Source organism: Chlorogloeopsis fritschii PCC 6912 (assembly GCF_000317285.1).
Lineage (GTDB): Bacteria > Cyanobacteriota > Cyanobacteriia > Cyanobacteriales > Nostocaceae > Chlorogloeopsis > Chlorogloeopsis fritschii.
The window spans coordinates 57,672-115,342 of the sequence record NZ_AJLN01000061.1 but is presented as its reverse complement, the minus strand read 5'-3'; the positions used below and the strand labels follow the sequence as shown (position 1 = coordinate 115,342).

45 protein-coding genes and 1 pseudogene (2 of these 46 cut by a window edge) are annotated in these 57,671 nt (G+C 42.2%); 18 read left to right on the top strand and 28 right to left on the bottom strand.

What is annotated here, in order from left to right; translation table 11 throughout:
- The 9 genes from UYC_RS0109870 to UYC_RS0109830 all read right to left on the bottom strand — a co-directional run.
- Positions 1-1,266, bottom strand: the 5' portion of a protein-coding gene (locus UYC_RS0109870; protein ID WP_016877103.1) for an ATP-binding protein. The gene continues 315 nt to the left of window position 1, outside the view; only the first 1,266 of its 1,581 coding nucleotides appear in the window; the start codon lies at positions 1,264-1,266; the stop codon falls past the left edge of the window.
- Positions 1,263-2,681, bottom strand: coding sequence for an ATP-binding protein (locus UYC_RS0109865; protein WP_016877104.1), 1,419 nt, complete (start codon positions 2,679-2,681; stop codon positions 1,263-1,265). Before UYC_RS0109865 ends, UYC_RS0109870 begins: the two co-directional genes overlap by 4 nt.
- A 255-nt stretch (positions 2,682-2,936) precedes the next feature.
- Complete coding sequence (locus tag UYC_RS0109860) at positions 2,937-4,601, bottom strand: response regulator (protein ID WP_016877105.1); 1,665 nt, start codon at positions 4,599-4,601, stop codon at positions 2,937-2,939.
- 6 nt (positions 4,602-4,607) lie between these two features.
- Positions 4,608-5,003, bottom strand: a complete 396-nt coding sequence (locus tag UYC_RS0109855; protein ID WP_016877106.1) for a VOC family protein — start codon at positions 5,001-5,003, stop codon at positions 4,608-4,610.
- Between the two features lie 446 nt (positions 5,004-5,449).
- Positions 5,450-6,835, bottom strand: a complete 1,386-nt coding sequence (locus tag UYC_RS0109850; RefSeq protein WP_016877107.1) for a cation:proton antiporter — start codon at positions 6,833-6,835, stop codon at positions 5,450-5,452.
- A 74-nt stretch (positions 6,836-6,909) separates the two neighbouring features.
- Entirely contained in the window at positions 6,910-10,083 is a 3,174-nt protein-coding gene (locus UYC_RS0109845) for an efflux RND transporter permease subunit (RefSeq protein ID WP_016877108.1), read from the bottom strand.
- A gap of 135 nt (positions 10,084-10,218) precedes the next feature.
- A complete protein-coding gene (locus tag UYC_RS0109840) occupies positions 10,219-11,538 on the bottom strand; it encodes an efflux RND transporter periplasmic adaptor subunit (protein ID WP_016877109.1) in 1,320 nt (439 codons plus the stop codon).
- Positions 11,539-11,919: 381 nt separating this feature from the next.
- Entirely contained in the window at positions 11,920-12,471 is a 552-nt protein-coding gene (locus UYC_RS0109835; RefSeq protein ID WP_016877110.1) for a hypothetical protein, read from the bottom strand.
- A gap of 273 nt (positions 12,472-12,744) precedes the next feature.
- Positions 12,745-13,833, bottom strand: coding sequence for a hypothetical protein (locus UYC_RS0109830; protein WP_016877111.1), 1,089 nt, complete (start codon positions 13,831-13,833; stop codon positions 12,745-12,747).
- A gap of 189 nt (positions 13,834-14,022) precedes the next feature.
- On the opposite strand from UYC_RS0109830, the gene UYC_RS0109825 reads away from it, so the two are divergent.
- Positions 14,023-15,585: a cation:proton antiporter gene (locus tag UYC_RS0109825; protein ID WP_016877112.1), complete on the top strand. Its 1,563-nt coding sequence runs from the start codon at positions 14,023-14,025 to the stop codon at positions 15,583-15,585.
- 241 nt (positions 15,586-15,826) lie between these two features.
- A complete protein-coding gene (locus UYC_RS0109820; RefSeq protein WP_016877113.1) occupies positions 15,827-18,184 on the top strand; it encodes a glycoside hydrolase family 31 protein in 2,358 nt (785 codons plus the stop codon).
- Here the strand turns inward: UYC_RS0109820 and UYC_RS0109815 are convergent.
- Both UYC_RS0109815 and UYC_RS0109810 read right to left on the bottom strand, forming a co-directional pair.
- Positions 18,181-18,780, bottom strand: a complete 600-nt coding sequence (locus tag UYC_RS0109815; protein WP_016877114.1) for a hypothetical protein — start codon at positions 18,778-18,780, stop codon at positions 18,181-18,183. The two genes, UYC_RS0109820 and UYC_RS0109815, sit on opposite strands and share 4 nt — an antisense overlap.
- Positions 18,781-19,175: 395 nt before the next feature.
- Complete coding sequence (locus tag UYC_RS0109810; protein WP_016877115.1) at positions 19,176-19,940, bottom strand: SDR family NAD(P)-dependent oxidoreductase; 765 nt, start codon at positions 19,938-19,940, stop codon at positions 19,176-19,178.
- Between the two features lie 297 nt (positions 19,941-20,237).
- Between UYC_RS0109810 and UYC_RS0109805 the strand changes: the two genes are divergently transcribed.
- The 8 genes from UYC_RS0109805 to UYC_RS0109760 all read left to right on the top strand — a co-directional run bounded on the left by UYC_RS0109805 (position 20,238) and on the right by UYC_RS0109760 (position 25,456).
- Positions 20,238-20,678, top strand: a complete 441-nt coding sequence (locus tag UYC_RS0109805) for an Hsp20/alpha crystallin family protein (protein WP_016877116.1) — start codon at positions 20,238-20,240, stop codon at positions 20,676-20,678.
- Positions 20,679-21,189: 511 nt separating this feature from the next.
- Positions 21,190-21,951, top strand: a complete 762-nt coding sequence (locus tag UYC_RS0109795) for a hypothetical protein (RefSeq protein ID WP_016877118.1) — start codon at positions 21,190-21,192, stop codon at positions 21,949-21,951.
- Positions 21,952-21,987: 36 nt separating this feature from the next.
- Positions 21,988-22,458 (top strand): phosphate-starvation-inducible PsiE family protein, encoded by a 471-nt coding sequence (locus tag UYC_RS0109790; protein ID WP_016877119.1) that lies wholly within the window; start codon positions 21,988-21,990, stop codon positions 22,456-22,458.
- 63 nt (positions 22,459-22,521) lie between these two features.
- A complete protein-coding gene (gene atpH, locus UYC_RS0109785) occupies positions 22,522-23,073 on the top strand; it encodes an ATP synthase F1 subunit delta (RefSeq protein ID WP_016877120.1) in 552 nt (183 codons plus the stop codon).
- Positions 23,074-23,468: 395 nt separating this feature from the next.
- Complete coding sequence (locus UYC_RS0109775) at positions 23,469-24,407, top strand: S1 RNA-binding domain-containing protein (RefSeq protein ID WP_016877122.1); 939 nt, start codon at positions 23,469-23,471, stop codon at positions 24,405-24,407.
- Complete coding sequence (locus tag UYC_RS0109770) at positions 24,391-24,681, top strand: UPF0175 family protein (protein WP_016877123.1); 291 nt, start codon at positions 24,391-24,393, stop codon at positions 24,679-24,681. The genes UYC_RS0109775 and UYC_RS0109770 overlap by 17 nt, the downstream gene beginning before the upstream one ends.
- Positions 24,682-24,821: 140 nt before the next feature.
- Positions 24,822-25,052: a hypothetical protein gene (locus UYC_RS0109765; protein WP_016877124.1), complete on the top strand. Its 231-nt coding sequence runs from the start codon at positions 24,822-24,824 to the stop codon at positions 25,050-25,052.
- Positions 25,049-25,456, top strand: a complete 408-nt coding sequence (locus UYC_RS0109760) for a PIN domain-containing protein (protein ID WP_016877125.1) — start codon at positions 25,049-25,051, stop codon at positions 25,454-25,456. Before UYC_RS0109765 ends, UYC_RS0109760 begins: the two co-directional genes overlap by 4 nt.
- Before the next feature lie 77 nt (positions 25,457-25,533).
- On the opposite strand, the gene treY is transcribed toward UYC_RS0109760, so the two are convergent.
- The 5 genes from treY to treS all read right to left on the bottom strand — a co-directional run bounded on the left by treY (position 25,534) and on the right by treS (position 38,775).
- The gene (gene treY / locus UYC_RS0109755; protein ID WP_016877126.1) at positions 25,534-28,335 is read right to left on the bottom strand and encodes a malto-oligosyltrehalose synthase; all 2,802 of its coding nucleotides are present in this window, start codon (positions 28,333-28,335) and stop codon (positions 25,534-25,536) included.
- A gap of 552 nt (positions 28,336-28,887) precedes the next feature.
- Positions 28,888-30,723: a malto-oligosyltrehalose trehalohydrolase gene (gene treZ, locus UYC_RS0109745; protein WP_016877127.1), complete on the bottom strand. Its 1,836-nt coding sequence runs from the start codon at positions 30,721-30,723 to the stop codon at positions 28,888-28,890.
- 352 nt (positions 30,724-31,075) lie between these two features.
- Positions 31,076-33,226 (bottom strand): glycogen debranching protein GlgX, encoded by a 2,151-nt coding sequence (gene glgX / locus UYC_RS0109740; protein WP_016877128.1) that lies wholly within the window; start codon positions 33,224-33,226, stop codon positions 31,076-31,078.
- Positions 33,227-33,775: 549 nt separating this feature from the next.
- The gene (locus UYC_RS0109735; protein WP_016877129.1) at positions 33,776-34,660 is read right to left on the bottom strand and encodes a 2OG-Fe(II) oxygenase family protein; all 885 of its coding nucleotides are present in this window, start codon (positions 34,658-34,660) and stop codon (positions 33,776-33,778) included.
- Positions 34,661-35,397: 737 nt separating this feature from the next.
- Positions 35,398-38,775 carry a maltose alpha-D-glucosyltransferase gene (gene treS, locus UYC_RS0109730; RefSeq protein WP_016877130.1) on the bottom strand — a complete coding sequence of 1,126 codons (3,378 nt, stop codon included), beginning with the start codon at positions 38,773-38,775 and terminating at the stop codon, positions 35,398-35,400.
- A 213-nt stretch (positions 38,776-38,988) separates the two neighbouring features.
- On the opposite strand from treS, the gene malQ reads away from it, so the two are divergent.
- The 4 genes from malQ to UYC_RS39880 all read left to right on the top strand — a co-directional run bounded on the left by malQ (position 38,989) and on the right by UYC_RS39880 (position 41,789).
- Positions 38,989-40,506: a 4-alpha-glucanotransferase gene (gene malQ / locus UYC_RS0109725; RefSeq protein ID WP_016877131.1), complete on the top strand. Its 1,518-nt coding sequence runs from the start codon at positions 38,989-38,991 to the stop codon at positions 40,504-40,506.
- 447 nt (positions 40,507-40,953) lie between these two features.
- Positions 40,954-41,241 carry a DUF1830 domain-containing protein gene (locus UYC_RS0109720; RefSeq protein ID WP_235083026.1) on the top strand — a complete coding sequence of 96 codons (288 nt, stop codon included), beginning with the start codon at positions 40,954-40,956 and terminating at the stop codon, positions 41,239-41,241.
- Positions 41,242-41,490, top strand: coding sequence for a hypothetical protein (locus UYC_RS0109715; RefSeq protein ID WP_016877133.1), 249 nt, complete (start codon positions 41,242-41,244; stop codon positions 41,488-41,490).
- A 170-nt stretch (positions 41,491-41,660) separates the two neighbouring features.
- Positions 41,661-41,789, top strand: a complete 129-nt coding sequence (locus UYC_RS39880; RefSeq protein ID WP_268743981.1) for a hypothetical protein — start codon at positions 41,661-41,663, stop codon at positions 41,787-41,789.
- A 57-nt stretch (positions 41,790-41,846) separates the two neighbouring features.
- On the opposite strand, the pseudogene UYC_RS0109710 reads toward UYC_RS39880, so the two are convergent.
- From UYC_RS0109710 to UYC_RS0109695, 5 genes and pseudogenes are all read right to left on the bottom strand, one after another.
- Positions 41,847-42,218: pseudogene (locus tag UYC_RS0109710) on the bottom strand (GlgC family sugar phosphate nucleotidyltransferase); the annotation flags it as partial.
- 35 nt (positions 42,219-42,253) lie between these two features.
- Positions 42,254-42,418: a hypothetical protein gene (locus tag UYC_RS38855; RefSeq protein ID WP_170221180.1), complete on the bottom strand. Its 165-nt coding sequence runs from the start codon at positions 42,416-42,418 to the stop codon at positions 42,254-42,256.
- Positions 42,419-42,690: 272 nt separating this feature from the next.
- A complete protein-coding gene (locus UYC_RS0109705; RefSeq protein WP_235181617.1) occupies positions 42,691-44,388 on the bottom strand; it encodes a hybrid sensor histidine kinase/response regulator in 1,698 nt (565 codons plus the stop codon).
- A gap of 188 nt (positions 44,389-44,576) precedes the next feature.
- Positions 44,577-45,035 carry a response regulator gene (locus UYC_RS0109700; RefSeq protein ID WP_016877136.1) on the bottom strand — a complete coding sequence of 153 codons (459 nt, stop codon included), beginning with the start codon at positions 45,033-45,035 and terminating at the stop codon, positions 44,577-44,579.
- 71 nt (positions 45,036-45,106) lie between these two features.
- Positions 45,107-47,371, bottom strand: coding sequence for an ATP-binding protein (locus UYC_RS0109695; RefSeq protein ID WP_016877137.1), 2,265 nt, complete (start codon positions 47,369-47,371; stop codon positions 45,107-45,109).
- Between the two features lie 306 nt (positions 47,372-47,677).
- On the opposite strand from UYC_RS0109695, the gene UYC_RS0109690 reads away from it, so the two are divergent.
- Positions 47,678-47,914 (top strand): hypothetical protein, encoded by a 237-nt coding sequence (locus UYC_RS0109690; RefSeq protein WP_235083027.1) that lies wholly within the window; start codon positions 47,678-47,680, stop codon positions 47,912-47,914.
- Positions 47,915-48,005: 91 nt separating this feature from the next.
- On the top strand, positions 48,006-48,644 hold the full coding sequence (locus UYC_RS0109685; protein WP_016877139.1) for a sensor histidine kinase: 639 nt from the start codon (positions 48,006-48,008) through the stop codon (positions 48,642-48,644).
- Between the two features lie 111 nt (positions 48,645-48,755).
- Here UYC_RS0109685 and UYC_RS0109680 read toward each other — a convergent pair whose 3' ends face one another.
- The 4 genes from UYC_RS0109680 to UYC_RS0109665 form a co-directional block, all read right to left on the bottom strand.
- Positions 48,756-50,078: a CO2 hydration protein gene (locus UYC_RS0109680; RefSeq protein ID WP_016877140.1), complete on the bottom strand. Its 1,323-nt coding sequence runs from the start codon at positions 50,076-50,078 to the stop codon at positions 48,756-48,758.
- A 176-nt stretch (positions 50,079-50,254) separates the two neighbouring features.
- A complete protein-coding gene (locus tag UYC_RS0109675) occupies positions 50,255-51,754 on the bottom strand; it encodes an NADH-quinone oxidoreductase subunit M (RefSeq protein WP_016877141.1) in 1,500 nt (499 codons plus the stop codon).
- Positions 51,755-51,803: 49 nt separating this feature from the next.
- Positions 51,804-52,502: a carbonic anhydrase gene (locus UYC_RS0109670; RefSeq protein WP_016877142.1), complete on the bottom strand. Its 699-nt coding sequence runs from the start codon at positions 52,500-52,502 to the stop codon at positions 51,804-51,806.
- Positions 52,503-52,588: 86 nt separating this feature from the next.
- Complete coding sequence (locus UYC_RS0109665; RefSeq protein ID WP_016877143.1) at positions 52,589-54,451, bottom strand: NAD(P)H-quinone oxidoreductase subunit F; 1,863 nt, start codon at positions 54,449-54,451, stop codon at positions 52,589-52,591.
- An 831-nt stretch (positions 54,452-55,282) separates the two neighbouring features.
- On the opposite strand from UYC_RS0109665, the gene UYC_RS0109655 reads away from it, so the two are divergent.
- The gene (locus UYC_RS0109655) at positions 55,283-55,903 is read left to right on the top strand and encodes a hypothetical protein (RefSeq protein ID WP_016877145.1); all 621 of its coding nucleotides are present in this window, start codon (positions 55,283-55,285) and stop codon (positions 55,901-55,903) included.
- 7 nt (positions 55,904-55,910) lie between these two features.
- Here the strand turns inward: UYC_RS0109655 and UYC_RS38850 are convergent, their stop codons facing one another.
- The 3 genes from UYC_RS38850 to UYC_RS0109640 all read right to left on the bottom strand — a co-directional run bounded on the left by UYC_RS38850 (position 55,911) and on the right by UYC_RS0109640 (position 57,213).
- A complete protein-coding gene (locus UYC_RS38850) occupies positions 55,911-56,084 on the bottom strand; it encodes a hypothetical protein (protein ID WP_016877146.1) in 174 nt (57 codons plus the stop codon).
- A gap of 79 nt (positions 56,085-56,163) precedes the next feature.
- A complete protein-coding gene (locus UYC_RS0109645) occupies positions 56,164-56,805 on the bottom strand; it encodes a Uma2 family endonuclease (protein WP_016877147.1) in 642 nt (213 codons plus the stop codon).
- A gap of 72 nt (positions 56,806-56,877) precedes the next feature.
- Positions 56,878-57,213 carry a hypothetical protein gene (locus tag UYC_RS0109640; RefSeq protein WP_016877148.1) on the bottom strand — a complete coding sequence of 112 codons (336 nt, stop codon included), beginning with the start codon at positions 57,211-57,213 and terminating at the stop codon, positions 56,878-56,880.
- 130 nt (positions 57,214-57,343) lie between these two features.
- Between UYC_RS0109640 and UYC_RS0109635 the strand changes: the two genes are divergently transcribed.
- Positions 57,344-57,671, top strand: partial view of an FAD-dependent oxidoreductase gene (locus UYC_RS0109635; protein ID WP_026087639.1) — the 5' portion only. 1,226 nt of this gene lie beyond the right edge of the window; 328 of the gene's 1,554 nt are visible here — the first part of the coding sequence; its start codon is at positions 57,344-57,346; its stop codon lies off the right edge, out of view.

Genomic DNA, 57,671 nt, shown 5'->3' with positions numbered 1-57,671 from the left:
GTCTCTGCCATAGACATTAATACGCGGCAGTTCACAGTCATACTCCCGCGTTACTACCACACCTTGGTTCAACTTGTGACTCAAGATGGTTAAAGTACTTTCTATACCCTCATGTAAATCTATTTCCTGTAAAGGTGCTCGATCCATGTAGGAATAATCTTTAACAGCTTCAACAAGAGTGGAGATTCGCGCAGTACAATGATCTATTTCTTCTAACAAACCCATTTCTTGCAGCGTTACCTCTATCCAAGTGAGGACATTACTAAGTAACAAACTGCCGACATTTTGCTTAATATTCTCCAACCATTGAGTGTCTATTCCAGCGGAAACAAAGGTAGGAGCGAGTTTCCAAGCGTTTGCAATGTTGTGTATTTCTAACCATTGCATGAGTTCATCTTCGCGATCGCTTTGCGTTAAGGGATCGAGTTGCACTGCTGTTTTAGCGCAGGCGATCGCATCTTGCAGCAAGTCGGCAAGAAACGCTTTTTGAGCGCAAGTCATTTCCTGCTGATTCAGCTTAATGGTTAATGGTTGTAATACTTGCACTGTCTGGCGTAATTGTCCTACCGCTCTGCGACTGGCTGAGGCTGGGTTGTTCAACTCGTGAGCCAAACCTGCTGCCAAAGTGCCTAATGCTACCATTCTTTCTCGATGCTGTGATATTGTTTGTACTTCTTGCAACCGTTCTGCCATCGTGCGCAGAATTGCGGTCATGACACAAGTGCAACTCGAAAGCATTTCCCAAAATACCTGGTTTGGCAATTCAAAAATCTGGCAGCGAGTCACGGCAGAACCACTTGCCCAGAAAAATTCTTGACCCATTAAAACAGGCAATTCGCCATACAGGGTTTTTGGTTCGTAAGTTGCTAACAAAATCTCTTCATTACCGACTTTTTTTGTGATTCGCACTTGACCTTCAAGCAACACAAAAACATGGTTGGCGCGATCGCCTTGATGGCGATGAATTTCACCTGGTTGCAACCATACCTCTTGTCCTTGTTCCAGTAGCCATTGCAACCTTGGTTCTGGTAGTTTTGCAAAGATTGGGACTTGGCGTAAAGTGTGGATGTCAAGCATAATCAAACCAATTTTGGAAGTAATATCATGTCTGTTTAAGGGGATGAATTTTATCTCACGCAGAGGAGCCAGTGCGTTGCGCGGGTTCCCCGCGTTGTAGCAACTGGCGTCACGCAAAGGCGCGGAGAAAGAACGATTCCTCGTGTCCCCGCGTCTCTTTTTTATGCCTGGCGGTGAAACTTGTTTCATTGTGATTGCCCTTTGCTTTCTTTACACGAGTTGTCAACAGGTTTGATGATGGGCAAACGCACGCGAAAGCGCGTATCTCCAGGTTTAGATTCAACATGAATATCACCTTTGTGTCTGTTGACGACTATTCGGTAAGTAATTTCTAAACCTAAACCAGTGCCTTTACCTACACCTTTAGTAGTAAAAAATGGCTCAAAAATACGAGATTGTATCGCTTCTGGAATGCCGATTCCTGTGTCAGCTATTTCTACTACAAGACAGTTATTGTCTTTACAAGTGCTAATAGTTAAATCGCCTTTGCCATCCATTGCATCAATGGCATTGTCAATCAAATTTGTCCACACTTGATTGAGTTCGCTAGCATAGGCGCAGATGCGTGGCAGAGTGCGATCGTAGTTGCGGTGAATAATGATTCCCTTCTTGATCCGACAACTAAAAATCAGCAAAGTGTTTTCGATTCCCTCATGCACATCTATTTCTTGCAGGGGAGCTTGATCCATGTAGGTGTAGCCTTTAATTGCTTTCACCAACTCAGAAATGCGTGTTGTACTCTGTTCGATATCGTTGATGAGTCCTGTTGCTGACAGTGCAGTTTCTAACCAATTCAACACGTTGCCCAGTGAGTCGGAGGGGATGCGATCGCTAATAATATCGAGCTTGGCAGAATCTAATCCGGCAGAAACAAATGTGGGGGCAAGTTTCCAAGCATTAGCTACATCACGTTCTTCTAGCCAATCCGTTACTTCGTCTTCTTTATCACTTTGGGTAAGAGGATCTAGTTTGGGTGCATTAGCAATGTATTCTGTTGCTTGATTTTGAATTTCCACCAGTAAATTAAGTTGTTCTTTGGTAAGGCAACTTAGCCCTAGAGTTAGAGATTGCAAGTTTTGGAAATTCTCGCGTAATAATGATGCTGCCCGTCGCGCTGCTGCTCCTGGATTGTTTAATTCGTGTGCCAAACCTGCTGAGAGTTTACCCAAGGCTGCCATCTTCTCTTGTTGTCGCAGTTGTGCTTCTAAATCTTTGCTTCTACCTGCCATCGCAGTCAGAATGACATCTGCTAAGGGTGAACAATCGGTGAGAATTTGCTTAAAGGTATCGATATCAATTCGCAATACTTGAGTGGATGCGATCGCGCGGGCATTGACAATATAAGCCGAACCAGTCAGCATGGATAATTCACCCACAAATTCACCACGACGATGAATAGCAAGCAGTCTCGTCTCGCCGCCGACTTGTTTGGTAATCTCGATTTCGCCGTCTAAAACTGCGTGAAAACTGTAGTTAGAGTCACCTTCATTAAACAGTACATCCCCTGCATTGAGTTGGATCTGACTGCCATAATGCTTCATCTCTTCTAAAGCGTCATCTGGCAATTTAGGAAACAGCGTCATCTGGTTGGGATCGTGCAGCATGACAACTCCTGATTGATTTTGTTTAATTTTGGGTTGGCTGGAATAATTAGAAGGCAGAAGGCAGGGGGCAGTAGACACGTAGACGCGGTAGATGCGGAGCAGCTTCCGTAGGTACGGCTTCCGTTCAGCGTTGGGCGTAGACGCAAAGCGGCTTCTCGCAGAGTAGCCCTTCCCGCAGTCTTTGCTGTTCCTGTTCCCCGAAAGGGGTTCCCGCAGGGTAGGGTAGGTAGTGGCGTATCCGTTGGTAGGCAGAAGTTACAAGACTTTGCTTAGATATTGATGCACGAACTGAACGCAGATTGAACCTTCACCTACTCCCGAAGCAACGCGCTTTACTGAACCATGACGCACATCACCCACTGCAAAAATACCGGGAATATTTGTTTCTAGCAAATAGGGATCGCGTTCCAAATTCCATCCTTTAATGTGCTGTTTGTCGCGCAGCAAATCTGGCCCGGTTAAAATAAAACCGCGATCGCTTCGTTCTATCACGCCATCTAACCATTCAGTACGGGGTGCTGCCCCAATAAAGATAAATAGTGAAGTGGCAGGAACTGTTTGTGTTTCACCAGTGAGGTTATTCTTGAGAGTAATTGCTTCTAGAGATGTTTCACCTTTGGCTTCAATGACGCTAGTTTGCGTTTTTACAGTAATATTTGGTGTATCGGCGATTTGGTCAATCAAGTACTGAGACATACTTATACCCAAGGAGTTGCCTCGTACCAACATTGTTACATGGCGAGCATATTTAGAAAAATACATCGCTGCTTGTCCGGCGGAATTTGCCCCACCGACTATATAAACTTCTTCGTCTTTACAACTCATCGCTTCCGACTGCGCTGCACCATAGTAAACACCCGCACCAGTCAAGCGGTTCACTCCAGGTACATCCAATCGCCGCCACGCCACACCTAGCGCCAAAATCATCGCATGACAGCTAATTTCACTGCCATCTGACAACTGCAAAAATCGGTACGGTTCTGCGACGCGAATGCCTTTCGCTTCCTGCGGTGTAAGAATTTCCACACCAAAACGTCTTGCTTGGGTAACGGCACGACGCGCCAAATCGCCTCCGCTTAAGCCTACGGGAAAACCAAGGTAATTTTCAATACGTGAACTTGTTCCGGCTTGTCCGCCTGGGGCTTCTCGTTCAATCATCACCGTGCGCAACCCTTCGGATGCACCATACACTGCGGCTGCAAGTCCGGCAGGGCCGCCGCCGACAATAATTAAGTCATAAAATGGCTGTTGCGCCTGAGTTCGCAATCCTATTTTCTCGGCAATCTCTGTATTGGTTGGCTGTGTTAATTTAGAACCATCAGGGAAAATAACTAAAGGAAAGTGTATTTTATTGCAATCAGCGTATTCGACTAGCTGTTCGGCTTCCTTCGATAATTCAATATCCATCCACTCATAAGGCACTTGATTTCGTGCAAGGAAGTCTTTAACTTGATGGGAATGAGGCGACCAACGGTTACCAATTACACGAATACCTTCAAAGGGTGGGCGGAATGTTGCTTGCCAGTCATCAAGCAAATCGTTCAAAACTGGATATAACCGTTCTTCTGGCGGGTTCCACGGTTTCATTAAATAGTAATCGATTTTTGTGGTATTGATGGCGCGAATCGCGGCATCGGTGTCTGCATAGGCAGTGAGTAAGGCACGCTTTGCGTCTGGAAATATTGACATGGCTTGTTCGAGAAACTCAACACCAGACATTTGCGGCATTCGTTGATCTACCAAAAATAGTGCTACTGACTGGTTTCGGAGTTTGAGTTGTTCTAGTGCTTCCAAAGCGCTAGCACCAGAATCAGCACGCAATATACGATAGTTTTCTCCATATTCCTGCCGCAGATCTCGTACTACTGCTTGTAAAACTTCTGGATCATCGTCAACCGTTACGATCGCTGGTTTATTCATATTCCCTCATACTAAAAGCTGGTATAGACCGATCAAAGTTCCGTCTGGATCTCGAAGATAAGCCGTTTTGATTCCGAAGTAGGGATTATTCATGGGTGGTGCGATAAATTTCACACCTTTATGTCTTAATTGCTGATACTCTTCTTCCACATCATGGACTGTAAAAATTAATGCTACAGTATCTTGACATTCGGCATGGGGTGGTTTGTCAGCATTGTGAATTAGTTGCGCCATTTCTTGCCGCCGAAATATACTTAGCCTCATATCTCCGGCTTTAAACTCGGCATATCCGTCTTCTTCATCTTCTACAGCAACGTCAAATTCCATTACATCTTTGTAGAATAAAAAGCTAGCTTTCCAGTCTTTTACCAGTAATCTTGTGTATGCTAAACCGATTTTCATTGCTAGTGTACCTCTACTGCAATCTTTGATTGACTTAGGCGATCGCCCCTTTTGGTAAGTTTCTGTGCAGATTTAGTTGTAATAATCTTCGTTGTTCAAAACAGAGTAAATCAACTTTAAGGAGTATTTTTGCAAAAAATTCCAAGTTTTAGGTAATAACGACCACTGTCTTGGAAAGCTTTGAGCCTCGCTCCGCGAGGAGCTACGCTAACGCCGGAAACCGGCGCACCCTACGGGAAGCCGCAAAGCGTCTACAAACTTTCCGCAGATAAACACAGATGCACACGGATGATTTATCTGTGTTTATCTGTGTCCATCGGTGGTCGATTTCTAAAACATGATTTTTACTTGCCATTTTTATTCACATCACAGGTAATTTTATCGATTTCAAAAAGACTAGTTAAAAAGCTTTTTTCTCTTCTACCTTTTATCCTACGCTTTCTTAATTATCCTTTTTTAGTTTCCACAGAAACCTGTGCAGGCTTTTGAAACACAAATGATAGTAAGGGTGGTGCTAAAAAAGTTGTCAAAATTACCATCACAATAATTGCAGCATCTAAAGAACCCGACAAAACTCCAGTTGTTGAGCCGATACCTGCAAATACCAGTCCTACTTCTCCCCGTGGAATCATGCCAACACCAATTGCTAACCGATTAGTTTCCTCTCGGTCAAATACCGTAAAACCGCTGATCACTTTGCCTACAATTGCTACCAAAATTAAGAATGCAGCGATAATTAGACCTTCACGATTTTCGGGTACAAATGGATTTAAGACGCCTATATTAGTTTTGGCACTTACAACCACGAAGAAAATTGGTACTAATATATCTGCAATAGGAACAACTTGGTTTTTGAGCGCCCGACATTTTTGAGTTTCTGCTAAAACCAAGCCAGCAGTAAATGCTCCTAGAATTGCTTCTAAATGAATGGCTGTAGCAATATAGGACAAAACAAAAGCAAAAATTAAAGCCGGAATTAATAGCTGCCCGCGAGTTCTCAATTCATCGACAATTTTGACAAAGTAAGGATTGAAAAGACGACCGAGTAAAACTGCTCCGACTAAAAATGCTACTGCACTGACAATTAAATATAGTACATTCGTCAGTTCTACTTCTCCAGTTTTTGCGAGACTTGCAACTACAGCAAGAATAATAATACCAAGAACATCATCTAAAACAGCGGCACCAATAATAATTTGGCCTTCTTTACGATTGAGATATTGCAGTTCTGCTAAAACTTTAGCGGTAATCCCAATACTGGTTGCGGTAAGAGCAGCGCCAGCGAAAATTGCCGGAATAGTAGGCACACCAAACAAGTAAATTAATCCAAAAGTACCGCCAAAAAAGGGGGCGGCTACTCCTACTAATGCAACTATTGCTGAGTAAGGCCCTACTTTCAGCAGTTCTTTTAAATCTGATTCTAAACCAATTTCAAATAGCAGAATGACTACACCTATTTCTGCCAATACCGAAATAACTTCGCTATTGATTTGAAATGTAGTTACTGCTCCATCCAAACTTAAACCTGTAGTGGCTATTAAGAAATTAATAATGAGGGAATTACTACTATCGCCTCCACCTTCAGGAAATACTAATAAATGAAAAGCAGAAATTCCCACCACAAGCCCACCTAGTAGCTGTCCTAAAACTGGTGGCATATTTAAGCGGGCACAAATCTCAGCACCAATAATACTGGCAAGATAAATTACTATCAAACTGATTAGCACTCCTGCCATGATGGCAGTACTGTCTGATTCTGTGGCAGTTGCCAACAGAGGAATAATTTGGCTAGAGGTAAAAGAAGTCACCCAGGTTATAGAATTTGCTAACATTGTGTGTTGCTTTTTTCAACTCTTTTGGATATAAAAAAACCCGATTTCAGTGAAAAACCGGGTTGTTAGGAAATTTATCGATATATTTCAGTAGAAACTCGACCATCATCTTCTAGATGTTGTGGTGGTTGAGGTGGACGACGACGCGAAAACAAGCGATCGCGTATTGTTCCAATTACAATATATAAAATTGGCACCACAAACAAACTTAAGAAGGTAGCAACAAGCATTCCACCAAACACTGCTGTACCCAGAGATTGACGGCTACCAGCCCCTGCACCTGTGGCAATGACTAAGGGGAAAATCCCCAACAAGGTAGAAATGGCAGTCATCAGAATCGGACGCAAGCGCTCTTGAGATGCTTGTACTGCAGCTTTGGTAATCGAAAGCCCTTGCTCGTGTAGTTGGTTGGCAAATTCCACAATCAAAATGGCATTTTTACTTGCCAAACCAATCAACATCACCAATCCAACCTGGCAAAAGATATCGTTATTAAGTCCCCGCAACGACTGTGCTGACAGTGCCCCCAAGATAGCTAAAGGAACCGAAAGCATAATAATCAACGGATCAACATAATTCTCATACTGGGCAGCTAATACTAAGAAAACAAAAACAAGTCCCAAGCCAAAAATTAAAGGTGCGAGTCCCCCTGATTCTTTTTCTTCTGCTGCTATCCCCGTCCATTCATAACCAAAAGTTGTTGGTAAAACCTTTTGCGATACTTGTTCCATGGCTTGAATTGCTTGCCCCGAACTGTAACCGGGAGCTGGTGAGCCGTTAATTTCAATTGAGCGGAACAAGTTGTAGTGATTAATTGTTTGCGCTCCGGTAGTAGGAGTGAGTTTGACAAGATTGCCCAGAGGAATCATTTGATCGTCAGCAGAGCGAACATACAATTTATTGATATCCTCTGGGTTGGAGCGAAACTGAGCATCTGCTTGAACGTATACCCGGTAAGTGCGCCGTTCATAATTAAAGTCATTTACATACCGCGAACCTAAGTAACTCTGTAGAGTATTAAATATTTCATCTACATCAACATTGAGAGCCTTAGCGCGATTGCGATCGACTTCAATCAACATTTGGGGAGTATTGGCAGCAAAGGTGCTAAATACAGCTTGCAATCCTGGTGTTTGATTGCCTTGCTGAAGTAACTGCCCCATGACTTGCAGCATGGTTTCTAAGTCGCTATTACCAGCTCGATCTTGTAGCTGATATTGAAAACCACTAAAACTACCTAAACCTCGAATTGTGGGTGGATTGACTGGCAAAACTCTTGCTTCAGTAATTCCTGATAATTTACCTCGCAAATTGCCGATAATTGCCTGTACTGGCTGATTGCGGCGTTGATCCCAAGGCTTTAGGGTTGTAAAAATTACACCATTATTAGCTGTGCTACCACTAAAACTAAATCCACCCACAGCAAAAGTGCCTGTGACTTCTGGCAATTTGAGAATTTCTGCTTCTACCTGCTGCATCACTTTGCTGGTGTAGTTCAGCGAAACGCCCTCTGGCCCTTGAATAATGGTAATAAAATAACCTTGGTCTTCATCTGGAAGGAATGATGTAGGCACGCGGGTATAAAGCCAACCAGTCAATATTAAGGAGAAGACAAACAGTGCAATGACAATTGCTTTCACCCTTACCAAACGGTTGAGGAACCACTCATATTTGTGGCGCATCGAGTCTTGGAACGAGTTAAACTTGCCAAATATCCAACCCAAGATGCCGCGCTGTGGGGGACTGCGCCGTAGTAGCAAGGCAGACAGAGAAGGTGTGAGGGTAATAGCAAGAAAGGTAGAAATGGTGATCGAAAAAGCAATTGTTAAAGCAAATTGTTTGTATATTTGTCCGGTAGCTCCTGGAAAGAAGGCAACGGGGACAAATACAGCCATCAACACCAAAGAAGTAGCAATTACTGCTCCGAATAATTCCTGCATTGCCACTGATGCTGCCTGACGCGGCGACATTCCCTCTTGTTGAATCAAGCGCGAAATATCTTCAACTACGACAATGGCATCATCAACTACCATCCCTGTTGCCAAGGTGAGACCAAATAATGTCAAGGTGTTGATGGAAAAATTAAAGGCTTTGACAAAGGCAAATGTACCAATTAGTGCCAGGGGAATAGTAACAACAGGAATTAGGGTTGTGCGCCAATCCTGCAAGAAGAGAAAAATTACCAGGATTACCAAAGCGATCGCCAGTAACAAAGTAGAGACTACTTCCGAGAGCGAGGCTTCTACAAAGCTAGTGGTATCAAAGGCAACTTGATACTCCATTCCCGGTGGAAACTTTTGAGAAAGTCGTTCCATTTCGGCTTTGACTGCTCTGGCTACGTCTAGCACATTACTTCCTGGGATGGTAAATATACCAAGACCTACACCCTCATTACCTCTAAATCGCAGGAACGAACTATAATTTTCGGCTCCTAATTCGGCTCTTCCTACATCCTTGAGCTTAACCAGTGTCCCGTTGTCGCCTGTTTTGAGCACTATATCTTCAAATTCTGAGACATCGGTAAGTCTGCTAATAGCACGTAAGTCGATTTGATACATTTGGTCAGATGGCGCTGGCTGCTGACCGATTTGTCCCGCACCTACCTGTATATTTTGTTCTTCCAAAGCATCTATGACATCTTGAGCGGTGAGATTGCGACTGGCAAGTCGATTTGGATCGAGCCACAAACGCATCGCATAGCGACGTTCTCCAAAAATCCGCGCCTCACTTACACCATTGATTCTTTTGAGGGCATCTGCGATGTAGAGGTCAGCATAATTACTTAAAAATACGTTGTCATACTCTCCCTGACTGCTATACAATCCGATCGCCAACAAAATATTAGTGGACTGCTTTCTGACAGTGACTCCAGTTTGCCTGACTGGATCTGGCAATTGCGGTTCAGCCAGCGAGACGCGATTTTGCACATCAACGGCGGCAATATCTGGATCTCGTGCAGCATCAAAAGTAACTGTAATTGTACTAGTACCATTATTACTGCTGCTAGAAGTTATGTACTTCATGCCTTCAACACCGTTAATCTGTCGTTCTAAGACAGTGGTAACGGTGTTTTCTACGATTTCAGAGCTTGCACCAACGTAGTTAGCAGTAACCTCTACTTGAGTTGGACTAATTTCTGGATACTGTTCTGTCGGTAGGGTAGGGATGCTAATTGCCCCCACTAGCAAAATAATGATGGCGCAGACACTGGTAAAAACAGGTCGCTTAATAAAGAAGTCAACAAACATAGGGGATTGGGGATTGGGGACACGAAGAAAGAGGACAAAGGGACAAGGAGACGCACAGACACGGGGACACGGAGAATCGTGCTTGACGTTCTTGCCCCTGGAGCTTCTTCCTAGTCCCTAGTCCCTAGTCTCTACTTAAGATTCAGGATTGATGGGCGCTCCATCTGTAAGGTTAAGTAGCCCTGAGACGATTATTCTTTCTCCTGGCTCTAATCCTTCCAGTACTTGATAATTATTGCCCTTGATATTGCCTAACTTCACACGCTTTTGTTTTGCTACCTGTTGAAACTCTCCTTGAGGAGATTTTTGCATTTGCGCTACATAAACAAAATTTTGTCCAGCCACACGAGTCACTGCCGTAGTAGGAATTAATACTCCAGGACGCTGATTCCAGATCACTCTCACCCTAGTATATTCATCAGCCCTTAATTGACCTTTGGCGTTATCAAACAAGGCTTTGACCAATATGGCTTGAGTGTTATTAATAACTTTAGGTGAAATAAAAAATACACGACTAATACCAACACTGCGACCTTGAGCATCCATGATTTCCACTGGCGTTCCCTTACGCAATTGAGATCCGCGCTCAAGCGGTACAGAGATATTGACCTCTAGTGGACGATTTTGAGTAATAGTCACTAGTTGGGTAGAATTGTTAACAAAATCGCCTACTTTTACAGGAATATCGCCCACTGTGCCCGCAAAAGGAGCTTCTATTCTGTAGTATTGGAGTTGAACAGCTTGTTCTTTAGTATTTGCTAATGCTTGTTGCAAAGATTTTTCTGCTTGGGAGACAGAAGCTTGCTGTGCTTGTATTCTAGATTCGATCGCCCGCAGATTAGCCCTTGCAGTCGCCAGTCTATTAGCATACTGATCTCTGGTTTGCCGGGAAACAGCTCCTTGAGCAGCAAGATTTGAATAGCGATCATATTCTTGTTGATTTAATCTCACATCGGCAAGGTTAGACACACGTTCTGCTTCTAGAGAACGAAGAGTTGCTCTGGCATTTTCTAGTTGCGATCGCGCTGCATCAGCTGCGGCATTGACACTGTTGAGTGCTGCCTGTTGCTGTCTTGCATCAATCTGGATAATTGGATCTCCTTGCTTGAGTGTATCTCCCGATCTCACCAATATTTGGGCTACCTGTCCCTGAATTCTTGGTTGTAGAATTACCGAGCGACGTGACTCTAAGCTGGCTATGTACTCTGAACTATCTTCAATTAAGCCTGATTGTACAGTGGATACCTTGACTGGTATTGCTTGTGGTGAAGCATTAGCACCTGCTGGCGCTTGAGTGTTCGTTGGAGTTAGCAAACGCCATAACAAAAAGCCTCCACCCATTAATCCTAGCAAGGCTAACAACAACCAAAGCCACCGACGTTTCTGGCGAGGTGGCTGTATTTCTGTCTCTGGAACACTATCTTCAAATTCAGTTCGAGGCTGAGGAGGTATCATGGATTGCAGAGAAGTTAATAAAACAGACGATGGCTAAATCAGGATTGAAGTTATTGATATACAAATTACTGGTAATTACTGATTTAGTTACGATGCTCCCTTGTATAATTATATGTTTAATTCACCCTAACATACTGTTTTATAAAGTGAATCTAATCTACCTAAAGGCAAATAATCATATATAGTTTACAAAAAACTTCTGCTGCTGTCTTGTCTATTCTTGCGACAATTATTCAAATCTTGCTATCATTTGCAAAGTTTGTACTCAGTAACCAAAAGTCTACTACTTTTTAGCATGAACAGCTAATAGTCATATATCAATTCAGGATTAGTGTTTAGTTACTGTAGGTACTTTAAATCAAAATAATCTTTAAAAGGTAACTATTTACAATTCTCCATATGTATATATTTACTTGTGGTGTGGTTGTGTAAAATACATTTTTTCTTTGAGCTAAATAATCTACTTTCTCCTGCAATAAAGATGCTTATTGCTAATAATAATAATATTTTCAGTAAAGTTTTTTTATCAGTTAGAAGAGAAAACTCTAAAAATTTATTTTTTAAGATATTTTGATAGTCCTTTTGGATTTTGCAGTTAGTATTGAGCAAACATTTTTTAGATGAAGAGAGATTTAATGGAACTTCTATATTTAATTCTTGGCTCCATAAGGGTGCAAGTTTTCCTTCTTGAAAACCATAAACTTTGACATTTTTAATACATACAGTCTTCAAACCCATGATTTCTTGACGGACGTATTTGACTAGATTTTCTTGTTCCGGCACTTGGGTAGACTGAAATTTAATCTCTAATTGAGTATTCTTGAAGTTAACTTTAACTGTTACATTTTTAAGTTGTAGTTGGCTGTTCATTAGAGATGCGATCGCCTTAGCATCACCCTGCCTGGCAAGTTCCAAAATATTTGCTTGCGTCATAACTGTAGAAGTGAAGAGTTATCAACAGAAAATTTACATCAAATATAACTTGCTCTCTACAATTTTTCTTCGGTGATTACACCACAATTACAAACAGCTAACTTTAAACAATTGTGGATTTTAATTCATATAAAATTTACATGAGAATAGGGATTAGGGACTAGGGGCTAGTAAGAGGACAAGGAGCAAGGGAGCACCAGGGGCAGAGGGGCAAGAACGTGAATCACGATCCTCCTTATCCCCGTGTCACGGTGTCCTCTTCCCAATACCCTTTTAATTCCCATCTATGGTGTATTGTTGAGCAAACTCAAGATGAAACTGATATTGTATAATTAGTTGCTGGGCCATACTGTAATTCTGGCTAGTGTAGGGTACAGTTTTCATCAGAGCGATCGCTTCTTCCCAATTACTAACAACCTTTTGCCATTCGTCTTTAGATTGTGCCAGTTGCCCTAGTTTTGCCGCGCGTTTAGCTTTGATTATGGCTCGCTCGTAATTATCTGTAGGTTTAGTAGGTTTAGCTTTAGGTGTTTCTTTTTCAGATGCGACTGATGTGAGTTTTTCTATGGAAAAATTTGCGCTTAGGCTTTGTCTAACTTCTGGTAACTTTGCATATGAGTATATCCATAAAGCTAAAAAGGGAATAAAAATAAACGTAACTAATTGTTTTGAGACTTGAGGTTTTGGTTGTGTCTCTACAAGTTTCTGTGCTGTTTTAGGAGTGTCATCAGTTGTTTGGAGCTTGGTAGCACCAAAATCAGATGAAATTACTTGATTTTGAAATACCTGAGATGCAGGAGTGGTTGTATTTTTAGATTCAATACTGGCAGAATTACCCAAAATAACATGGCGTTTAAATAAATACTCAACTTCATAAAACATAGCGGCACAAAATAGCCAAAAAATAGCAAAAATTGGTACTATCTTGCTACTATTTTGACTGTAGTTATGAATTATCTGATGATAATTGAGTTGCAATAAAGGGAGGAGAAGAGTACAAATCAAAGTAGCCGTTAGTGTAGATAAGATAAAAACTAACCAACTATACAAGCTTTCTCTCCAACTTTTCAGCCCTGGCAAAATTCCTCGATTTTTATTTATCTTTACTCCGGGGATGACTGGGATAAATCGACTGAACAGAAAATGATGCAAAAAAGCGATCGCTGGTATGGGTAAGATTAGTAAGAGTATCGTCGAAACAGTAATTTGCTCTTGTTGATCTGCTAAATTAGCAAAGTTAGGTAACAAGAATTGATTATGTGCAATTGCGTTGGTAAATCCTGCTATCAATACAAATAGTATTAAAGCATTGAGCCAAGAATGAGAATGAGGAAACCATCTTAGCAATTTGAACTTTCTCATATCTCACATATCCTCTGTTTTCTTGAGATGATTGTATAGAGTAAGCTTCAGTGACATTCTAAGAGTATATCCAGTGATTTACGCTATTTGATGGTTAAATAGTTTACTCGATATAGGATAAGCTAACTTTCTGTATCCCTTAAAATTGCAAGTATTGCAAAAATTTATAGTTTGAGCAAAATTACTGACATGGCGATCGAATCTGCTGTAGGCGAAGTTGGAATCGAACAAAATTTAAAGCAATTCCTGCTTGTACTCTCAGTTTCCTTGAGTGTGGCGACTTTACCGCAAGTTTTTAGCTGGTTTCGCCAAATTCCCTACACTTTACTCTTGGTAATTGCTGGTTTGGGGTTGGCACTAGTAGATGTGCGGTTAGTTAATCTTTCCCCGGAGCTAATTCTGGCAATTTTCCTGCCACCTTTGTTATTTGAAGCCGCTTGGAATTTAAAATGGTCTAATTTAAAGCGAGATTTAGTGCCTATTTGCCTGTATGCGGTGATAGGAGTAGTAATTTCCATTGCAGGTGTAGCACTAGGTTTGAATGTATTAGCACAACTGCCACTAACAACAGCGCTGCTGGTGGGAGCAAGTTTGTCTGCTACCGATCCAGTTTCAGTTACGGCTTTGTTTCGAGAACTGGGAGTGGATAAGCGCCTCACAACATTGATGGAGGGTGAGAGTTTATTTAATGATGGTATGGCAGTTGTGGCTTTTAGCTTCCTAGTTGCCTTGCCTTTAGGAACAGCACAACTAGGGGTACGACCTGTATTATTACAACTTTTAAGTGTTGTTGGTATCGGTTTAGCTGTTGGTGGTTTGATTGGGTTTGGTATCTCTTACCTAACACAAAGGTTCGATTTACCGCTGGTGGAACAATCTTTAACTCTCGTCTCCGCTTACGGAACTTACATTATTGCCGAAGAATTTGGTGGATCTGGGGTAATAGCAGTTGTCATCATAGGCTTGATTTTAGGAAATTTTGGTTCCCGAATTGGTATGAACCCACGTACACGGGTAATTGTCAGTGAATTTTGGGAATTTTTGGCTTTTTTTGTTAATTCTATTGTTTTTCTTTTGATTGGTGACCAAGTTAGATTTACCCATTTGGGAGAAAATCTGGCAATTATTGCCGTCACTGTTGCCGGGATGGTTTTAGCACGGGCGATCGCTGTTTATGGTTTGGGATTGATCGCCAATCGCCTCGTCAACTCCGATATTTCCTTAGCACAACAAACTGTACTCTGGTGGGGAGGTTTGCGAGGATCTGTCTCTATCGCTCTTGCATTGAGCGTACCGACTATTCTTAGCGAACGAGAAGATGTAATTGCTACGGTATTTGGAGTAGTTTTATTTACACTTTTGGTACAGGGATTAACGACAAAGCCTTTATTAGAAAAACTCAATCTTTTAGGCGATCAACCCCTGCGACAACAGTATTTAGAGTTAGTTGCTCGCCAAACTGCTCTCAAACGTGTTTTAAGATACTTGGGACAAATAGAAGAGCGCCCAGGATTAGATCCAGAGTTTTACCGCTATCAAGAGACTTTAATTAAAGGCGAATTGCAACGCTTAGAGGAGCAAATTGATAAATTACAAGATGAGTACCCGAACTTACGAACCTTCACGGCTGAACAACTGCGAATGGAATTGCTGGCTGTAGAGGCAGATACCTACGCAGAATTTGTGCGATCGGGTAGATTGAATCAAGAACTTGCTCCTTTGCTTGAGGATGTTTTAGAGGATGAGCTTTAAAAGTTAACAGTTACCGATTACCTGTGGCTGTTCGCTGATAACTATATAAACAAGAGCCAGAGGCTCAAATTCTCGTTACCAGGTTGAACCTGGTAACGAGGGTAAAGTCATGGAGGCGAAGGTACATACTTATACTTCCCTTGGCTGATGCAAAGTGTACGTACTTACATTTAGGTTAATTAGGTTGTGGTTAGCACTAATAACCGTAATTGTCCGCATTTACAGCCAGATTTAATTACATATGCCAGAATTTGCCGGAGAAGTACCTGTTCGCGAACCAGTATGGAATGTCATCTCATCCGTTCAAAATATCCAACGTCATCAGCGGGGAATAGATTTTGAATGCGGTTTTTCTCGCCTGCTGTTGAGGGTTCTTGCTCCCAACCTAATCCGCGTGCGCTTTTTACCTACAGGAGAGTTTCGAGCCAGACGTTCTTGGGCTGTAACGCCACGGGATGAGGAATGGGCTGCTACTTCCTTCGACGTGCAAGAGACGGATGAAGAGGTAATAATTGAAACTGAAAAAATGCGCGTCTGCGTGCAGCGCCATCCTTGTCGAGTCAAGTTTTTTGACAAAGAAAACCGCGCCTTTGCTCAAGATGCGGATTTAGGGATGGGTTGGCGGCAAATGGGAGCAGGCAAGTTTCAAGTTGCTAATTGGAAGCGCATAGAAGCTGAGGAAAAGTACTACGGTTTTGGGGAGCGGGCTGGCTTGCTAAATCAACGGGGCAAGCGTCTCACCAATTGGACAACGGATAGCTTGGATTACACTATGTTGACGGATGCAATGTACCAAGCGATTCCGTTTTTTATGGCGCTGCGATCGCAAATTGGCTATGGTTTATTTTTTAACACGACTTTTTGGAGTCGATTTGATGTAGGTGCCGACGAACCAGGTATTTTGCGGATGGAAAGTCTGGGTGGCGAATTAGATTACTATATTATTTACAGCCCTGAACCAGCAGAAATTATTCGTACATACACGCAATTAACGGGGCGAATGGCACTGCCGCCTCGATGGGCACTAGGTTATCACCAATGTCGGTGGAGTTATGACTCGGAAACAGAAGTGCGCCAATTGGTATACCAACTGCGGCACCGCCGGATACCTTGCGATGTTATCCACCTAGACATTGATTATATGTTCGGCTTCCGGGTGTTTACCTGGAACCCCAGACGATTCCCAGATCCAAAAAAATTGCTCAACGACTTGGCACAGGAAGGTATTAAAGTTGTCACCATCATCGATCCGGGGGTGAAATTTGAGCCGCAAGCCGATTACCCTGTTTATGACGAAGGAGTGGAAAAGGACTACTTAATTCGTAGGGCTGATGGTAAAGTTTTTCACGGTTATGTTTGGCCGGGGCGGGCTGTATTTCCCGATTTTCTCCGCCCTGATGTGCGTCAGTGGTGGGGAGATTTGCACCGCAATTTAACTGAGATGGGTGTTGCTGGGATCTGGAATGACATGAATGAGCCAGCAATGAACGATCGCCCGTTTGGAGATGAGGGAGGGCAGAAAATTTTCTTCCCGACGGATGCACCCGCAGGCTCTGGTGATGAGCGCACAACCTACGCCGAAGCTCACAATTTGTATGGAATGATGATGGCTCGTGCCTGTCGGGAGGGATTAGAAAAACTCAGAGGGCGATCGCGTTCTTTTGTTTTGACGCGATCGGGTTATGCTGGTGTACAAAAATGGTCGGCTGTATGGACGGGGGACAATCATTCGCTGTGGGAATATCTGGAAATGTCTCTGCCCATGCTTTGTAACTTGGGTTTATCTGGTGTAGCATTTGTTGGTGCAGATATCGGTGGATTTGCAGGAGATGCCACCCCAGAAATGTTTGCTCGTTGGATGCAGGTAGGAATGTTGTATCCGTTTATGCGTGCTCATTCCATGATTAATACCAAGCGCCACGAACCTTGGGAATTTGGAACAAGAGTAGAAGAAATCTGCCGACAATACATCGAACTGCGCTACAGATTATTGCCTTACATTTACAGCTTATTTTGGGAAGCAGCAAGCACGGGTAACCCCATTTTACGTCCCTTATTTTATCACTATGCCAACGATCCGAAAACTCATGAAATTTACGATCAAGTACTTTTAGGCTCATCTATGATGGCAGCACCAGTCTACCGACCGGGAGTAGAGAAACGCATGGTTTATTTACCGACAGGAAACTGGTACGACTGGTGGACGGGAGAGTGTTACACAGGTTCAACTTATATTCTTGCCGATGCACCTTTAGAAAAAATGCCCATGTACATTCGTGCCGGATCGATTATTCCTCTCGCACCAGTTATGCAGTATGTGGATGAATCACCCATCAACGAACTGAGATTAAGAGTTACTCCTGGTGCAGGCGAATGGACACTATATGAAGATGATGGACATAGCTTTGAATATCGCCACGGTGCTTGGTCAACTACAACTTATCGCGTGTATTTAGAAGGTACGCAGACAGTCGTGGATATCCAAGCACGGCAAGGACAGTGGACTCCACACCCTCGCAAAGTCATTGTTGAGGTGGTAGGCTCTGGGGAGCAAGAATTTACAGATGACGGTTCTGCTCGTCGCCTAGTTTTTGACTAGCGTCTGTTGATCATTGCCTCTTGTAAATTGACTGGAGGTAGTTGTTCTACAGTTTGCAGAGGCGATCGCCCTGTTATTAGACTTTGACTTAGCCAAATCAAACTAGCACCAAACACAGTAATGACTCCTATCAAAATACCACTGAGCAATTTCACCTGGGAGCGAAGAAATGTTACTTCTCTGCTTTTATATTCCAATTCAGAAATTGCATTGGCGGGGGTAAGTTGTTTTTCAATCACTACTTGTGCTGATTTTATGACTGGTTTCTTGAAACTAACTTGTTGGTAAAGCCAGTTAGTAATTAATATAGGACAATTTTTTCTAAACCAGCGCCAGGCAAAAATCCTGAAAGCTGGTTTAGACATCCTCGCAATCCATTTCAGTACTCTTTTGAGAGCACGAGAGCGAAATTTTTGATTGATTAAATTAATGGAACCTATGTCATAAAGACGGTCAAAGATAAGCTTAACCGTAGCCTCTTCTCGATATGCTAAATTTTCAATCATGAGAAGAACTTCGTACATGAGTTCTTCTTCTTTTTTATTTTCTGCTAAAAAATTTGTTAAATTATTTGATATCTTAACTGGATTAGCCATATATTTATTCTCTGGCAGCACCTTGTTTTTTAAGTAAAAAATATTTTAATTCTTTAAGTAATCATACACATCAAAATTTTTGTAAACAAAAAAAAAATCATTTCTATCACAATTTTCAATGTGTAATAGTTTTCATTGTCCGTTTTGACAAACTACTAAATTCAGTAGTAGTAGAAAAAATAACATCTAATTGTTAACTCAACAACAGATAAGCTGTTACTTTGCTGCTAATCATAAAATTTATGTTAAATGGTAATGCTTGTGAAATTTATTTACCTCTAGGAGGATTTAATTTTCTCTTTAAGATATACTTTTTAAGCTTGTGCCCGTTAGTGAACAAGAATCTGTATCCTACCGTACAAGTCAGTAGGATTGTGCAAATAAAGTTAATTGATTTACCACGGTAAACGACTGCCATCCCAGGAGAAAAACTGTCCGCTATCATCTGGTTGTAGCTTTTCTAGAACTGCGAGTAATTGGGTAACAGTACGCTCTACCGAAAATAGCTTTTCGGCAGGTACATTTTTTTGAAAAGGTTGAGAGAGACGTGTATCAGTTGTACCAGGATGCAATGTAACAACTATTGTCTTTGGACTCGTTCTGTCATATTCTATTGCCACATTTCGCATAAACATATTCAGTGCAGCCTTGGAGGCGCGGTAACCGTACCACCCACCAAGTTGGTTATCGCCAATGCTACCGATTTTGGCAGAAATACTAGCAAAAATACTTGCATCGTGATGTCGAAATAAGGGTAACAGGTGTTTGGCAAGAAGCACAGCACCGATACTATTAACTTGGAAATAACGTACCAACTGTTCGGAGTTAATTTGTCTGAGGCTTTTTTCTGGTTGTAACGTCCCCTCGTGTAGAATTCCAACACAGTTAATGGCTAAGTGTAATTTGTCTATCTCTGCACGTAGCTTTTCTGTACACTTTGCAATTTGCACCTCATCCGTAATATCCATAGATAGGCAAACTAATCTCTCTGGATGCTCGCCCATAAGTGCAATTAACTCAGAAGCCGACTCCTGATGACGATAGGTTGCATAAATGCGAGCGATATTGTCAAGTTGTAGTAATTTTTTCACAAATCCCAAACCAATACCTTGGCTTGCGCCCACAATTAGGGCATTATTAGTTTCTTTAAGAATAGACATTGTGATAATAGGGAACAGGGAACAGGAAATAGGGAACAGAAGAGGACAAAGGGACATAATTTCCTTCTGCTCCCCTACTTCTTTATTGAGAATAGTACGGATATTGCGATCGCACTAGGCTATAAAACCGAACCTACTCAGCTTTAACCTTGGTGCTAATGTTTAGCTAGGAAGCTTGAGATCGAGCTTCTTGAAATTAAAGCTCTATTTACAAAATTATACTTATCTTAATAAGAGCCAGGAAGCTTGAGATTGAGCCTCTACTAGAAACAATCTTGATTCTTAGAGGTGATAGCTATGGCACTTATTCGTTGGGAACCCTTACGGGAAATTGAAACATTACATCGGGATATGAATCGCCTGTTTGATCGGCTACTGTCGTCTGATGGCGGAGAAGGTGTGGGGTTATCCTTTGTTCCAGCCGCTGAAATGGAAGAAACTAATGATGCGATTCACCTGAAACTGGAAGTACCCGGTTTAGAACCAAAAGACATTAATGTAGAAGTCACTGCCGAATCAGTTTCTATTAGCGGTGAGCGTAAGTCTGAAACTAGAATCGAAGACAATGGTATAACTCGCTCTGAGTTCCGCTACGGCAGATTTGAACGGGTGATTCCGTTGCCTTCCCATATTCAAAACGATAAAGTGCACGCTGAATACAAAAATGGAATTCTCAGTCTAACCTTGCCAAAAGCTGAAGAGGAAAAGCACAAAGTTGTCAAGGTTAATATAGGTTAATTTATTTGTCTGGGGATAAGGTTAGATCCCCCCAACCCCCCTTTCTAAGGGGGGCAAAAAGCAGTTAATTTTCCCCTTTTTAAGGGACTTCCAAATAAAAAACATCCCAAATTTTCTTGTGGGATGGGTGTCCCCACCCGTCCCATCCGAGGGGCGGGCAGGATGCCCACCCCACAATCCGGGATAATTTGTTTCTTGGAAATCCCTAAGGGGAGGTAAAAAGCGAGGACACTGCGTTGCGGGGGTTCTCCCCCAATCCCCACTCCGTGGGGGCCCCGAGTCCCCCGTTGTAGCAAGTGTCCGGGTGTAGATTTTCTTCCCGCTTTATTGCCGTGGGCTAAGGGGGATCTCCGAGAAATCAACATCACTAACTGAACCGTATTGCACTGTCACCGAGCGTGGTGAATCCAATTTTTCCTCAAAATAATCATTTACTCAAGCAGCGATCGCCCCCGCCGCATCCGCTCACACCATCGTGCAGACATACATATATTATGAGGAGGAGAAAGCCATGATTAATGTTGTACGCCGCAGCCAAATCCTGGGTTTAATGGCAATGGATAGTGTTACTGCATCCCGTTTTGACACAGTGGAAGAGGTTTGGATTGATGACAAAGGAAGGGTGAGCTTTATTGGAGGAAGCCAAGGATATACACCCCTAGAGCAAGTGTTTGTCATTGGCCCCGATGCTGTATTAACTTACAGTAGTAGCGTTGTTTCTCAACCTACAAATCTCCGCCGTTTGTACCAATTGCCAGTCCGCTCTCCCATGGCTGAAACTTTGGGATGGGTGGAAGATTTTCTCTTTGATTGGGAAACTGGCAACATTACAGCCTATATTTTGGCAGGAGATATCGCCGCTCCCTTTGGCGGTAGGGCAGTATTATATCCAGAAGATGTGGAAGTCATTGAGGCTGAAGCGGTAGTAGTGCGAGAAGGTGCTAAAGAACGCCTCCAAAGTGAGCCAGAAGGACTTAAGGGCTTTCTTAGCGAGAAGTCGCAGCAAGTTAAGAACTTAGTGCGGACAATGGGCGATCGCCTTAAATCTCTCGTTTCGCCAAATGACAAGCCAGAAGTGGTACGGGTGAAGATTAAAGAAGTGCATGACGAATTAGAAGCCTCTGGCAAGCACGACAAAAACGCCTTACAACAAGCTGCACAGTTTTTGCAAGACGAGTGGGAAAGCTTTCAAGAAGCCGCAAACCGTGCTGGCGATCGCGTAAAAAATGCCCTAAATTCTGCTTGGAAACACCTAACGAAAAAGCAAGCCTGAAACAGGAACAATTGCCACCTGAAGGAAAAATGGTTGATGTTTAAAATCTGGAATAATTCACCTAATCAGTGGAAAATTCTAGTCAGTCGAGAACAGATTGTTCATTATCTTGAAACTGTTCAAGACTTGATCGTGATACTACTGTGCATTGGTTTGTTTAGTATCATGCTCATTCGGATGGGGGAATTATTTTTCTCTCTCATGCACCCCCTTCAGTTTCAAGCAATCACCTCCGATATTCTATTTCTATTGATTTTGGTTGAACTATTTCGACTATTAATTATCTACCTCCAAGAACGACGCATCTCCGTTGGAGTTGCAGTCGAAGTGTCTATTGTTTCTACTTTACGAGAAGTTATCTTACGTGGCGTTGTAGAAATTCCTAACACTCAGCTTTGGGCTATTTGTGGATTTTTGGTAGTTTTGGGAGGATTGCTGCTCGTTCGCACTATCCAGGGGCGTATCTTCAAAACGATTGGCTTTTCCGAAAAAAACCTTCATATCTAACAAACTTGCCATGCCCATCAAGGGGCTGGCTGATATCTTCGATATTCAATATAGTTGTCTTCTATGAGACATGGCATAGTAAGTACTAAAATTGTCAAGCCTTATGCCCAGGCATTGATGTCTATAGCTGTGAATCACGGTTTAACAGAGCGGATTAATCAAGATGTTGCTTTTTTACTGGATTTGCTTGACAAATCTCAGGATTTAAATCAATTTTTAGCTAATCCGCTAGTCAAGGCTGAGGCAAAGAAGGCTGTACTCCGGAAAATTGCAGCAACCCAGGTTCATCCGTATGTTCTTAATTTTTTAATGCTTTTAGTAGATCGTCGCCGGATCTTGTGGTTACAAGGTATTTGTCAAGAATACCAACTTTTGTTACGTGAATTAAACCAGATCGTACTAGCTGAAGCGATCGCCACCATTGAACTCACGGAAAAACAACGGCAGGCGATCGCCGAAAAAATCAAAGAAATGACAGGGGCTAAACAAGTTGAACTCAAAACCCGTATTGATCCAAATATACTTGGTGGTCTCGTCGTTAAAGTTGGCTCTCAAGTAATAGATCTTAGTCTGAAAGAGCAACTTCGCCGGCTTGCGAATTCCTTGATGAAATAATGCCCTGACGCCAGCGTTCAACTCGTAGATGTCTGATTTACTCGTGAAGAATCTGGGAAATATAGGTTTGTTGTGAGTAACCAGTCATGCGTGTTCCAGGATTAGGAATAATAGAGCTATTGCGGCCTTCTCAAGATGATCCCACACACATGGTATCAGTTGCCCGATCAAGTTCCGAAGAGGAAATTAGACAAGCGATTGAACAGGAACTGTAGCTTCTCGGCATTATCTAACAACTACGTTACAGCAGACTGACTCAAGCTCATATATTGTGAAAGATACTTGCAGCCGTTGAAGGCGATCGTTATATAGTTGACTTGTGCTGTATGCTAAAATACCCGCAGACGCTATGATAAAACGCTAACAAAGCAGGGTGATGTTAAACCCAGTAGCTTATGAGCTTTAAGTTAGGTAGATTTCAACCTGGTGATATCGTTACTGGAAAAATCATTAGGCTGGAAAATGCAGGTGTCCTTGTTGACTTTGATACGGAGCAACCAGTTTACGTTCCACTGCCAGAGCTATCACTTAACGAAATTCAAACTCCAGAAGAAGCTCTGCAATTGAATGAAATCCGAGAATTTTTGGTTGTAGGAAATTACGATGGTGAGCATGATATTTTCTTCTCCCATTGTTCACCGGAAACCCTCAAAGATAGCGATCGCTTGTATGAACATACATTGTATGAGGCTTCTCGCCAATGTGGTCGTTCCGTAAATAAAGAAGAACTCATCGTACACACTAAAATTCTTGCAGCCCATGCAGGTGGGGTATCAGCGAGAATTCAGTGGTTCTTGTGTTCTCAAGAGCATCCTCCAACGGTTTCTTTTTCAATCCGCCAATTAGAGAGGCAAAAAGCATGGGAACGGTTACGGCAATTGCAGTCTGAGGATGTAACAGTTTATGGAAAAATCCTTAGAAAAACTATGCGCGGAGCAATAACCAAAATTGAAGGCTTGCACGGTTTTATTTGTACTTATGTTGACAAGCACCGGGAGGAATTGGTGATTGGGAAAGAACTTCCACTCAAGATTTTGGAAGTAAGAGAAGAGTTTAATCGCTTGGTGCTAATCCCTGGCTCTGTTAGAAACAAACTCAGGCAGTTACAAGTTGGTCAAGTTGTTAGTGGTACTGTACTATGTGTCAGAGACTACGGTGTAATTGTTGATATTGGAGAACTGTATGCCTTAGTGCCTAGCTCAAGGATTCTCAATCCATCTATTAACCACCCAAGCCAAGTTTTCAAAGTCAACGATCGCTTGAAGGCAATAGTTATTGAAGCAAATATAGAAAAGGGTAGAGTTATTCTAGAACCACTTGAAAATTCCGTATAACAATATACAAATTATAATCGAACTTCCCGACGATATCGCTAATCAACTGCAACTCCAACCCGCTAACTTTTCCCGCAGAATTTTAGAACTCATTGTGGCTGACAACTATCGCCAAGGTCGTATTGGAGCCGCTGAAGTCCGCCGAATGCTCAATTTCTCCTCCCGTTGGGAAACCTATGAATTCCTTAAGCGCGAAAAAGCCTACTTACCCTACACTGAAGACGATTTAGAACAAGATGTTCAATCGATTCGTAACTTTTTAGCCAAGGAATGATTGTTGTCTCCAACATCTCTCCAATCAACTACCTGATCTTGATTGGGTATATCGACTTGTTGCCCGAACTGTGTTGCAGGTGATCGCTCATCATCGCTCATATTAGAATCTAGATACCAGCGATTGTTGGAGTAGATCTAATGTTATTGCAAAAGTTGAAAGAGCAAGCCCGTCACTTATCGGTGAGCGATCGTCTCGCATTAGTCAGTGACATCATTGAATCCCTTAAAGGCAATCTTAACCTACAACCAAATCGCAAAACTCTGATTAATCAGATGCGTGGTTTGCTAAAAACAGATCAGCCGCCACCCACTGACGCTCAAGTAGAGGCAATGCTGGAAGAGCATCGAGTGGAGAAGTATCTCAAGTGAGAGTTCTCATCGATACCAACATAGTTCTTGATTTCTTGCTAGAGCGGGAGCCATTTTTTTCGGATGCAGAAGCCTTGTTTCAAGCGCTTGGTGCTGGACAAGTTGTAGGTTATTTCACTGCAACAACGCTAACCGATATTTTCTACATAGCCAAAAGGCAAACTCAAAGTATCGAACGAGCAAGGCAAATAATCTCTATCATACTGGCAGTTATGGAGATTTGCCCTGTTGATCGAATTGTTTTGGAAGTTGCTTTAATGTCAGGTTTGGCAGATTTTGAAGACGCTGTACAAATTGCTTGTGCAATTGCTCAAGGTTTAGATGCAATTGTTACCCGCGATCGGAATTTTTCAAATGCAACCATGCCCGTGTTATCTGTTAATCAACTACTGAAACAGTTGTAGTAAATGAATGTTTCTAAGCGATCGCTCGATTGAAAACCTTAAATGCTAGCGAGAAGAATGCGATCGCTTGCGCGATTCTACTGTTGTGATTGATTAACCAACAACGCCACGGGGAACTGTTGCAAAATCTCCCGCACCCAGAGGGTATCTTCACCTTGCACTTGTTGCCCTGTAATCGCATCTTGCCAGACAGGGGAAGAATCGGCAGGCGGAACAATCCGGGTTTCTTGCCAAATTTGTTCGCCGAGAGGATATTCTCCTTCTTTGACGAGCGAGGTGAAGAAACGGGGAGCGATCGCTATGATTTTTTTATCTCCCAATTCCCTGGCAAATCCGACAACATGACTTTTTAAGCTACCAGCAACAGTTAATTTGGAGTACGATCCTCGCTGGAATACCTCCAAGTGTTGCCGACGAGCTTGCAAAACTTGATAAGTTAGGAAAAGTTTAATTCTTCCGTCTTCTGGGTTTTGCAGCAGTTCTGTAATTAAACCCGATAAGTCAGTCTCGGCTTTGCTTTTAATCTCCTGCAAATATTCTTGCCGCGCTTGATAGTCTACCGGGCGGCGGTTATCTGGATCTACTAAACTCAAATCCCAAAGTTCTGTTCCTTGATATGTGTCTGGAACACCGGGAGCAGTAAGTTTCAGCAACGTCTGAGAGAGGGAATTAAATACACCGTAGTATTGAATTTTGCGCTGGAAGGGACGAAAAGCTTCAAAAAAGGGGTTATTTTCAGGCTCTTTCAATACCTGTTCTGCAAACTCAGTAAAGGCATTTTCATAGTCAGTATCTGGCTTGAGCCAAGCAGTGTGAACTTTTGCTTCGCGAATTGCTTTGATAATGTACTGTTGCATCCGCTCTACAAACTGCGGGTACTCTTCGTCCTTAAAGGGAAAAGCACCTATAAGGTTTTGGTAGAACAAGTACTCATCATTGGGTGTTGGTACATCTCTTCCGCCAACAGAAATCTTTTGTGGTGCATTAATGTCGCGCCATTGTTTCAAATTATTCTCCCACTCCTGGGGAATTTCCGATAGGACGTTGATCCTGGCTCTCACATCTTCTCCCCGTTTGGTATCGTGGGTAGAAGTTGTATTCATAGCGTGAGGCCAAGCAGCCAAACGGTTTTGATTGAAGGTATGAAAGTCTTCTAAAGAAATACCAAAATGAGCGGGATGGGAACCTACTTCATTTAATGACAGAAGCCTATTATACACATACATAACAGTATCTTCGACACCTTTTGCCATTAATGGCCCTGTCATTTGCTGCAACCGCATGACAAAATGCAACCATTGTTGCTTGTCTTCTTCTTTCAAGGAATCATCGAAATCTAAATGCAGGAATTTCTCGATAAAATTTAACTCATTGAGAAAGTTGGGGATATTTTGTTTTGCACGCTCCAGAACTTGCTGAATGTATTCTTGATCGGTTTTGCTTGCACCAGTACTGCTGATATAGGTGCGATAAACTGGGAACACTGCCAAAATTTCTACCAAAGCAGCTTTTAAGCCATACATAGTGAAGTCACTAGCATAGCGATAGCGTCCGGAAATTTGTTTGAGTAGGTGGGCTAAATTATCAATATCTCCTGCTAAATCTTTGCTAATAATTAATCTCTTTTTCTGGTCAATCAAATCCTCACAGGAAACTTCTTTTTTAATAAACCTATGATAAATGTCATCAAATTCCTGTTCGGCTGATTGTAAACAGAAAATTCCATTTACTTGGTTGAGAAAGTCATATCCTGTTGTTCCCTGAATCGGCCAAGTTATAGGCAATTCTTCTTTAGGTTCTAGGATTTTTTCTACTATTAAATAAACTTCGGGAGCATATTCTCGAAGTAGATTAAGGTATGTTGCAGGGTCGTAAAGTCCGTCAATATGGTCAATTCTTAATCCATTAAATTTTTCTTCTTTAACTAATTCTAAAATCAAAGCATGGGTGTTCTCAAAAACTTTTTCTTCTTCAATGCGAAGACAAATTAGTTCATTAACAGTAAAAAAGCGTCTGTAATTAAGTTCTTCGTTACCCACTTTCCAGTAGGAAAGCCGGAAAAATTGGTCAGAAAGTAAGTTTTCTAGGAGATTGAAGCTTTCAGGTTTACCTGGTTCTCCATTAAAAATGCGGATATTTTCTTCAATAAATTCTTTCACCTCTGGGCTATCATTCCAGAGTTCCCACAACATCCGTTTCACAATAGCAATTTGGTCGTATCGTTCTCTGCCCTCCTCTCCAGATGGAGTATATTTCAACATATAGAGAACACTCAAAAGCTTCATGAAACATGGGTGATCTCTACCTATTTTTTCCCGCAAACGTCCAAGGTCGTAGGTTAAAACTTGGTAGTAAGATTCTACTCGGATAGGAAATTTGAGTGAGTAATAGTTAATGGTGATGCCATTTTCATCATATTGTAGTTGTAGCTCACCACTTTCTAAACAATCACCACAAAATTTTCCTAAAAAAGGTGCTAGTACTTTGCCCCGATTTTCTTCGTAGTGATGGTTCCAAGTAATATCGAAGTAGTCTCGATACTGCGAATCAGAACCGTTTTCCAGAACATCCACAAGCATCTGGTTTTGACTGTCAAATGCCATGTGGTTGGGTACAATATCTTGCACCCAGCCAATATTGAGTTGCTTGAGTGCCTCAATTAGTTCTTCAAATTGTTCTTTTCCACCCAATTCGGGGCTAATTTCGTTATAGTTCACGGTATCGTAGCCGTGGGTGCTGCCTTTTCTAGCGGTGAGAATGGGAGAAGCGTAGATATGAGAAATTCCCAACTCTGCTAGGAAAGAAGCGATCGCTTGAGCGTTGGCAAAACCAAATTCGGGAGTGAATTGGATTCGATAGGTTGTAATGGGTATCTGCATAATGGGGATAGGGGATAGGGTACAGGGGATAGGGGACAGGGGACAGGGGATAGGGTACAGGGGACAGGGGACAGGGGACAGGGTACAGGGGATAGGGAACAGGGGACAGGGGATAGGGGACAGGGTACAGGGGATAGGGGATAGGGTACAGGGAATAGGGTACAGGGGACAGGGTACAGGGGATAGGGTACAGGGGACAGGGTACAGGGGATAGGGTACAGGGGATAGGGGACAGGGGATAGGGGACAGGGTACAGGGGATAGGGGACAGGTTTCAAGCTAGAAAGTTCTCGTTTTGAACCTGAAGTTTCTCGTTTCAAACTAGAAGTTTTTAGTTTCAAGCTTGAAGTTTCTCGTTTCAAACTAAAATTTTTTAGTTTCAAGCCTAAAAGTTCTCGTTTTGAGCTAGAAGTATCTCCCTCCAAACTAGAATTTTTTAGTTTCAAGCCTAAAAGTTCTCGTTTTGAACTAGAAGTTTCTCCCTCCAAACTCAAATTTTCCAATTTCACTAAAATTCCTTATCTTCTCTTCCTTCTGCCTTCTGTTTTGCCTTCTAGTCATTACTGTAAACAACAACGCTTTCGGGATTTAGTACAAGTGTTTGTTGTTCTTCAGTAGAAAGTTTCTCCGGTAATTGGGAACCTCTGCCTCCCCAGGTGGGTTCGGCAGAGTCGAGTAGTTTTTGCCAACTTCCGGAAGGTAGGTTTGTTGTAATCTCTACTGCTTGTTGACTAAAGTTAAGCCAACACAGAACTTGACTATTTTCACACCAACGCCGCAAAGATAAAACTTTCTCTGGTTCTATTACCAAAGCTTCTAAATCGTTGAGATCTAAGTTAGTCAAGGCGGGAATTTCTCTTCTCAGTTGGAGTAATTTTTGGTAAAACAACCACAGCGCTCGATTTTTACCTTCGTGGCGCATCTCCCAATTGAGGCGCGATCGCTCTAATGTCTCTACGGCTTGCGGATCTGGTGGTTCTTGTCCGCTAGCATCAAAAAAAGCAGAAAATTCCGCTTTTCTGCCTTCTCGTACTCCTTTAATAATGTTAGGGTCACTGTGGCTGACAAAATAGAGGAAAGGTGCTGTCTCGCCGTATTCCTCTCCCATAAACAACATGGGAACGTAGGGAGAAAGGAGAACTGCTGCTGCTGTTAATTTGAGCGCTGCAAAGGAAATGAGTGAGGAGAGGCGATCGCCTAGCATCCGGTTTCCTACTTGATCGTGATTTTGCGAACAAACTACAAACTGACTGGCAAGGCAACCGCTCGTATCGTTACCGTGATAGCGTCGGCGATGGGGGGAGTAGTCCCAAGTATAAACAAAGGCGTGGCGATAAGCTTTTGCTAATTGTTCTAAGCTACCAAAGTCTTGGTAATATCCAATATTTTCTCCAGTTACTACTGTATGCAAAGCATGGTGAAAATCATCGCTCCACTGAGCATCTATCCCATAACCACCCACTGTTTGAGGACGGATAATGCGGGTATCATTGAGATCGCTTTCTGCAATTAGATAGCGTTTAAGTCCTTGCTGCTGTGAAAGTTGGGCAACTGCATCAGCCATTTCTGCCAAAATATGTTTAGCGCCAAAGTCATATATGGCGTGGATGGCATCCAAACGCAAAGCATCAAGATGAAAGTTTTCTAGCCAGTAGAGAACATTCTGGACAAAGTAGTGTCTGACACCATCGCTGTAAGCTGTGTCAAAATTAACCGCACTACCCCAAGGCGTTTTGTAATGATCGGTAAAGTAAGTACCAAATCCCCAAAGATAATTTCCTTCCGGGCCAAGATGGTTGTAAACTACATCTAAAATCACTGCCATGCCTTGTTGGTGACAGGCATTGACTAGTTGCTTCAAGCCATTCACACCACCATAGGAATTTTGCACCGCATAAGGGAAAGTGCCATCGTAACCCCAGTTGCGTTCTCCAGGGAACTGAGCAACGGGCATAATTTCAATAGCGTTGACGCCTAATTCTAATAGTTCGGGAATCCGGGGAATTACTGCCTCAAATGTACCTTCTTTAGTAAAAGTTCCGACGTGCAACTCGTAGATGACCATTTTTTCTAGGGGTATTCCCTGCCATTGGTCATCATTCCATTTAAAAGCGCTATGGTCAATTACTTGTGAGGGGCCGTGAACTCCTTCGGGCTGAGAATGGGAAGCGGGATCGGCTCGGTCAGTTTGACCTTCGAGTTGATAAAAGTAAAGAGTATTTGGCTCGATATTGCTAACCTTACCATGCCAGTAGCCTCGTTCATCCTTTTGCAGGGGAATAAATTTTTCCTCTGGGGCAACGAGGTGAACTGCGACTTCACCTACCAAAGGTGCCCAGAGAGTAAAGTTACAAGTGCGATCGCCTAAATATTGAGAACCGATATGCATAATCAGGGAACAGGGGATAGGGGACAGGGGACAGGGGCTAGAGGCTAGGGGCTAGAGGCTAGGGGCTAGAGGCTAGGGGCTAGAGGCTAGGGGCTAGAGGCTAGAGGCTAGGGGCTAGAGGCTAGAGGCTAGGGGCTAGAGGCTAGGGGCTAGAGGCTAGAGGCTAGGGGCTAGAGGCTAGAGGCTAGAGGCTAGGGGCTAGGGGCTAGAGGCTAGAGGCTAGAGGCTAGAGGCTAGGGGCTAGAGGCTAGGGGCTAGAGGCGAGTTTAAAATTAGTCTCCAAATAATGATTCCAAATAAATATTCCTAGTCCCTAGTCCCTAGTCCCTAGTCCCTAGCCCCTAGTCCCTAGTTAATCTTCATCATCACGGGAAATTCTTCCCATTTTTTGCAGCATGACGAGCGATCGCGCATCTACTTCTATGGGTTTATCATCGATGTAGCGTTTGCCCCGTTGGACAAAGCGCGGCTTAGTAGTGTCGATAATGGTGAGCCATTCCCAGTCTTGTAGCCCTTTGGGAATGTGAAATTCCAGCATTTCGTAGTGGGCATTAAAAAACAACAAAAAGCTTTCGTCAATAATACGCTCACCTCGCGGCCCTGGTGTGGCTATTTCCTCGCCGTTGAGGAAAATGCCGATCGCTTTGCTATAGCCACTGTTCCACTGTTCCTCTGTCATTTCGCCGCCGTCAGGGTTAAACCAAGCTATATCATTGACGCCAGAACCGTGAATAGCTCTTCCTTGGAACCATTTGCGCCTGCGGAAAATAGGATGTCTGCGCCGAAAGTCAATCAACTGGCGGGTGAAATCTAACAATGCCTCGTTTTCTTCTTGCAAATCCCAATTTAACCAGGAAATTTCATTATCTTGGCAGTAGGGATTGTTGTTGCCGCCTTGCGATCGCCCCATTTCATCACCCATTACCAGCATGGGTACTCCTTGGGATAACATCAGCGTCGCTAAAAAGTTTCGCAGTTGCTTTCTCCGCAGGCGCAGCACTTGGGGATCGTCTGTGTTGCCTTCTACACCACAGTTCCAAGAACGGTTGTGGCTTTCTCCATCTCGGTTATCTTCCCCGTTTGCTTCGTTGTGTTTTTCGTTATAGCTAACTAAATCGTAGAGAGTAAAGCCATCGTGGGCAGTAATAAAGTTAACGCTGGCACTGGGATTGCGACCATTAAACTGATACAAGTCAGAACTACCTGTAAATCGATAGGCAAATTCTGCCATGCGGCTATCTTCTCCGCGCCAGAAGTCGCGCACTGTGTCTCGATATTTACCGTTCCACTCTGACCACAACAACGGAAATTCGCCTACTTGATAGCCACCTTCACCCACATCCCAAGGTTCGGCAATTAATTTTACATCTGCTAAGACCGGATCTTGGTGAATGATATCGAAGAAAGCGGCGAGGCGATCGACTGCGTAAAGTTCCCGTGCTAGTGCTGATGCCAAATCGAAACGGAAACCATCAACATGACACTCTAACACCCAGTAGCGCAGACTATCCATAATTAGTTTCAGCACTTGGGGGTGGCGGACGTTGAGAGAATTACCGCAACCTGTAAAATCCATGTAATATCGGCAATTTCCATCTACCAGGCGATAATAAGCAGCATTGTCAATACCACGCAGAGATAAAGTTGGCCCCATGTGGTTGCCCTCACCCGTGTGGTTGTAGACGACATCCAGGATCACCTCAATTCCTGCTCTGTGCAGTGCCTTAACCATTTGCTTGAACTCTTTCACCTGCTGCCCAACACAGCCGCTGGCACTGTAACCAGAATAAGGAGCCAGATAACAAAGAGAGTCATAACCCCAGTAATTTTTCAGACCCTTATCTGCTAAGTGACCTGGATATGCAAGAAAATGATGGATGGGCATCAATTCTACAGCAGTCACACCCAAAGATTGGAGGTGAGAAATCGCCGCTGGGTGTGCTAAACCAGCGTAAGTTCCGCGCAGTCTAGGCGGAATTTCGGAGTGAAGTCTGGTAAATCCTTTGACATGAGTTTCATAAATAACCGTTTCATGCCAGGGAGTTTGTAACAGTTCATCTCCTTCCCAATCAAAAGACTGATCTACGACAACAGATTTGGGAACTAAATGGGCGTCATCGAGGTCAGAAAATCCCAAGTCTTCGTTAGGGTCATTCCAGCGATAACCAAAGATTTCTTCGCCAAAGCGAACATCACCGTCAATTGCTTTGGCGTATGGGTCAATGAGTAGTTTGTGGGGGTTAAAGCGATGTCCTTCTTCAGGAGCAAAGGAACCATGTACCCGAAAACCGTAGCGTTGTCCTGGGCCGATCGCGGGAACATAACCATGCCAGGTAAAGTTAGTTTTTTCTTTCAGTTCCAGTCGGGTTTCTCGCCCTTTTTGGTCAAACAGGCACAACTCCACTCCTGTCGCATTTTCTGAGAACAGAGCAAAGTTTGTACCCTTGCCATCCCAGTTTGCTCCTAAAGGATATGGCTTACCAGGCCACAGTGAGAGGTACATATGGTTAAGCTCCTGTTACAGATTTCTAAGGCAGCAGAACTTCACTAAAACGAATTGAATTTGCAAGTTTTCTCATTAGCTCTTCGCTATTATGAGGAAAAATGTGCAAAGCACAACACGCATTAGTTAAAGCCAGTATTTTAAATCCTATGGCAATAGCAAGATTTTGTAACTCAGCCAGTGGATGGAAATTTTACCGACTCTGTTTGTGTCCGCATCTACTAACTGGTAGGTTTTACTATGCTAACCCGCCAGAGAATTGATTCAATCCTGGGCGGGACGTCGGCATGATACTTTGACTATTAAAAAAATGTGGGTAATGGCAAGATTTTGAGCCACGGGACTTGACGGATTCCTTTTTACTAAGAAAAAGTCTCCAGTCGATTCGTAGTCTAGAGACTTTATCAGGATGTTAATGTTGTTCTATTTGAGAAAATACTATTTTTGGATTTTTCTTGTCTTGGTCTACAAGTAGTAATATATTGTAAAGAATTTAAGCGATCGGGTATACAAAGTAGGTCATTCACAGGCAAAAGTCATTAATCTATACTAATCGCTTAATCCTAAAATACACTCTCTTTGACGTCTAGATAGTCTACTTGAAATTCTTCGCAACTCATCCATAGGCAATGCAGATTTACTAAACATTGTTATGGGTTGTCTAGAAGTGTAGGCAAAAGTCATTGAAAATCGGTCTGCTTCTACAGGTGGCTTGGCACGATGAAAAACATTGCAGGTATCACTAAAAATTATTGTGCCACAATCTCCTAGACAAGGTTTCCAATCGGATCTAGGTACAAAATCTTCGATGATTTGATCCGGGATGAAACCGCCACTATATTTAATATTTTGACGTAATGCTGAAGTTAAAGTTTTACTAATGTACTCAAACGGGCCACCCTTGATACTTACATCATTTAGGTAAACTATGATTTTGACCATGCGATAGTCTTCTACATCTAGGTGCCATTGCCTTACATCTACTAGTTTTTCATTAGCAATCTCTCTACGAAAATCTACTCCATGATATAGGACTGGAAGCCCAATGTAATTTTCAACAATATTAATAATTCGTTCTTCGAGTCCCCAAAGAAAAATTTCTGGATACTTCATCAATATAGATGAAGGCAGAGTAAAAGAACATTGATTATTGGTGGAAAACGTTAAGAATTCTGGTAAGAGCTTGTTGGCACTCACAATTAGTGAAGATGTAGAGCATATTCCTAAGTTTTGTAAAGAACTAACAAACACTCCTTCATGATGCAAAGATTTAATCAAATTTTCATCTTCTGGATAAATTTTTGGTAGATAACCAAGGTATTTGTTGAGTTCTTGCTCATAGGCACGCTCAAATGCAAGTTTTAGGACAGGTAATTGTAAAAAATTTCTCTTAATTTTATAAGGTATACGTTTTAGTTTTTCTAGATTTGCCATAGACTTCGAGCTTGGTAGTACGTGTGTTGTAGTTTTCTGCATTTTGCCGTTAAGCAATAAGACTGATGGTTTTTTTTACTTATGAGACGATCAGTCTTAGTGATTACATTACAAGATATGATGTTATTTGTAAAAAGCTCTAATAAAAGCAAGCTAAAAGGCTGTTAGAAGGCTGTTTTTATCTAAAATTTAAGCTAAATTCACGAAATCAACATGATTTTATAGTTCATGTGATGATACTCTCAAGAAAGTGCTTAAATAGCAAATGTATTTTTTTACATTAGGTTTTATTATCCAAGTCAACTTTAGAACTTTGAAATATATTTGCTAGCAAGATTGGATAAATAGCGATCGCACAAATTTAGTACGAACATACGCAGTCTGAGTAAGAAAAAAATTACATTACTTTTTGTTTTCTTTAGGGGTAAAAAGCTTATTGTTACGCTGTTCTGATCTAGCGATAGAAGCCAGAAGCCAGAAGTCAGAGGTTATAGCATTTCACTTAATTGCGATACACATGAATTTTGCCCAGACGTGATATATCGCGTCTGGGCATAGTCTGTATTTGTATTAGATTTTTTGTGAAACAGTATCAAATAGGCAAAAAATTATGACTTTGAGACTAAAATTTTGTACCTCACCAAGTTGAAATCGGCTTTACCTTGCAAGAATAGCAAAGTGCTACGAAAAACTCCCGCTATAGCGTCAGCATAGCGGGAGTAATTGAAAAGAAACTCTTACTTAGTGTGTTGTAGTAGTTCTAAAATCCGCTGGAGAGGGATTTCTACCAAGGTTAAACGATTTTTGAGTTCGTAGTCTAACTCAAGAATCGCTTTTTCTAGTAAGAAGGCATCTAGCAGGACTTGCAATTCTGATGGATGCTTTGGTAAAAAGGCAGCATGATCGGAAGTTGTGAAGTAGGACTTTAAAAAGGCTGCACTAGACCAACAGAAGAAAAACTGCTCCCAATGCTCCATTGTTGGTAAATCATCAGGACGAAGTATACCGCTTTCTTTTTCATTGCGCAGGGCAACGCGGCTGGCATAGTAAAAAGATTCTAACATCGAGGCAACATCACGCAAGGGCGATCGCTTGATCCGGCGTTCGCTCAAGGGGCGTTTTGGATCGCCTTCAAAGTCAATGATGATAAAATCTTTGCCTGTGAACAGCACTTCTTCTAGGGAATAGTTGCCGTGACAGCGAATCCGCATGGCAGTGATTTTTTGATTCAAAATCTGCTGAAAGCGCCCTAACAATAACTCTCGCTGATTTAGTACCATTTTTGCGAGAGGTTGGACATCAGCAGATAATTGCCCCAAAAGTTTGTTCAACAACAACAATGTCTGCCCTGCCTGATTGCGCATATATTGATAAATTGAGCGCTGGTAAAAAGAGGAAAAAGGCTCAGGTGCAAAGTGACTATCATCAATGTCAGATGCCAGCGCCATATGCATTTCGGCAGTACGTTGTCCCAACAATTCAGCGGTTCGCAGATAGTTCCCCATGAATTCTTGCGCCATTTCCGGAATTGGAACATCTAGTGCGGCTTGTAGCAAAGAAGGAGGAAGCTCAATATCATTTATATCTACGTGTTTTGGCAGCACTTGCTCAAAAAAGTCGCGCAAGTTGTCTAAAGTATACGACCAAGCATCGCTACTTTCGGGGATGTATGTTCGTAATATCGCCAATGTAATGGGTTCAACCCCTTTGCGGCGGTACTCTAAAGCTCCAACAACGGGGGCAAGATTTTCTAGTTGGGGTATGCCTTTTTTGGCTGAGGTTTTGGTGAGAAAACGACCAAGCTCTAAGTCAGGATTTATACCCGTCTCAACTTTTCGGAAAAGTTTGCAGAAGAGGCGATCGCCATAAATAATGCCTGTGTTGGTGTGTTCTCCCTTCAATAAATGTGGTTCTAAGTGAACTTCGCTTTCACTGTCGGTAACGTTACTCAGAATTTCTGGAAAATCTTCTGTTTTGGTTGCTACCAATTCGCCCACCATTCCTTTGTAAATTCGGTTGTGGGCGATCGCATCCAAGGGGATATTCAGAAAATCTTTGTCTGCGAGAGCCGCAAATAGTACTCCTGTTTCATCTTTTCCCTGGACGTAAATTTGAGCTACTACCTGTTCGGTATTAGTGCGAAAGCGATCGCCACCAATACCATCTGCTTCATAAGCCAAAGTCAGGACATATGTTTGGGGATCGCCTTCTGTAAAGTCCAATTGTACCAAGATAATATAAGCCTCAGTACCTTGAGAGGAGACAGGAATTGCCTCTTTAATATGGGCAGATTGAATTACTCGTGTTTTACTGTCAAACCAAGTACAACTACATAAAAAATCTGGTAGTGTTGCTTCTAGTGCTGTTCTTGCTTCGCCTTTAACAAAAACATTCTGCCACCTGCCACTCACTACTAGTTTTGGGATTTGGTTGGGATTTCTAATCGCACAGGTAATGGTACTCGGCTGCAATTGCAAGGTAAACCAATAGAATGAGTGTGGCCCCAAACAAAGGAAGTAAGGAGACTCGCCAATAGCAGGGAAAGCTGTTCGACCGAAAATTTCTACGGGAACCAAACCATTAAAAGCAGCAAGATCCAGTTCTACAGTCTGGACAAAGCGTGACAAGTTCGCTATTACTAAAATATGTTCGCCGTCATAGGTGCGGGTAAAAGCAAGTACTTTGCGGTTTTCGGGATACAGGAACTCAAACGTACCGCGCCCAAAGGCTTGATAACGTCCTCTAATCGCAATCAGTCGTTTCATCCACCACCAAAGAGAATTTGGGTTTTCTCTTTGTGCTTCCACATTAATCGCCTCGAAGTGGTATTCCGGATCTAGAATGATGGGTAAAAACAGCTTTTGAGGATTGGCACTGCTAAAACCTCCATTTCTGTCAGGACTCCACTGCATTGGAGTACGCACACCATTGCGATCGCCTAAGTAAATATTGTCCCCCATGCCAATTTCATCACCGTAGTAAAGCACGGGTGTTCCTGGCAAGGACATCAATAAAGCATTCATCAACTCGATTCGGCGACGGCTATTACCCATCAAAGGCGCAAGACGGCGACGAATACCCAAATTGATCCGGGCTTGTGGGTCTTGGGCGTAGACTTTATACATATAGTCCCGGTCTTCATCACTGACCATTTCTAGAGTCAGTTCATCGTGGTTGCGTAAAAATAATGCCCACTGACAATTATCAGGAATACGCGGTGTCTGCTGTAGAATATCAATAATGGGGAAACTGTCCTCCATGTGTACTGCCATGTACAAACGTGGCATCAAGGGAAAGTGAAAATCCATGTGGCATTCGTCCCCTTCCCCGTAATACTCCACAGCATCTTCAGGCCATTGGTTTGCTTCCGCCAACAGCATCCGGTTCGGAAACTTTTCATCTACGTGCTGCCGCAGTTTCTTTAAAAACGCGTGGGTTTCTGGTAAATTTTCACAGTTAGTGCCCTCACGTTCATAAAGATATGGCACTGCATCTAAGCGCAGTCCATCCACACCCATCTCCAACCAAAAATCCACCACATCAAATAAGGCTTTCTGTAGTTCCGGATTCTCAAAGTTCAAATCTGGTTGGTGAGAATAGAAGCGGTGCCAGTAATATGCTTTAGCAACGGGATCCCATGACCAATTGGAGGTTTCAAAATCTTTGAAGATAATGCGCGCTTCTTGATATTTCTCAGGCGTATCGCTCCAAACGTAAAAATCTCTTTCTTTACTCCCCGCAGGTGCGCGACGGGCGCGTTGAAACCAAGGGTGCTGATCGGAGGTATGGTTGATGATCAACTCAATAATGACACGAATGCCCCGCTCATGGGCTGCACTTAAAAAAGCCTCAAAGTCTTCCAGATTACCATAGATGGGGTTGACACTGGTGTAGTCAGCAATGTCATAGCCATCATCGCGCAGTGGCGAAGGGAAAAAAGGCAACACCCAAATTGCCGTTACTCCCAAATCTTGTAGATAATCTAATTTCTCTGTTAAGCCACGAAAGTCACCTATGCCATCACCATCACTATCAGCAAAAGCACGTACAGGCACTTCGTAAATGACTGCATCTTTAAACCAAAGTGGATCGTCTTTTAATAATGGATGTTGCATAGTCTATGCTGCTTATTTCCCTCAGTTATTGTAATCATCAGACTTGCTTACTGTTGTTTAAAATTTTTTGAGCAAAAAATTTTTGTCCGATGTGCTTATATGGTTTCAGCACATAATAACTAGAAGTAGTCCTCCAAACCTTCTCTCTTAAGAGGGGCTAGAATAGCGCCGATATTTTGCAAACATAAAGAAAATGCTTTTCAGTAATGTCTCATGAGTTTTTCCAGAGCAAGTGGAATTTTGTTACACCCTACTTCTTTACCAAGTCAATTTGGAATTGGGGATTTAGGTAAATCGGCTTATGAATTTGTAGATTTTTTGGAGCGGAGTGGGCAAAAACTCTGGCAGATACTGCCTTTGGGGCCTACAGGCTACGAACACTCGCCCTATATCATGAATTTTAGTACTTTTGCTGGTAATCCTCTGTTAATTAGCCTAGAGGAGTTGGTTCAAGAAGGTTTACTATCTCAGGAGGGATTGACATCTTTACCAGAAAGTGCTTCTCAAAATCCTCAGCGAGTGAATTTTGATGCGGTAATTCCTTACAAAATGAAAATTCTCCGCCTCGCTTTTGAACGTTTTCAGCAAACTTCAAACCAACAACCAAATCCAGAGTTTGAGCAGTTTTGCCAGGAGATGTCGGCTTGGCTTGATGATTACGTGCTGTTTATGGCACTACTGGAAGCTCATGGTGGTAAAGCTTGGAGTGAATGGGAAAGTGCTCTTGCCCGCCGTGAACCCAGTGCTTTGCAAGCTGCAACTGAGAAATTTCAAGAAGAGATTTTCTACCATAAGTTCCTACAATTTATATTCTTCCAGCAGTGGTCAAAACTGCGCACTTACGCCAACGACAAAAATATCCAAATAGTTGGTGATATCTCTATTTATGTCTGCCATAACAGTGCAGATGTATGGGCAACTCCGGACATTTTTCAACTCGATCCACAGACTTTAGCACCTGCTTACATTGCCGGGGTTCCGCCAGACTACTTCAGTGCCACCGGGCAGTTGTGGGGAAATCCGGTTTACGATTGGGATAAGTTGCAGCAAACCAACTTTGCTTGGTGGATTGAGCGGTTTCGGGCTACATTGCAATATGTAGATATCGTGAGAATTGACCATTTCCGAGGTTTTGAAGCTTACTGGCGAGTACCTGCGGGGGAAGAAACAGCCATTAATGGCGAGTGGATTAAAGCACCAGGAGTGGAATTTTTTGAAACTCTCGGTGAGACTTTGGGTAGCTTACCTGTAATGGCAGAAGATTTGGGAATTATTACACCAGAAGTCGAAGAATTACGCGATCGCTTTGACTTTCCAGGTATGCGGATTTTACAATTTGCTTTTAGCGGTGATTCTGAAAATCCTTACCTGCCACACCATTACGTCAAAAATTGTGTAGTTTACCCAGGCACTCACGACAACGATACTGCGATCGGTTGGTGGCAGCAGGCAACACCACAAGAAAAGCAGATGGTTGCAAAATACTTGGGTTATGCTTCCCCAGAGGAAATTCAAGAAATTAATTGGCTATTCATCCGCACGGCTTTAGCTTCGGTTGCAGATTTGGCAATTATTCCACTCCAAGATATTTTGGGCTTGGATGGCAGTGGCAGGATGAACGATCCGAGTGTGAATGCAGGTAACTGGCGTTGGCGTTACAACAGTTCTCAACAGTTAACTCCAGAATTAAGTCAGCGATTGTTGGAGATGACACAGCTTTACAGTCGTTGAGTTTTGCTTGTTTCAGGGAACACCAGAAAATAGATTATTCTATCTTGTGGGATAGGCCGAACAGCCCGTCCCTATTTTTCAGCTCATACTCATACCATTTCACGTTAATTACGATACACATTAATTTTGCCCAGACGCAATATATTGCGTCTGGGAACAATCTATATTTGTATCAAATTTTTTGTGACATTACAGATATCCACACAAATTGTTTGGCTGAGTGCAACAGCTAAAGCTTCTTGGAGCACTGAGCAAGTTACTAAAGCACAAATCTTAAGAAAATATTAAATATTACGATTTTTTGCTAATTCGATGGAAATCTAAATATTAGCTTAAATTTCTTTATCAAACGGGGTCAGCTAGTTATAAAGACCCTGAATATAAAAATCCTGTGGATTTAGCGTCAGCCTCAATGCAAATGAGATTGGCGCTATTTTTAAAAAAGTTATGAATATGACTCAATTACTCAATCCTCCACCGTCTGCCGATTCTAATCAAATCTTGTGTTATTTTGCCAACAATACCAGCCAGGTTCAAATTGCTCGCATCTCCAATATTCCAGGCTGGTTCTTTGAGCGTGTTGTTTTTCCACGACAACGACTTATGTTTCAAGCACCACCAAATGCTTGTCTAGAAATTTATACAGCAGAGATGGTGAGTTCTCTTTTATGCGATCGCATTAATTGTACGCGTCTGCAAGTGGAAAGCTTGACATCGGTTGGGAGTTTTTGCTAAATGACCTTTATGGAGGCTGTTTCGCAGTTCTTAGCTTATAAATTTCCTTTTTGGGGTGTTTGTCACTTAAGCTTTGTTCCGGAAACAAGAACAATTTATGTCCACTGCCAGACTCCTGGTAGAAGAGCAGCAATACTTAAGGATGCGAAAGCAATAGCGGATTTAGATATCGGTGTTGACAAGTTTATTGTTATTCATCCAGGCTATTCTTACATCATTATTCCCCACATTCCGCCTCGGAGGCATTGAAATTGATGATGTTGGGATAGCTAAACTAGATTAGTACAAGTAAAGTTAAATAGTTAAGGTCGTCATTTGTCAATAGTCATTAGTCATTAAAATTCTGATTCACGTCTGATGTGAATGAAAATGGCAAGCAAAAATCATATTTTAGAAATCGACCACTGTCTTGGAAAGCTTTGAGCCTCGCTCCGCGAGGAGCTACGCTAACGGAGGAAACCTCCGCACCCTACCCTACGGGAACGCCTTACGGCGAACGGGAAGCCGCCTTCGGCGTCTACAAACTTTCCGCAGATGGACACAGATAAGCACAGATAATCTATCTGTGCTTATCTGTGTTTATCGGTGGTCGTTATCATCATAAAAGCTTCTTCTATCTCCTGCTTGTTAATCAGTTTGACGTTACTACCAATGCGTGCATTTTTATCAACGATCGCACGACGAATGATGGTATTCGCTCCAATCCCGATGGGTACGCTCCCCACCTCAACACCGCTTCGCTGATTTGGATGTGTTTGATAGTGATCTGCACCCATAATCAGAGTGTCCTCAATTGTACAGCCTGCCTCAATTCGCGTGCGGATGCCCAAAACAGAGCGGTGAATTTGGCTATCTTTGCTCATGCAACCTTCCCCAATCATAGAATCGGTGATGTGGCAATTTTGCAGTTTGCTTGGGGGTAGCGATCGCCCTCTGGTGTAGATGGGTGCTTTTTCGTCGTAGAAACTGAATGGTGGCTGGATAAATTCGCTGTGAGTTTGTGTCTCAATCTTCAGTAGTTTGAGCGGATAAGAGTACACTCATCAACTTTGAACCATCGTCTCTTACCACGTCGCATCTTTACTAAAACACGACCAGGTTTCCACCAAGTAGAAGGAATAACAATACCGTTACTCCCATTGGGAAGTTGGACGATTGTACCTGGAATGATAGTCATAGAAATTTCTGGAAAAATAAAGATTTCAAAGCGAATTAACAAACTATTCTTGGAAATCCATTGCAATTTCTGTTTCAAGTCACAGGAAATTATGCGGGTATGACTACTCGCAAAAGACTTGATTAGAAGTGCAGATAGCAGAATATTAAGGAAATCTAAAGAATGATAAAAGTGTAGCTAATCCTTATGTTTGTTTTAATAAATTCAATATTTATTTACACAATTAGAGCATAATGCTTGATTTTGGTAACTTTTTCTTAACATAAGGTCAATCAGGTATTACTGTGGCGATCGCCCTTTGGTTGAGTATTCTGAATTTGGGTTGGGCGCTTTGGTAGGGTGATAGTTACCTTTGTCTGTTGCTCTGGGTGGCTTTCTAGTGTCACCTTGCCGCCATGTAACTCGACGCAAGCTTTGACAATCGCTAGCCCTAAGCCTGTTCCAGGGATTTTACTCACGTTACTACCACGACTGAAGGATGCAAATAAGCTTTCTTGCTCCTCAACAGGTATACCAATTCCCTCGTCTTTGACTTCAAAAACGATATACGAATCATTCCCCATCAGGTGAACTTCGATATTTCCACCATCTGGAGAATATTTAATGGCGTTTGACAGTAAATTGACTAAGATTGGGCGCAATAGTTTTTGATCGCCCCAAAAGCCTCTGGTATTCCCTGTGATTTTGAAAGTTAATGTGTGGCGATCGCTAATTTTTTGTCGATGTTCTTCGATAATGTCACAGAAGAATTGCAGCAGTTCAAATGGTAATGGTGTAAAGCTTGCTTTGCCAAATTCAAATTTCTCAATCACCAGCAGGTTGTCTACCAGTTGAGCCATTTGCCTGGCTTTGTCTGCAATCAACTGTAAAAAGTACTGATTTTTAGTCTCATCCAAGTTTTGATGATGTTGTAAGAGCGTTGATGCACCTGCCAGGATAGATGTTAAGAAAGTTCGATATTCACAAGAAACTGTGACGACAAATTGAGATTTAAAGGCGTTGAGTTGCTTTTGATTTTCCAAATCTACAAGAGCTTGAGTAAATCTTTCTGCCTGATAAATAGTACTTGCTAAATGCTCAACTAATTCATTGAGAATGTCTACTTCATCCGGTTGCCACTGCCGCTTGTCTGAACTTTGAGAGGCAACTAACAAGCCCCAAAGTTTAAAAGAAGTTTCCTCAGAGTCAGAGCGATTCACCAAAATTGGAGAGAGTATATACGTTTTTGGGTGAACTTTTTTGTGAGTGCGATCAACCAGTATCGTAGCTTGAGTGTTCTTTTCTGTTTTTGCTTGAAACTCCTCAACAAAAGCCGTAAATTCTCCCATCGGCTCGCGCCCACTGCTTAAGCCAGCTTCACATAGCTTCTTCAGTTCAGATTCTGTGGTTTTGCTTGTTGAGTTGTTATCTAAATTTGAAATGACTTGGTAGATTGTGACGCGATCGCACTCTAGCAGTTGCTTTACTTCTTGGGCAGTCGTCTGTAAGACTTGTTCTAAGTTGAACGATTGACGAATGCGTAGAGCGATCGTTGCAGCTAATTGCTGCTGTTTTTGCATTTTGCTAAATTGGTTTTGCAGATGTGACTTTTTGATTGCATTGCGAACAGTCAGTTGCAGCACATCTGGTTGTAGATGCTGTTTTACCAAATAATCTTGAGCGCCCAGTTTCATTGCTTGGACAGCAACCCGTTCATCACCTTGTCCAGTTAGCATAATTACGGGGAGATGGGCTTCCAAACGTTGCTGCTTTAGTTCATCTAAAAACTCAAGCCCGCTCATATCCGGCAGACAAAAGTCAAGCAAAATCGCATCACAGTGTTTTTTTTGGCAAAGTTCAAGTCCCACCTCTGCGGAGGCTGCTTCCAAAATTTGGTAAGACTGGTGAGGATCGCTTAAAAGGTACTCGCGATAAATTTCTCGATCCTCTGCACAATCATCGGCAATCAAAAGTGTCCAGACATTTGACATGAAGAAAGGAGGAGAAATTTCTTTGATCCAAAAAGTCGCAGACTGCAAAAATTTTTCGATTTTTTCCAATCATATCAAATTTTTTCAGCGCAAACGCAAAATTTCCTGTCCTCACAAGGTTTGAGAAGAGTCGGGAAGGTAGCGCTGTGACAGCGTTCTTGAGAGAGTGGAAAATCCTTAGTGCTTGTTCATTTCGCCAAATTTGAAATTGGTGGAATGTTGGCTTCTAGCCAGTACTCCACAAATGCCTGAACTGTTTTCTCTAGTTCACTGGAGTCTACTGGTTTAATCAGATAGCCATTTGCCCCTTTTTGATAACAAAATTCGATGTCTTTGGGATTTGAGGAAGTTGTAAACACAACGATTGGAATTTCTTTCAAATTCCGATCTTGCTTGAGTTGCTCTAGCACATCACGCCCATCAGTACCTGGTAAATTTAGGTCGAGCAAGATCACAGAGGGGCGTGGTACAGCACCTTGATTGCCATAGTCCCCTTCTTGATAAAGGAAATCTAAAACTTTATCTCCATTTGTACAGCGGTAGATGGGATTTTGAACTTCCATTTGCTGCATCAGTAGCTGCAACACCTCAAAATCTTCATCACTATCCTCAGCGATTAATAAGGGATCGCACTGCTTTCTTGCCATTCCGAATTTTTTAAAGTTCAATATTATTTCATATCATTTTACATTACTTTACATTATTTAATTTATCTTAATTATGTAAGAGTAAAGTAGAAAGTTGAGCCAACGTCTACGGTAGACTCCACCCAAATTTGTCCGCCATGACGTTCAATAATTTTTTTAGTAATTGTCAGCCCTGCCCCTGTACCACCACCGTAGAGGTGTTGCTCGTGCAACCGCTTAAACAAACGGAAGATGATTTCCAGATGTCGCTCTCGAATTCCGATGCCGTTGTCTTTGATGTAGAAAGTAATTGGGAATTGGGAGGATTGTTGGTTAACTTTTTGAGATTTCCCAGTACCCAGTACCCAATCGCCAGTCCCTTCTTTGTCCAAATAACCAATCTCAATCCATTTTTCTGCCTTATTGTTATACTTGAGAGCATTACTGAAAAGGTTAGTGAAAACTTCACCAATAAGGACAGGATCGCACTCAACTGTAGGTAAAGGTCGTGGAATGCGAATCTGGGCTTGAAAATCTGGACGGCTGACGCGTAAATCTTCAAGTGCTTTATTAACTATGAGGTTGAGATCTGTGGATACATAATGTAACTCTGCTTGCCCCAGTCGCGAGAACTTGAGCAAGACATCAATCAAAGACTCCATGCGACGGGTAAGACGAATTAAAGTTTGCAAGCGAGATTTACCCACGTCATCTAACACCGACTCATAACCTCTTAACAACAGCGTCGAGAAATTATGAATGCCTCGCAAGGGTTCCTTGAGATCGTGAGAGGCAGCATAGGCAAAAGAATCTAGCTCCTGATTGCTACGCTCTAACTCCCGGTTGATCTGGGCTAACTCATCTGCTTTTTTGAGGACAATACCGACGATCGCATTCCTGAGATCCAATGCTTGCTCTAGCTCGCAAGTTTTCCAGGGCAGTGATGTGCATCGAACTGTTTGTTGCCACCTTTGAAAAGATTGGCGGGGAGATAACGTTACAGTGCCATCTGCCTCAACAGTGGTAGAAGCATTTGGATTGCCTGCCCAGTTCACCGTTTGCAAAACTTCCGGACGGAACCAGAGAATATAATATCGGCGAACCTTGGAAATTTGCAAAAGCAGCAAGCCACTAGCAACATCTTTAAATGCCAGAGCTTCTGGGTAAAGTTTTGGCAGCAAATTGGTTTGAAATAGGGCATTGCTGACTTGGGCATCAGCCCAATCAATTAAATCGCGAACTTGCTCAACCGTTGGTGTTAATCCAACCAGTGTGATTTCATCTTCTAAACAAACGGCGGCTCCTTGGGCACTTACCAAATCCAGTAGGCGAGGTGCGGGATTAACGAGTGCTTGTTTGAGGTTATCGGCTTGGGAAATTGATTCTACAAATTCTGATTGCAAAGCTCTAAGTTTGACTATATAGTCTAGTTCTTCGCGATCAACTTTGTTGGTTAATTCCGAAACTACGAATTGTGCCAATAACTCACAGGCTTCCCGAATTTCGTAAGGGACAAATTTTGGTGTCTGATGATGGCAGGAAATTAATCCCCACAGGGTTTGATTTTTGACTAGCGCAACAACCATAATGGCTGCGACGCCAATATTTTGATGGTATTCAACACAGCAGGAATCGACGCTCCGCAGCACTGCCAAACTGAGATCGAGTGGTTGCTGAGTTACCTGGTTTTTTTGCGGAACTAGTTCTATAGGTTGCGCACTTAAATTAGGAATAAATCTTGACATCCCGCGTTTGTAAGATTCCCTAACTGGCTTTGGGATATCTGTGGCAGGATAGTGTAGCTCTAAATAAGATGGTAAATTGTCCCGCTTTGTCTCTGCTATTACTTTCCCTGCTCCTTGAGAGTCAAATTGATACACCATGACACGGTCAAATCCAGTTAAATTCTGCACCTGTTGAGTCACTAACTGCAAAAATTCGCTACTGCCGGATACTTGTTGCAGTTGAGCGATCGCCCCTTTGACGAGAGCAGAACAACTAAAGAAATTTTCTTGTGTCTGGGAAATAATCGGCTCCAATTCTAGGACAATAACATCTGTTGTTCGATGCAGCAGACCGTTAAATAAGCGATCGCCCCCCGGATTGCGAATTAATATTTTCATCGGATTGATACCCATAAAATCTTTCGACAAGCACTTGCTAATCGCTTGAATTTGTGTAGTGTCTAGCAAAGTATCAAGGGGCTGGTTGAGCAAATTTTGATGAGGAATTCCCAAATGAGCTTGAGTATTAGCACTCACTTGCAGAATTTTTAGCTCAGGATAGGAGAGCACCAGAAGAATGCCGTGAGGCTGAATAGAACCAGAAAAATAAATTAATTCGCGATCGTGACTCATCGAACTCCCTGGTTGGCAGTAGTAATTTTAAATTCGCTAATGGCTTAACATATCGAAACATTTTGAAAGGCAGTAAATGCAGCATTTGTAGGAGTAGAACTGGCACCAGAGAAGCTCAACCACTAGCGATTTGCTGCTCTCGTTGGTGCTGTGAGCGCTCGAAAAATATTTCGATTAGTTAAAATCTCAGCAACAAACTAAAGAAAATATTAAATTCTTTTAAAGAGGAACAAGATTCGGAGGATGCTAATTAACAAAATCTAAAGAAAATATTAAAATCTTCCATAAAAATACAAGGATAAAACAATGCATATCAACTCTTCAATGCTGCGTTTAACTTGGTCTGTAATAGAAAATACACCAAGTAACGATCTGCTTGCCCTTACGGATACTGGGTTAATCAAGGTGATCTTGCAACAAATTACCAACAAGATTCTATTGAATGGAGAAGAAGTCTGTGCATTGTATGGTTACATAGCCTCTAGAACGGCGCTGATTCGGGATATTGCTGAATCTCGTGTCTTAGCAACAAGTTCTATGTGAGGGGGCGATTCTCCTACGGAGACGCTGCGCGAACAAGAACCAGCCCTCCTGACAAACACCTTTATAGCCAGCAAAAAGGCAGGAATTTTGGATGAGTGCCGATCCCTTTCAACAAACTAGTAATTGTTACTCGAACACAGTCGTCTGTTGGCATCAGAGTGAATTGGAATCACCGTTATTAGACAGCGTTGAGAATACGCAAGCCCATCTCGATGCTGAGATGACGCCCTCGATAACGGATACAATTGATTTACAAAATTGGCTTCCCTCTGTTGTCAAGTTGTTTAAAGAACGTATTTGCAGGCAGCAAAAACAACTATACATAGTAACAACTGCCGATTTGCCATTATTAAAAACGAATATCTCTGACTTAGAACAGATTTTAGTTGCGTTATTAAGCAATGCTTGCCAATACACACCTGCTGGTAAAGCGATCGTTGTCTGTGCATATGCCACAGCCAACACTACACAACTGAGTGTGAGCAACTCTGGTGTTGAAATTACAGCCAATAAACAGACTCAAATTTTCAATCCTTGGCAAAGAGGTGGAACTGGATTAGGATTGGCGATCGCACAAAAATTAGTGCAACGGTTAGGAGCCTCCATTCGAGTAGAGAGTGTGAATAATCAAACCACTTTCACCGTACAGTTCCCACACAAGATGACAGCAAAAAAAGGCGCTAATTCCGGAAATAGCGATGACGAGCGTATTCGTTTTCTTATGTGTTAATTCGTTAAATCTCCAGCCCAGGTGGCTGGAGATTTGACAACTAGTGTGAGCAGGGGGCAGGGGAGAATGATGTATAGCTTTTATTTAGAGACTTGGTATTAGGGGAATCTACTAACGATAATCTTGTCGCTGAATTTGACGCAAACGAGCAGCATCCCGCATACCATATTCAGGACGACAAAAACGATTTAATTGCGCTTCAAAGAATTCCCGATTAGCTTGTAAATGCTTGGGGTTTTGATCGTCTAAGGGATATAAAAGTGCTGTTCGCAAAGCTTGAATTACTGCAGAAGTGACATTGTACATCGAACGTTGGAAACTTATTCCCAACTGAATCAACATATCATCTTCACCTCGGCAATGTTTTTTGTAATACTCAACCAAATATGAGGGCAAGAAATGTAACATATCTTGCATTAATAATGTCGGTGGGATACCTGCTGTACCTACTGGAAACACATCAGCATACAGAATTCCATAGTGGAAATCTTCTTGCTTGTCAGGTACTTGTCCGACTTGAGCATTGTAAGATTTTGTACCACGGAAAGGAGCAGTACGATAAAAAACAGCTTCGACATAGGGTAATGCTGCTTCGTAAAGCCAGGTGAAGCCCTTAGATTTGGGAATGATTTCGTAGCATTCACCTCGAATATAAACATGATGGTAAATGGGACGCCCGGCGATCGCAAAAATTCCATTCACCAAAAAATTCATGGCATCGGGTACGCCTTTAAACCCGCCCTCGTCGTAAATGTCTGACATTTCAAAGAAAACGGGAGCCATGACTTCCCAGAATAAACCGAGATTGGCATAGTAAGACATTTGGCGGCACTGTTCCAAAAACATATCAGGAAACAGTTTGTAAAGTCCCAACATCACGGGATTGCCTTGAAAGTATGCCTTAATTGCCCTATCGGCATTGGCTTTATACTCTTCGCTATCCAGATACGCATCAAATTGGTTCACTGGCGCATACATATGGCGGTGCCAGAGCATAGCTCGCATACAAGCTTCAGCAAATTCCATATTGATGCGATCGTGAAACAAGTGATGAAATAACTTTGGCATTTTGAAAGTTTCACCTTTTTCCATAAATGCCAAAAGTTCGGGGTGGGCAGTTGCTTCACCACGCCAAATTCGTAAATCGGCATCATCACCAGCATAGTGATTGTGGCGCTCTAAATACTCTTTGGGTAAGAAGTATTTGAAAAAAGGAAGCGGGTTTAAAAATACACGTTCGGCAATATAAAGCAAGTCACGCCAATAAAAATCCATCGGCACTGCATAAGCTTTATAAATGCCGATAATTTGCATCAGGTTTTCTGGGGTATCTGGTAACATCGAACCGCCAGCTTCCAAGCGATGAATTATTTCTGCAAATTCATGCGTAGAAGGCGGTAATTTAGTTATAGGTTTATCTGGAGTTTGTACCATTTCGAGTTCCTTTTATATTAGCCTTAATATTTGTATTTACTTTGCGTTCTTTGTGCTCTTTGTGGTTAGTTTAAAAATTGAACGAACCACAAAGGACACAAAGGACGTAAAGAAAAGAATTTATAGGAGGGATGAAGGATGAAGTATAAAATTTTTCATACTTCATACTTCACACTTTATTTGAGGGCTAATTGGGGAGTCACAGTTTTTTCCAAAGCGGGTATTGTTGCAACAACTGCTGTTGTTGTCGGTTCTATCCAACGCACTAACCACGTCGGTTGTACTCCCAAGAACAAGATTAAGACAGCCAAAATTAAGGCTGGCATTTTTTCATACCATTGAACTTTAGGATAGTAGGCAAGATTGTTGTCAAGTTTGCCGAAACAGGTGCGGTTGAGGAGGATGACGAAATAAACGGCTGTTAAGCCAGATGCTACTACACACAATAATGTGGGGATAGGAAAGACAGAGAAACTGCCTTGGAAAACGATAAATTCAGCAATAAATCCTGTCATCCCCGGAATGCCTGCACTAGCCATTCCGCCTAAAACAAGTAAGCCGCTAATCAGGGGTAAACCACGGATTGGACTCATCAAGCCATTAAGCTTATCTAATTCACGAGTTCCCACCTTGGTTTCTACAACTCCCACCAAATGAAAGAGGATGGCGAGAATAATACCGTGGCTAACCATTTGGGCAACTGCACCTACAAGCGCTAAAGAGGTGCTGGCAGCAGCAGCTAGGAGTATGTAACCCATGTGTCCGATGGAACTGTATGCTACCATGCGCTTGATGTCTTTTTGAGCGATCGCGACAACAGCTCCATAGATAGCACTCACCGCTCCCCAAATTGCCAAAGATGGGGCGAGAATACTCCAAGCTTGAGGAAACAACTCCATGCCAAATCGCAAAATCCCATAGGTTCCTAGTTTTGCCAATACACCACCAAGAAGAATAGCGATCGGAGCAGAAGCTTCGACGTAGGCGTCTGGTAACCAGGTATGCAAGGGAATCAGGGGAATTTTAATCCCAAAACCTATTAATATTCCCAAAAGCAGAGTGATTTGCAGTACCGTTGATAAGGCTTGGGTAGAGAGGGAATCGTAATTGAAGTTGGGGGAGCCAGTCAGCCAGACGATACCTAAGAAAGTAGCCAGGATCAAAGCTCCGGAAACAGCAGTGTAGATGAGGAATTTAATTCCCGCGTAGGCTCGTTTTTGTCCTCCCCAAATCGAAATCAGCAGATAAAAGGGTATTAATTCAAGTTCGTAGAACAGGAAGAACAGTAGTAAATTCTCTGCCAGAAATGCACCCGCAACTCCACCACTCACTAATAAAATTAGGGAATAAAAAAGTCGGGGACGTTCTATTTGCTGACTGCTGCTGTAAATAGCAATCCACGTAAGCAAGCTATTTAGAATCAGCATTAAGATGGAAATTCCATCAACTCCAAGTTGATAACTTAAACCAAGAGTTTCGTTCCAGGGTAGATACTCTTGTAATTGCATCCCTGGATTGTTGATATCAAATTTGAAGAGAATGAAAAGATTCCACAGAAGAACTATCCCAGCCAGAGTTAATGCTCCTAAACGGATGCGATTGGCAGGAATATTGCTAGGTAATAATGCTATAAAAGCAGCAGTAATAATTGGGAGCCAAATCAAAACACTGAGCATAGTTAAGTGAGGATTTTAAAGTGTGTATTACTCTATTTTTTATCTAAAACTAACTAAGCATTGTGACTTTACCAGTATCTAAATCATAATAACCGCCAACAACTACCAGCTTTTTATCTGCAATTAATTGAGAAATTACTGGAGATTTTTTTAATTTTTCTACTTGTGCTAAAACGTTGGCTTTACAACAATTCTCTAACTTATCTCCAGGGAGGTTTTTTGCTTTTTCTATGCCAGGTTTTATAGCTTCCAGTAAACTAGCAATTTGACCTGGTACTTGAGCACCTTTGATTGTGGCATCTACCGCACCACATCTTTCATGCCCCAATACCATAATCACTTTTGAACCTAATACTAAGCTGCCAAATTCTAAACTGCCAATTTCTTCTGGTATTGCAATATTACCGGCTACACGACATACAAATAAATCTCCAAATCCTTGGTCGAAGACAATCTCGGCAGGCACCCGTGAATCTGCACAACCAAGAATAGAAGCAAATGGTTTTTGAGATTTAGCCACTTCTACCAGCCGTGTATAATGATCGGGATTTTTCCGTTTTCTTTTTACAAATCGGTTATTACCCTCTATGAGTTCTTGCAGTGCTTGCTCAGGAGAAATATCCTTTTTTTCGGCAAGTACTTTGGGCGAAGAAACTAACTGAGAGCCTAATCCTGCAGTTACAACACCTGTACCTACTGCTCCTGCTCCTAATTTCAGTAAGTTTCTTCTTGAAACAAATCTGTTCACACTATTCTCCTGAGACTTTAAAAACTGACAGACAAATTGTTAATTGTTAATCGTGGTTAGCCATTAGCCATTAGCTATTAGCCAAACTAAAACATCAATTCCAAAAACTGATTTCCCCAGAATGGCCAAGTAACAAACATTCCTAGAATACCAACTCCAAGCAGTACTGTGAAAGCATAAAATTGAGTTTGCCCGGAGGTAATATACTTGAGAGTTTCACCACCACCAATAGAAGCCAAACCAACTAAATTAACGATGCCATCGACTACAAAGCGGTCAACAATATCGGCTAATTTAGAAAGCAGGTCAACACTCAAAACTATGCTCATCCGATAGAGTTTTGGAGTGTAAAAATCGTAGGCAATCAAATCTTGTAAAGGCTGCCAAGGTAGGCGAATTGGTTTGGGAATAATATTGCTGAGATAAACTACACAACTGATGCTGCAACCAAAAATACTCGACCACATCAGTAGTAAAGCTACATCTTTATTTAGACTTGCCCAACTGGGTAGAAGTGATAAACTTTGCAACACCAAAGGCAGATGTAGAACAAAACCCAATAAAATCATCATGGGTAGAGCCATAGGCCAGTGAACTTCTGGCGATCGCTCGCTCATTGGCTTGGGTTTACCACCAAAAATCAAGCAGAATTCCCTTGTTAAACTAAAGGCTGTTAAAACGTTGACTGCAATTACCACTCCTACTAGCCAAGGTTTTATTTCCCACAGCCCTGAAGCTAATTTCAACAATGCCCAAAAGCTTCCTAATGGTGGAAAACCAATTAATCCCAGAGTTCCAATTATATAGGCAAGCCCTGACATCGGACGGCGCGACCACAACCCACCTAGTTGGGTAACATTTTGAGTAATACTGTTCCAGATAATTCCACCAGTACTCATTACCAACAATGCTGACGAGAGGGCGTGGGTAAGTACCAACAACAGCGCGGCTTCATCTTGCTGAGTGCCTACAGCAATAAACACCAAACCCATATAGGTGCTTACTGAATAGGATAAGCAGCGTTTAATATCAATTTGAGCGATCGCAATTATTGAACCACCAAGCGCCGTGACTGCACCAATAGTTACCATTGCGCTAGAGGCAAACGGCGACAGACTCAAAACAGGTTGTAGCTTAATCAATACCCAAGCACCACTCGCAACTACCACCGAGTTCCGCAAAATCGTACTGGGAACAGGCCCTTCCATGGCCTCATCTAACCACAAATGTAGGGGAAATTGAGCGCATTTGCCCATCGGCCCGGCAATTAGTGCCAAACCAACCAGTGCCATGAGTGTGGGGTTAACATTGGCAGTCGCCGCCCAATTAGCTAATTCGGTATAATTCCAAGTTCCAGCTAAAGGCCATATTGCCAGTACCCCCATCAGCAGAAATAAGTCGCCTACGCGTTTAGTTAAGAAGGCATCTCTAGCACCAGTAACTACCAAAGGCTGGCTAAACCACAGCCCGACTAACAAGTAGGTTCCTAAAGTCAGGATTTCCAGAATTACATAGCTAAAGAATAAGTTGTTGCAAAGGGCTAAAGCACACAATCCTGCTTCAAATAAACCCAGCAGAGAATAAAAACGCGCCCAACCCCAATCCATTTCCATGTAGCCAATGGCGAAAATCTGTGCCAGCAAATTCAAGCCAGCAATCACCACCATTGCACCTACACTTACCGAGGAAATTTCTAAATCGATAGAGAGGTTTAAACCAGCAACACTCAACCAAGGTATGGACACTTCATAAGGTGGCTGACTCCACGCGGCTTGAAATGCCAATGTAGAATGCAGTAACGCGAAAAATGTCATGATTAAATTGACATAACCCGCAGGTCTTGGCCCGGTGCGGCGAATAATTCCCGGCGACCAAGGTACAGCAAGCAATCCACCAATTAAAGCGTAACAAGGCACCAGCCAAACAGTTTCAAGCAAGAATTGAGCCATTGACTCATTCACCTCTAAAATTTGCAGCAAAACAAAGAGCGGCTGTGAAAACACAACCGTTGCTTACAGGCAAAGTATGTATGAGAAAAATTTAATTTTTGTTTAATCTCTATTAAAGATAGATTAGCCTTATATGTCCAAAAAAGGAATCACTTAACCTAAATAATTAAACGATATTTGCTCTAATAAATACTTATATATTTATTATCTGATAATTACCATTGTATTAACTCTATGGTTTATTTCTTGGTTGAAATTTATACACTATCAAACTTGGGATGGATGCGAGCGAAGGCAGAAGGCAGAAGGAATAAAAATTTTCATGCCCTCTTTGTGTGATTTATCAAATAACCGTCTTGCACTAGCTCCAACAGCCTAGAGGCGGCAGCCCACAAACCCTCTTAACCCTCCCTCGTTACCACGTTGAACTTGGTAACGAGAACTAGAGCAAGAGTGCTTTCTCAAAAAGCTCAACGACAAGTATTTAAATCTGGGCAATGAGTCTTAGCATCTCAGCGATGAGTTTCTGAATTTCAATAATGAGTATTTGAACCTCGATGACGAGTATTTGAACTTCGTCGATGAATCTTTGAACCTCGATGACGAGTCTTGGCACTTCGAGGATGAGTTGTATATCTCCAGACTTACAGCCTGAGGGCAATTTGCCAAAACAGGATGCTCCTAAATTGTTTATGATAAGGTCGTTACCGTTCAGATAAGACCAAAACCTTTATCAAGACGGCTATGTAGAGACGCAAAATTTCGCGTTTCTACACATCACAAATCTCACTAAAAATCCTTAGCTGAAATGTATTATATTATGAGGTCGATATGGCTTTTAGTAGCTACAAAACTATAGGTGAAGTTCTCAAAGCTTTTCAAGTTATTTATACGGAAGCGAACTTTGTTGTAGAAATTCCGTTTGATATCTCTAATTACTTTCGTGAAGACTTAGAAACAGTCATGCGCGAAGGAGTTGTTGATAACTCAGAGTTTGCAATCTGTGAAAATTTAATTTACCCAGTTCTCAAAGAAGTTTGGAAGCGCTACAGCAGCAAATTTATTTTGTGGAGCCATCAATCTCTCAACTACGATGAAAAATTATCTGGTTTTCCTGAATACATTCTGGCAAAGAGGTCACCTCTAGGAAAAGTTGTATTTGACAAACCTTACTTTATTTTAGTAGAAGCAAAACAGGATAACTTTGAAGCAGGTTGGGCGCAATGTCTAGCAGAAATGATTGCTGCTGGGAGACTTAATAATGAGCTGCAAATTACTATATATGGTATTGTTTCTAATGGAGGATTATGGCAATTTAGCAAACTCGAAGGAAATTCATTTACTAGAAATATTGCTCCTTACACAATTTATGAGCTAGAAAAACTCTTTGCTGCTGTTAATTATGTTTTCCAACAGTGTGAATCGCAACTCAATAATTTAGTGGCAGCTTAATTTTGCATCAACTATTAGTATGGTATTGAGTAACTATCGATACTGGTTGCTCAACTTCACTGATGGGAGCAGGTTTCATTTCTCCCCGAAAGTCGAGGATTTGAACAAGTAGAAGGTAGGCGATCGCTAAAATAATTGAAATAGCACCTGTAATAATGGCAACAATTTTTGAGCGTTTCATCAGTATTTACTAAATTACTTTTAACAGTTCATTGAACTTAACAATCAATAATATTCTCCGCCTTGGTGCGTTTGTTTGTCTACTTATTACCGGAAATTTGCTGTTTCACCCAAGCGCGGAAAGTACGGGTAGTAGTATTTTCCCCATCCTTTTTGGTTTGTTGAATAAACCGGGGAATTTCCCTCACGGGTATAGAAGCAAATGTAGGGCTAAACTCAACTTCTGAATATTGCCCTTCCCTAAGTATGTAAACTCGCAGCACGCTTCCGTTGAATCGCCAAAACTCAGGTACAGCGATCGCAGCATAAATTTTTAGCTTGTCTACTTTTGGCTGAGAGTATTCGACCTCTAGCACCAAATCTGGCGGTGGATCAATAGCTAGATCTATGTTTTCTTTGTCTCTCACCAAAGATTCATTTTGAATGTAGTAGCTGCTATCAGGCTCTCCTCCTCGTTCCACATTATCTCGCGTTAAAGTCAGGGAGCCAGTTCGTTTAAACTCTAATCCCAACTCTTCACACAATACAACAACAAAACCTTCAATGATACGATTTGAGTTTTCGTGTGGCATTAGTGGAGTCATAATTTCTAATGTTCCATTGTCATAAGCTAGCCTGGCGCTTCTATTGGTTCCCATATCCGCCAGCATGGCTTTAAATGTTTGCCAGCTAATGTTTTCAAGCACAGTTCTAGTTTCTGCAAGTGGTGCTGTTGCGACCATAGCAAGTAGGCTCCTACAGGTGTCTTAGTCAAGTGAACTTGATGGGTTAAGAGTTTTTTATGTATAGAAGAATTATTCTCTACGGTTTTGCCGTTGTACAATCAGCAAATCTGCACGGGCTTGTGTAATCAGCGATTTGTACATATTTATACCACTGCGTTGAATTGAAGACTGACTTGACAGCCGATGTTCTGGATTGTGGATGTCAATCCAATCAAGTTGTGTTTTCGCTACTTGTGCCACGGCTTGTAAGCGATGTTCGTCACTAGTGGCATGGGCAAAATGCATAGCAGCAACTAGCGTATGGTATGCTGTTTCGTAATATGCGTTTTCTAAAGCCTCCTGGCTAAGTGCCATCAGCCGCGAATAGATATCACCGTGTTTGCTTTTCACTACATCTTGAGTCATGTTCTTGTGCTTTGGTGACTATTTTTTAGTGTAAAGCCGTTGCTCCATTTCCACCCAAATTAAATATTCTTAACCAATGCAGGAACGCGATACTAGTTAGTAATATCGCGTGTATTTTTGGTTAGTTCCTATGTCTTTGACTGAAGAAATTCTTGCTCAACTACCGGGCGATGTTTTAGGAGGGTTGCGTCGTGCCGATCACATCTTAACATCCATCAAGTCTGGAACCGCACCAGTGCCGATGGTAGTCAAAGAAAGTCAGCAAAATTTAGGTGCTGTAGATTGGGATGTTTTAGTTTGCGGTGGTACTTTGGGCATTTTCATTGGTTGTGCCTTAGCTTTGCAGGGAGTGCGAGTGGCATTAATTGAGCGGGGAATTTTGCGAGGAAGGGAGCAAGAATGGAATATTTCTCGCCATGAATTACAAGTTTTTGTGCAACTAGGCTTGTTAACAGATG

What these genes read in the sequence shown, in the direction of transcription:
- glgX (WP_016877128.1), bottom strand. Translation starts at nt 33,226, where the DNA reads ATGTACCTCTCACTGTGGCCTGGTAAGCCATATCCTTTAGGAGCAAAC.
- UYC_RS0109825 (WP_016877112.1), top strand. Translation starts at nt 14,023, where the DNA reads ATGGCGATCGAATCTGCTGTAGGCGAAGTTGGAATCGAACAAAATTTA.
- malQ (WP_016877131.1), top strand. Translation starts at nt 38,989, where the DNA reads ATGAGTTTTTCCAGAGCAAGTGGAATTTTGTTACACCCTACTTCTTTA.
- UYC_RS0109690 (WP_235083027.1), top strand. Translation starts at nt 47,678, where the DNA reads ATGCATATCAACTCTTCAATGCTGCGTTTAACTTGGTCTGTAATAGAA.
- treS (WP_016877130.1), bottom strand. Translation starts at nt 38,775, where the DNA reads ATGCAACATCCATTATTAAAAGACGATCCACTTTGGTTTAAAGATGCA.
- UYC_RS0109685 (WP_016877139.1), top strand. Translation starts at nt 48,006, where the DNA reads ATGAGTGCCGATCCCTTTCAACAAACTAGTAATTGTTACTCGAACACA.
- treZ (WP_016877127.1), bottom strand. Translation starts at nt 30,723, where the DNA reads ATGCATATCGGTTCTCAATATTTAGGCGATCGCACTTGTAACTTTACT.
- UYC_RS0109810 (WP_016877115.1), bottom strand. Translation starts at nt 19,940, where the DNA reads ATGTCTATTCTTAAAGAAACTAATAATGCCCTAATTGTGGGCGCAAGC.
- UYC_RS0109840 (WP_016877109.1), bottom strand. Translation starts at nt 11,538, where the DNA reads ATGATACCTCCTCAGCCTCGAACTGAATTTGAAGATAGTGTTCCAGAG.
- UYC_RS0109675 (WP_016877141.1), bottom strand. Translation starts at nt 51,754, where the DNA reads ATGCTCAGTGTTTTGATTTGGCTCCCAATTATTACTGCTGCTTTTATA.
- UYC_RS0109680 (WP_016877140.1), bottom strand. Translation starts at nt 50,078, where the DNA reads ATGGTACAAACTCCAGATAAACCTATAACTAAATTACCGCCTTCTACG.
- UYC_RS0109665 (WP_016877143.1), bottom strand. Translation starts at nt 54,451, where the DNA reads ATGGCTCAATTCTTGCTTGAAACTGTTTGGCTGGTGCCTTGTTACGCT.
- UYC_RS0109735 (WP_016877129.1), bottom strand. Translation starts at nt 34,660, where the DNA reads ATGGCAAATCTAGAAAAACTAAAACGTATACCTTATAAAATTAAGAGA.
- UYC_RS0109790 (WP_016877119.1), top strand. Translation starts at nt 21,988, where the DNA reads ATGTTTAAAATCTGGAATAATTCACCTAATCAGTGGAAAATTCTAGTC.
- UYC_RS0109830 (WP_016877111.1), bottom strand. Translation starts at nt 13,833, where the DNA reads ATGAGAAAGTTCAAATTGCTAAGATGGTTTCCTCATTCTCATTCTTGG.
- UYC_RS0109820 (WP_016877113.1), top strand. Translation starts at nt 15,827, where the DNA reads ATGCCAGAATTTGCCGGAGAAGTACCTGTTCGCGAACCAGTATGGAAT.
- UYC_RS0109860 (WP_016877105.1), bottom strand. Translation starts at nt 4,601, where the DNA reads ATGAATAAACCAGCGATCGTAACGGTTGACGATGATCCAGAAGTTTTA.
- UYC_RS38855 (WP_170221180.1), bottom strand. Translation starts at nt 42,418, where the DNA reads ATGACTATCATTCCAGGTACAATCGTCCAACTTCCCAATGGGAGTAAC.
- UYC_RS0109855 (WP_016877106.1), bottom strand. Translation starts at nt 5,003, where the DNA reads ATGAAAATCGGTTTAGCATACACAAGATTACTGGTAAAAGACTGGAAA.
- UYC_RS0109815 (WP_016877114.1), bottom strand. Translation starts at nt 18,780, where the DNA reads ATGGCTAATCCAGTTAAGATATCAAATAATTTAACAAATTTTTTAGCA.
- UYC_RS38850 (WP_016877146.1), bottom strand. Translation starts at nt 56,084, where the DNA reads ATGAAACGCTCAAAAATTGTTGCCATTATTACAGGTGCTATTTCAATT.
- UYC_RS0109640 (WP_016877148.1), bottom strand. Translation starts at nt 57,213, where the DNA reads ATGACTCAAGATGTAGTGAAAAGCAAACACGGTGATATCTATTCGCGG.
- UYC_RS0109850 (WP_016877107.1), bottom strand. Translation starts at nt 6,835, where the DNA reads ATGTTAGCAAATTCTATAACCTGGGTGACTTCTTTTACCTCTAGCCAA.
- UYC_RS0109720 (WP_235083026.1), top strand. Translation starts at nt 40,954, where the DNA reads ATGAATATGACTCAATTACTCAATCCTCCACCGTCTGCCGATTCTAAT.
- UYC_RS0109835 (WP_016877110.1), bottom strand. Translation starts at nt 12,471, where the DNA reads ATGACGCAAGCAAATATTTTGGAACTTGCCAGGCAGGGTGATGCTAAG.
- UYC_RS0109765 (WP_016877124.1), top strand. Translation starts at nt 24,822, where the DNA reads ATGTTATTGCAAAAGTTGAAAGAGCAAGCCCGTCACTTATCGGTGAGC.
- UYC_RS0109705 (WP_235181617.1), bottom strand. Translation starts at nt 44,388, where the DNA reads ATGTCAAATGTCTGGACACTTTTGATTGCCGATGATTGTGCAGAGGAT.
- atpH (WP_016877120.1), top strand. Translation starts at nt 22,522, where the DNA reads ATGAGACATGGCATAGTAAGTACTAAAATTGTCAAGCCTTATGCCCAG.
- UYC_RS0109700 (WP_016877136.1), bottom strand. Translation starts at nt 45,035, where the DNA reads ATGGCAAGAAAGCAGTGCGATCCCTTATTAATCGCTGAGGATAGTGAT.
- UYC_RS0109845 (WP_016877108.1), bottom strand. Translation starts at nt 10,083, where the DNA reads ATGTTTGTTGACTTCTTTATTAAGCGACCTGTTTTTACCAGTGTCTGC.
- treY (WP_016877126.1), bottom strand. Translation starts at nt 28,335, where the DNA reads ATGCAGATACCCATTACAACCTATCGAATCCAATTCACTCCCGAATTT.
- UYC_RS0109695 (WP_016877137.1), bottom strand. Translation starts at nt 47,371, where the DNA reads ATGAGTCACGATCGCGAATTAATTTATTTTTCTGGTTCTATTCAGCCT.
- UYC_RS0109775 (WP_016877122.1), top strand. Translation starts at nt 23,469, where the DNA reads ATGAGCTTTAAGTTAGGTAGATTTCAACCTGGTGATATCGTTACTGGA.
- UYC_RS0109655 (WP_016877145.1), top strand. Translation starts at nt 55,283, where the DNA reads ATGGCTTTTAGTAGCTACAAAACTATAGGTGAAGTTCTCAAAGCTTTT.
- UYC_RS0109805 (WP_016877116.1), top strand. Translation starts at nt 20,238, where the DNA reads ATGGCACTTATTCGTTGGGAACCCTTACGGGAAATTGAAACATTACAT.
- UYC_RS0109865 (WP_016877104.1), bottom strand. Translation starts at nt 2,681, where the DNA reads ATGCTGCACGATCCCAACCAGATGACGCTGTTTCCTAAATTGCCAGAT.
- UYC_RS0109715 (WP_016877133.1), top strand. Translation starts at nt 41,242, where the DNA reads ATGACCTTTATGGAGGCTGTTTCGCAGTTCTTAGCTTATAAATTTCCT.
- UYC_RS0109795 (WP_016877118.1), top strand. Translation starts at nt 21,190, where the DNA reads ATGATTAATGTTGTACGCCGCAGCCAAATCCTGGGTTTAATGGCAATG.
- UYC_RS0109645 (WP_016877147.1), bottom strand. Translation starts at nt 56,805, where the DNA reads ATGGTCGCAACAGCACCACTTGCAGAAACTAGAACTGTGCTTGAAAAC.